54 protein-coding genes and 5 tRNA genes are annotated in these 57,671 nt (G+C 38.0%); 26 read left to right on the top strand and 33 right to left on the bottom strand.

Translation table 11 applies throughout. From position 1 onward, the window contains the following. Window positions 1-274 precede the first annotated feature (274 nt). The 5 genes from M3627_RS15580 to M3627_RS15560 form a co-directional block, all read right to left on the bottom strand. Complete coding sequence (locus tag M3627_RS15580) at window positions 275-1,486, bottom strand: NupC/NupG family nucleoside CNT transporter (protein ID WP_251556456.1); 1,212 nt, start codon at window positions 1,484-1,486, stop codon at window positions 275-277. 203 nt (window positions 1,487-1,689) lie between these two features. Next, window positions 1,690-2,895, bottom strand: a complete 1,206-nt coding sequence (locus M3627_RS15575; protein WP_169360043.1) for an EAL domain-containing protein — start codon at window positions 2,893-2,895, stop codon at window positions 1,690-1,692. A gap of 95 nt (window positions 2,896-2,990) precedes the next feature. After that, window positions 2,991-3,638, bottom strand: coding sequence for an SIMPL domain-containing protein (locus M3627_RS15570; protein ID WP_169360044.1), 648 nt, complete (start codon window positions 3,636-3,638; stop codon window positions 2,991-2,993). A gap of 72 nt (window positions 3,639-3,710) precedes the next feature. Continuing rightward, entirely contained in the window at window positions 3,711-4,424 is a 714-nt protein-coding gene (locus tag M3627_RS15565; RefSeq protein ID WP_251556455.1) for an alpha/beta fold hydrolase, read from the bottom strand. Continuing rightward, window positions 4,421-5,041: a histidine phosphatase family protein gene (locus M3627_RS15560; RefSeq protein ID WP_169360045.1), complete on the bottom strand. Its 621-nt coding sequence runs from the start codon at window positions 5,039-5,041 to the stop codon at window positions 4,421-4,423. Before M3627_RS15560 ends, M3627_RS15565 begins: the two co-directional genes overlap by 4 nt. Before the next feature lie 163 nt (window positions 5,042-5,204). Between M3627_RS15560 and M3627_RS15555 the strand changes: the two genes are divergently transcribed. Further along, window positions 5,205-5,570 carry a DUF2188 domain-containing protein gene (locus tag M3627_RS15555; RefSeq protein WP_251556454.1) on the top strand — a complete coding sequence of 122 codons (366 nt, stop codon included), beginning with the start codon at window positions 5,205-5,207 and terminating at the stop codon, window positions 5,568-5,570. A gap of 161 nt (window positions 5,571-5,731) precedes the next feature. On the opposite strand, the gene M3627_RS15550 is transcribed toward M3627_RS15555, so the two are convergent. Both M3627_RS15550 and M3627_RS15545 read right to left on the bottom strand, forming a co-directional pair. After that, window positions 5,732-6,547, bottom strand: a complete 816-nt coding sequence (locus tag M3627_RS15550) for a ferrochelatase (RefSeq protein WP_251556453.1) — start codon at window positions 6,545-6,547, stop codon at window positions 5,732-5,734. Window positions 6,548-6,636: 89 nt separating this feature from the next. Next, window positions 6,637-7,284 (bottom strand): vWA domain-containing protein, encoded by a 648-nt coding sequence (locus M3627_RS15545; RefSeq protein ID WP_251556451.1) that lies wholly within the window; start codon window positions 7,282-7,284, stop codon window positions 6,637-6,639. Window positions 7,285-7,492: 208 nt separating this feature from the next. On the opposite strand from M3627_RS15545, the gene M3627_RS15540 reads away from it, so the two are divergent. Together M3627_RS15540 and M3627_RS15535 are read left to right on the top strand one after the other, a co-directional pair. Further along, window positions 7,493-8,548: a YeeE/YedE thiosulfate transporter family protein gene (locus M3627_RS15540; protein ID WP_285841729.1), complete on the top strand. Its 1,056-nt coding sequence runs from the start codon at window positions 7,493-7,495 to the stop codon at window positions 8,546-8,548. Window positions 8,549-8,566: 18 nt separating this feature from the next. Then, window positions 8,567-8,791: a sulfurtransferase TusA family protein gene (locus tag M3627_RS15535; RefSeq protein WP_169360055.1), complete on the top strand. Its 225-nt coding sequence runs from the start codon at window positions 8,567-8,569 to the stop codon at window positions 8,789-8,791. Window positions 8,792-9,062: 271 nt separating this feature from the next. Here the strand turns inward: M3627_RS15535 and M3627_RS15530 are convergent, their stop codons facing one another. Beyond that, complete coding sequence (locus tag M3627_RS15530) at window positions 9,063-10,037, bottom strand: macro domain-containing protein (protein WP_251556449.1); 975 nt, start codon at window positions 10,035-10,037, stop codon at window positions 9,063-9,065. A gap of 136 nt (window positions 10,038-10,173) precedes the next feature. Between M3627_RS15530 and M3627_RS15525 the strand changes: the two genes are divergently transcribed. Further along, on the top strand, window positions 10,174-10,566 hold the full coding sequence (locus M3627_RS15525; RefSeq protein WP_251556448.1) for an SLAP domain-containing protein: 393 nt from the start codon (window positions 10,174-10,176) through the stop codon (window positions 10,564-10,566). Between the two features lie 90 nt (window positions 10,567-10,656). Here the strand turns inward: M3627_RS15525 and M3627_RS15520 are convergent, their stop codons facing one another. The 4 genes from M3627_RS15520 to M3627_RS15505 all read right to left on the bottom strand — a co-directional run bounded on the left by M3627_RS15520 (window position 10,657) and on the right by M3627_RS15505 (window position 13,784). Beyond that, on the bottom strand, window positions 10,657-11,118 hold the full coding sequence (locus M3627_RS15520; RefSeq protein ID WP_251556447.1) for a hypothetical protein: 462 nt from the start codon (window positions 11,116-11,118) through the stop codon (window positions 10,657-10,659). A gap of 274 nt (window positions 11,119-11,392) precedes the next feature. After that, a complete protein-coding gene (locus M3627_RS15515) occupies window positions 11,393-12,328 on the bottom strand; it encodes an MBL fold metallo-hydrolase (protein ID WP_251556445.1) in 936 nt (311 codons plus the stop codon). Window positions 12,329-12,349: 21 nt separating this feature from the next. Next, window positions 12,350-13,102 (bottom strand): YqjF family protein, encoded by a 753-nt coding sequence (locus tag M3627_RS15510; RefSeq protein WP_251556444.1) that lies wholly within the window; start codon window positions 13,100-13,102, stop codon window positions 12,350-12,352. Next, window positions 13,083-13,784 carry an HAD family hydrolase gene (locus M3627_RS15505; protein WP_251556443.1) on the bottom strand — a complete coding sequence of 234 codons (702 nt, stop codon included), beginning with the start codon at window positions 13,782-13,784 and terminating at the stop codon, window positions 13,083-13,085. The genes M3627_RS15510 and M3627_RS15505 overlap by 20 nt, the downstream gene beginning before the upstream one ends. Window positions 13,785-13,940: 156 nt before the next feature. On the opposite strand from M3627_RS15505, the gene M3627_RS15500 reads away from it, so the two are divergent. Then, window positions 13,941-15,059, top strand: coding sequence for an NADH-dependent flavin oxidoreductase (locus M3627_RS15500; protein ID WP_251556442.1), 1,119 nt, complete (start codon window positions 13,941-13,943; stop codon window positions 15,057-15,059). 43 nt (window positions 15,060-15,102) lie between these two features. Here the strand turns inward: M3627_RS15500 and M3627_RS15495 are convergent, their stop codons facing one another. Next, window positions 15,103-15,879: a YqhG family protein gene (locus M3627_RS15495; protein WP_251556441.1), complete on the bottom strand. Its 777-nt coding sequence runs from the start codon at window positions 15,877-15,879 to the stop codon at window positions 15,103-15,105. A 29-nt stretch (window positions 15,880-15,908) separates the two neighbouring features. Further along, window positions 15,909-17,441 (bottom strand): DEAD/DEAH box helicase, encoded by a 1,533-nt coding sequence (locus M3627_RS15490; RefSeq protein WP_251556439.1) that lies wholly within the window; start codon window positions 17,439-17,441, stop codon window positions 15,909-15,911. A gap of 138 nt (window positions 17,442-17,579) precedes the next feature. Between M3627_RS15490 and M3627_RS15485 the strand changes: the two genes are divergently transcribed. The 7 genes from M3627_RS15485 (at window position 17,580) to M3627_RS15455 (ending at window position 19,332) form a co-directional block, all read left to right on the top strand. Continuing rightward, a complete protein-coding gene (locus M3627_RS15485) occupies window positions 17,580-17,747 on the top strand; it encodes a hypothetical protein (protein WP_251556438.1) in 168 nt (55 codons plus the stop codon). A gap of 181 nt (window positions 17,748-17,928) precedes the next feature. Beyond that, window positions 17,929-18,021 (top strand) — tRNA-Ser (locus M3627_RS15480). Between the two features lie 59 nt (window positions 18,022-18,080). Further along, window positions 18,081-18,157: transfer RNA gene (locus tag M3627_RS15475), tRNA-Met, on the top strand. Between the two features lie 3 nt (window positions 18,158-18,160). Then, window positions 18,161-18,236, top strand: a tRNA-Asp gene (locus M3627_RS15470). Between the two features lie 110 nt (window positions 18,237-18,346). Beyond that, window positions 18,347-18,422 (top strand) — tRNA-Phe (locus M3627_RS15465). Between the two features lie 13 nt (window positions 18,423-18,435). After that, a tRNA-Gly gene (locus M3627_RS15460) sits at window positions 18,436-18,506 on the top strand. Window positions 18,507-18,642: 136 nt separating this feature from the next. Then, a complete protein-coding gene (locus M3627_RS15455) occupies window positions 18,643-19,332 on the top strand; it encodes a hypothetical protein (protein WP_251556437.1) in 690 nt (229 codons plus the stop codon). 62 nt (window positions 19,333-19,394) lie between these two features. Here M3627_RS15455 and M3627_RS15450 read toward each other — a convergent pair whose 3' ends face one another. The 3 genes from M3627_RS15450 to xylA form a co-directional block, all read right to left on the bottom strand. Continuing rightward, a complete protein-coding gene (locus tag M3627_RS15450; RefSeq protein WP_251556436.1) occupies window positions 19,395-20,444 on the bottom strand; it encodes an aldose epimerase family protein in 1,050 nt (349 codons plus the stop codon). A 73-nt stretch (window positions 20,445-20,517) separates the two neighbouring features. Further along, a complete protein-coding gene (gene xylB, locus M3627_RS15445; protein ID WP_251556435.1) occupies window positions 20,518-22,017 on the bottom strand; it encodes a xylulokinase in 1,500 nt (499 codons plus the stop codon). A gap of 31 nt (window positions 22,018-22,048) precedes the next feature. Further along, the gene (xylA, locus tag M3627_RS15440; protein ID WP_251556433.1) at window positions 22,049-23,368 is read right to left on the bottom strand and encodes a xylose isomerase; all 1,320 of its coding nucleotides are present in this window, start codon (window positions 23,366-23,368) and stop codon (window positions 22,049-22,051) included. A 152-nt stretch (window positions 23,369-23,520) separates the two neighbouring features. On the opposite strand from xylA, the gene M3627_RS15435 reads away from it, so the two are divergent. Beyond that, the gene (locus M3627_RS15435) at window positions 23,521-24,153 is read left to right on the top strand and encodes a YesL family protein (protein ID WP_251556430.1); all 633 of its coding nucleotides are present in this window, start codon (window positions 23,521-23,523) and stop codon (window positions 24,151-24,153) included. A 26-nt stretch (window positions 24,154-24,179) separates the two neighbouring features. On the opposite strand, the gene M3627_RS15430 is transcribed toward M3627_RS15435, so the two are convergent. From M3627_RS15430 to M3627_RS15420, 3 genes are all read right to left on the bottom strand, one after another. Then, window positions 24,180-25,001, bottom strand: coding sequence for a carbohydrate ABC transporter permease (locus M3627_RS15430; RefSeq protein ID WP_251556428.1), 822 nt, complete (start codon window positions 24,999-25,001; stop codon window positions 24,180-24,182). Window positions 25,002-25,014: 13 nt separating this feature from the next. Further along, the gene (locus M3627_RS15425) at window positions 25,015-25,893 is read right to left on the bottom strand and encodes a carbohydrate ABC transporter permease (protein WP_251556426.1); all 879 of its coding nucleotides are present in this window, start codon (window positions 25,891-25,893) and stop codon (window positions 25,015-25,017) included. 94 nt (window positions 25,894-25,987) lie between these two features. Beyond that, complete coding sequence (locus M3627_RS15420) at window positions 25,988-27,280, bottom strand: extracellular solute-binding protein (RefSeq protein ID WP_251556424.1); 1,293 nt, start codon at window positions 27,278-27,280, stop codon at window positions 25,988-25,990. Between the two features lie 170 nt (window positions 27,281-27,450). Between M3627_RS15420 and M3627_RS15415 the strand changes: the two genes are divergently transcribed. Together M3627_RS15415 and M3627_RS15410 are read left to right on the top strand one after the other, a co-directional pair. Then, window positions 27,451-28,641: an ROK family protein gene (locus M3627_RS15415; protein WP_251556462.1), complete on the top strand. Its 1,191-nt coding sequence runs from the start codon at window positions 27,451-27,453 to the stop codon at window positions 28,639-28,641. A gap of 323 nt (window positions 28,642-28,964) precedes the next feature. Further along, the gene (locus M3627_RS15410; RefSeq protein WP_251556423.1) at window positions 28,965-30,575 is read left to right on the top strand and encodes a glycoside hydrolase family 43 protein; all 1,611 of its coding nucleotides are present in this window, start codon (window positions 28,965-28,967) and stop codon (window positions 30,573-30,575) included. Window positions 30,576-30,647: 72 nt separating this feature from the next. Here the strand turns inward: M3627_RS15410 and M3627_RS15405 are convergent, their stop codons facing one another. Next, a complete protein-coding gene (locus M3627_RS15405) occupies window positions 30,648-31,646 on the bottom strand; it encodes a Gfo/Idh/MocA family protein (protein WP_251556422.1) in 999 nt (332 codons plus the stop codon). Between the two features lie 164 nt (window positions 31,647-31,810). On the opposite strand from M3627_RS15405, the gene M3627_RS15400 reads away from it, so the two are divergent. Next, complete coding sequence (locus M3627_RS15400; RefSeq protein WP_169360067.1) at window positions 31,811-32,686, top strand: radical SAM/SPASM domain-containing protein; 876 nt, start codon at window positions 31,811-31,813, stop codon at window positions 32,684-32,686. A gap of 575 nt (window positions 32,687-33,261) precedes the next feature. Here M3627_RS15400 and M3627_RS15395 read toward each other — a convergent pair. Both M3627_RS15395 and M3627_RS15390 read right to left on the bottom strand, forming a co-directional pair. Continuing rightward, complete coding sequence (locus tag M3627_RS15395) at window positions 33,262-33,624, bottom strand: hypothetical protein (RefSeq protein WP_169360068.1); 363 nt, start codon at window positions 33,622-33,624, stop codon at window positions 33,262-33,264. Window positions 33,625-33,756: 132 nt separating this feature from the next. Continuing rightward, window positions 33,757-34,335, bottom strand: coding sequence for a hypothetical protein (locus tag M3627_RS15390; RefSeq protein WP_251556421.1), 579 nt, complete (start codon window positions 34,333-34,335; stop codon window positions 33,757-33,759). A 482-nt stretch (window positions 34,336-34,817) separates the two neighbouring features. Between M3627_RS15390 and M3627_RS15385 the strand changes: the two genes are divergently transcribed. Together M3627_RS15385 and M3627_RS15380 are read left to right on the top strand one after the other, a co-directional pair. Then, window positions 34,818-35,228, top strand: a complete 411-nt coding sequence (locus M3627_RS15385) for a (deoxy)nucleoside triphosphate pyrophosphohydrolase (RefSeq protein WP_251556420.1) — start codon at window positions 34,818-34,820, stop codon at window positions 35,226-35,228. Between the two features lie 5 nt (window positions 35,229-35,233). Next, the gene (locus M3627_RS15380; RefSeq protein ID WP_251556461.1) at window positions 35,234-38,122 is read left to right on the top strand and encodes a DEAD/DEAH box helicase; all 2,889 of its coding nucleotides are present in this window, start codon (window positions 35,234-35,236) and stop codon (window positions 38,120-38,122) included. Window positions 38,123-38,199: 77 nt separating this feature from the next. Here the strand turns inward: M3627_RS15380 and M3627_RS15375 are convergent, their stop codons facing one another. The 6 genes from M3627_RS15375 to M3627_RS15350 form a co-directional block, all read right to left on the bottom strand. Next, complete coding sequence (locus M3627_RS15375; protein ID WP_251556419.1) at window positions 38,200-38,550, bottom strand: hypothetical protein; 351 nt, start codon at window positions 38,548-38,550, stop codon at window positions 38,200-38,202. Beyond that, complete coding sequence (locus tag M3627_RS15370) at window positions 38,537-40,201, bottom strand: LXG domain-containing protein (RefSeq protein ID WP_251556418.1); 1,665 nt, start codon at window positions 40,199-40,201, stop codon at window positions 38,537-38,539. Before M3627_RS15370 ends, M3627_RS15375 begins: the two co-directional genes overlap by 14 nt. 185 nt (window positions 40,202-40,386) lie before the next feature. After that, window positions 40,387-43,548, bottom strand: coding sequence for a DEAD/DEAH box helicase (locus tag M3627_RS15365; protein ID WP_251556417.1), 3,162 nt, complete (start codon window positions 43,546-43,548; stop codon window positions 40,387-40,389). Between the two features lie 184 nt (window positions 43,549-43,732). Further along, window positions 43,733-44,071: a DUF2185 domain-containing protein gene (locus tag M3627_RS15360; RefSeq protein WP_169360074.1), complete on the bottom strand. Its 339-nt coding sequence runs from the start codon at window positions 44,069-44,071 to the stop codon at window positions 43,733-43,735. Then, on the bottom strand, window positions 44,064-44,600 hold the full coding sequence (locus M3627_RS15355; protein ID WP_251556416.1) for an ankyrin repeat domain-containing protein: 537 nt from the start codon (window positions 44,598-44,600) through the stop codon (window positions 44,064-44,066). Before M3627_RS15355 ends, M3627_RS15360 begins: the two co-directional genes overlap by 8 nt. Window positions 44,601-44,607: 7 nt before the next feature. Next, complete coding sequence (locus tag M3627_RS15350) at window positions 44,608-46,125, bottom strand: T7SS effector LXG polymorphic toxin (protein WP_251556415.1); 1,518 nt, start codon at window positions 46,123-46,125, stop codon at window positions 44,608-44,610. Window positions 46,126-46,643: 518 nt separating this feature from the next. On the opposite strand from M3627_RS15350, the gene M3627_RS15345 reads away from it, so the two are divergent. The 6 genes from M3627_RS15345 (at window position 46,644) to M3627_RS15320 (ending at window position 52,332) form a co-directional block, all read left to right on the top strand. Further along, the gene (locus tag M3627_RS15345) at window positions 46,644-47,798 is read left to right on the top strand and encodes an ABC transporter substrate-binding protein (protein ID WP_251556414.1); all 1,155 of its coding nucleotides are present in this window, start codon (window positions 46,644-46,646) and stop codon (window positions 47,796-47,798) included. Window positions 47,799-47,867: 69 nt separating this feature from the next. Further along, complete coding sequence (locus tag M3627_RS15340) at window positions 47,868-48,752, top strand: branched-chain amino acid ABC transporter permease (RefSeq protein ID WP_169360078.1); 885 nt, start codon at window positions 47,868-47,870, stop codon at window positions 48,750-48,752. A gap of 7 nt (window positions 48,753-48,759) precedes the next feature. After that, on the top strand, window positions 48,760-49,740 hold the full coding sequence (locus tag M3627_RS15335; RefSeq protein ID WP_251556413.1) for a branched-chain amino acid ABC transporter permease: 981 nt from the start codon (window positions 48,760-48,762) through the stop codon (window positions 49,738-49,740). Beyond that, window positions 49,712-50,485, top strand: a complete 774-nt coding sequence (locus tag M3627_RS15330; RefSeq protein WP_251556410.1) for an ABC transporter ATP-binding protein — start codon at window positions 49,712-49,714, stop codon at window positions 50,483-50,485. The genes M3627_RS15335 and M3627_RS15330 overlap by 29 nt, the downstream gene beginning before the upstream one ends. Beyond that, the gene (locus tag M3627_RS15325; RefSeq protein ID WP_169360093.1) at window positions 50,478-51,188 is read left to right on the top strand and encodes an ABC transporter ATP-binding protein; all 711 of its coding nucleotides are present in this window, start codon (window positions 50,478-50,480) and stop codon (window positions 51,186-51,188) included. The genes M3627_RS15330 and M3627_RS15325 overlap by 8 nt, the downstream gene beginning before the upstream one ends. Window positions 51,189-51,207: 19 nt before the next feature. After that, window positions 51,208-52,332 (top strand): alpha-hydroxy-acid oxidizing protein, encoded by a 1,125-nt coding sequence (locus M3627_RS15320; RefSeq protein ID WP_251556409.1) that lies wholly within the window; start codon window positions 51,208-51,210, stop codon window positions 52,330-52,332. Between the two features lie 250 nt (window positions 52,333-52,582). On the opposite strand, the gene hpaB is transcribed toward M3627_RS15320, so the two are convergent. Continuing rightward, window positions 52,583-54,019 carry a 4-hydroxyphenylacetate 3-monooxygenase, oxygenase component gene (gene hpaB / locus M3627_RS15315; RefSeq protein ID WP_251556408.1) on the bottom strand — a complete coding sequence of 479 codons (1,437 nt, stop codon included), beginning with the start codon at window positions 54,017-54,019 and terminating at the stop codon, window positions 52,583-52,585. Between the two features lie 190 nt (window positions 54,020-54,209). Between hpaB and M3627_RS15310 the strand changes: the two genes are divergently transcribed. Continuing rightward, window positions 54,210-54,548, top strand: coding sequence for a hypothetical protein (locus M3627_RS15310; RefSeq protein ID WP_169360083.1), 339 nt, complete (start codon window positions 54,210-54,212; stop codon window positions 54,546-54,548). A 79-nt stretch (window positions 54,549-54,627) separates the two neighbouring features. Here the strand turns inward: M3627_RS15310 and M3627_RS15305 are convergent, their stop codons facing one another. Both M3627_RS15305 and M3627_RS15300 read right to left on the bottom strand, forming a co-directional pair. Further along, window positions 54,628-55,254, bottom strand: a complete 627-nt coding sequence (locus M3627_RS15305; RefSeq protein WP_169360084.1) for a hypothetical protein — start codon at window positions 55,252-55,254, stop codon at window positions 54,628-54,630. 171 nt (window positions 55,255-55,425) lie between these two features. Continuing rightward, window positions 55,426-56,310 carry an SDR family oxidoreductase gene (locus M3627_RS15300; protein WP_169360094.1) on the bottom strand — a complete coding sequence of 295 codons (885 nt, stop codon included), beginning with the start codon at window positions 56,308-56,310 and terminating at the stop codon, window positions 55,426-55,428. A 165-nt stretch (window positions 56,311-56,475) separates the two neighbouring features. Here M3627_RS15300 and M3627_RS15295 point away from each other — a divergent pair, with 165 nt between their 5' ends. Then, window positions 56,476-56,655 (top strand): hypothetical protein, encoded by a 180-nt coding sequence (locus M3627_RS15295; protein WP_240949733.1) that lies wholly within the window; start codon window positions 56,476-56,478, stop codon window positions 56,653-56,655. A 60-nt stretch (window positions 56,656-56,715) separates the two neighbouring features. Here M3627_RS15295 and M3627_RS15290 read toward each other — a convergent pair whose 3' ends face one another. Further along, window positions 56,716-57,534 (bottom strand): SDR family NAD(P)-dependent oxidoreductase, encoded by an 819-nt coding sequence (locus M3627_RS15290; RefSeq protein WP_251556407.1) that lies wholly within the window; start codon window positions 57,532-57,534, stop codon window positions 56,716-56,718. Window positions 57,535-57,671 lie beyond the last annotated feature (137 nt).

The raw sequence follows: 57,671 nt of genomic DNA, 5'->3' as shown, positions 1-57,671 counted from the left end.
TTTATTCCTAATAATTTGTCGTTAAATGTTTGAAAATGTACGAAAATGTTGAAATCAAAAGTCTCTGTAGCGCTACTATTGTATATCCCAAAAAGAAAACCTCCTATGGCTAGTTCCATAGGAGGTTGTAGTAAATTCATTATTCGACAAATAATTTTTATTTTTTGTAGAACGTTTTGTTATGTCATATCTGTCTCACACTTTTCGCCAGAGCCTGTAGCTGCAATCCCTCAACAGAAAGTATTCTCGTTTCATCTTTTATGAAGATCACTGTTTATAAAAACATTCCTGCTATTGCAGCACTAAGTAATGATGCAAGCGCTCCTGCAATAACTGCCTTAAACCCTAATCTTGCAATGTCTGGTCTCCGGTTTGGAGCTAGGGAACCTAATCCACCTAACAATATTGCCATTGAGCTTAAATTTGCAAAGCCACATAGAGCAAAACTTACGACAAGATTGGTTTTAGCAGAAAGGTTCCCCATGTCATCGGTAAAAGCCTTATAAGCAACAAATTCATTCAAAACTAGCTTTTGACCAATGAAGGATCCCGCCGCTACTGCTTCTGACCAAGGTACTCCTATTACAAAAGCCAATGGAGAGAATATAAAGCCCAATATCCCTTCTATCGTTATCTCACCATAGCCAAAGAGTCCTCCAATCCCTCCAATTAAACCATTCAAAAGAGCAATTAAGGCGATGAATGCCAATAACATAGCTCCTACATTGACTGCAAGTTTCATCCCGTCTGTGGCACCTCTTGCAGCAGCATCAATTACATTGACGTTTGAATCATCTTTTTCCATCTTGAAATCGGTGTCTTCCACAGTCTCCGTCTCAGGAAACATTAGCTTAGCCATGATCAAACCTGCTGGCGCAGCCATGAAGCTAGCGGCAAGCAAATATTCCAGTGGCACCCCTAACAAAGAATATCCTACTAAAATGGATCCTGAAACCGATGCAAGTCCGCCTGTCATCACAGCAAAAAGCTCTGAGTTAGTCATCTTTGCAATAAAGGGACGAACAACTAGAGGAGCCTCTGTTTGTCCCACAAAAATGTTTGCTGCAGCAGATACAGACTCTGCCCTACTAGTCCCTAAAAGCTTGGAAAGTCCTCCTCCAATAATCTTTATAAAGAACTGCATGATGCCCAAGTAATACAAAACTGAAATTAAAGCTGAGAAGAAAATGATGATAGTTAACACCTGTATAACAAAGATGCTCCCAAACTCATCCACATCGGACAATGAGCCAAATAAGAAAGATATCCCCTCATTGGCATACCCAGTTAAATTTTGAACTCCTTTTGAAAGCTTTAATAATGCCCAGCGTCCCAAATCCCACTTCAATACCATAAATGCAAATGCAATCTGTATAGCTAAACCAATCAGTATGGTTCGTAAATTTATCGACTTTTTAGCATTGGAAAGGAGAAAAGCAATCCCGATTACAACAATAACTCCACCAATTCCCCAAAGTATATTCATGTCAAAACACCTTCTTTTTATGTATAATTCGCCTTTTAAAATCAGACATATTGTAACTATTCCCTAATATCCTTGAAAGAAACGGAAAAATATAGCTCTAATCTGGGCAATAAATATACACAAAAAAATCGAAACCTTAGGGAAGATTTCGATAGATGGATTTTCTTTAGTTATAGTAAGGCACCCTCACCTACTAGTAGGCTTCATCTGAAGATATTCTTTTTAAATAAATAATCATAGGAAATATCAATAAACATATATTCATTCTCGTTGATTGGTACAGAGAAGGTTCTTATCATTTCGCCTGTTTGAATATCGCTATAAATATCAGAGAACACACCACTTTGATCATTTCTCATCTTAATAATTGTTTTTAGAAAGTATGGGCGCCAGCTCCAGTTTTTGTTAATGGCGTCTTCTTCAACCTCCCAATGCGAATCAATTCGAACAATATTGGGCGAGGTCTGGAAGCCTTCCTCGTCACAAATATAAAGACGGAATGAGTATTCACTTAGCTCTTCAGCTAGTTTCAATAAATCTTCTACTTCCTCGCTAGAAGATTTAATAGCTTGAACTTTTTTCTCTAGATTAACTTGTAATTCCTTCAATGCCTTGTAATTCTCTTCTAATATCCGTTTTTCTGTTGCAATAAATTGACGACATCTATCCTTAAAGCTTTTCTTTAGTTGATTTCGTGGGATTAGCCCTGTACCTGCTTCAGCTAAATATTTCCCTTGATAGTATCGGCCACTATTTTTCCAGGCAAATTGAAGCTGGTGAACTGTATCAATACCCTCAAAAAGCATATTTGCTCCAATTTTACGCGCCGATGAACTAAGTGATGTAAAAAGGTCATTCTGTGCTCCCCAGGATTCATAGCTTAACTGCTCTATATTTACCTTAAGGATATTAGGTGCTAGCATTTGTATATAATCGAGATGACTCTCTGAGCCTAATTGGTTAATCGCTATTTTTATTCCATAGGTTTTAAAGTAACGTACTATATTATTTAACTGATGAAAATCCCCTTTAAAGTTATGCTCGGAAATAACTATAACAATTCGGGAAAGCTCTTCCTCGGGGATATATTGTTTTATAATATCAAAAAAACCTTCGCCATAATCTAGCACTAGTAAATTGGCGTTGCACGGAAGATATATATCAAAGTTTTTTGGCTGGTCTACAAGCTCCCCTAAAGCAATATGAAGAATTCTTTGTTCGACCTCAACTCTATACTCCTCTGGTACCTCTTCATCATAAGCAAACGCGTTTAAGTTTATAAGCTTTTCATCATGCAGTAATTTTCCAGAAACCTCATAGGCGACTACAATATGCTCGTCTGCACTAAAAATAGGCTGAAAATAAGCTTGCAAGTTATCTAAGTTCGTTAGAATATCAATTGCATCCATCCTGAACCCTCCTTACCTATATATACATGATAAGTTGTAAAAAGGTATTATGCAAATGGATATTACGTATTTTTATACACAATATTAATTATTTATTAGTATTGAAACTTAACTGTGACTCTAGCTATTATCGTAATTACACCTTGTTCTATTGGGGTTGCTCCTGTAGATGATTCCATTAACATCGCTCTATATGGTACGATCGGACTTCCTTCTTTTTCTTCCACTACCTCTATAACTTGTGGTGAAACTGAAAGCCTCATTGTTTCTGCTATTGTATTTGACTTTAATTGTGCATTTATTAAAGCCTTACTAAGAGCTCTTTGATAATAGGCATCTTCGTTTTCTAATCTGAATTCAAGAGAAGAAATTCGATTTGCACCATTTCTGACTGCTGTATCAATCACTTTTCCTACCATGCTTACATCAGGTATTTTTACCGAAATGGTATTAGTCACTTCATATCCCCTGAAAACCTGTTTTCCCTCTACAAAATCATATCGCGGAAAAATATTATATGCAGCTGTTTGTATATTTTCTCTTGGTATACCTAGCTCTAGTATGGATTGAATGACCTGATTCATAATTGCTGCATTTCTTTGCTGGGCTTCCTCAACCTCGCTGCCTTCCGTAGTAACTTCGATTTGTAACAACGCATAATTCGGTGGAACAGTAATTGAGCCTTCCCCATTAACAGAGATCGTCCGAATGAGAGGACAAGGATGTAACGCGTTTAAATACATAAGATCCCCTTCCATATCGCATATATAGTTAGCATATGCTTGCTGGCCAAAAAACTTGTTTAAAATAATAATTTAACTGTGGGAGCACTCTAAAAAGGTTTTTACTATATCGGTGTAAATAGCAGGCTGATCTTCATGTACTAAATGCCCTGCAAAAGGGATAACAGCAACGTGAATATGTTTGTTCTCTTCCGGATAAATGGTTGCCCCTACTGTTTCATGCATATTTATTTCCCCAACTATGTATAGGACCGGGAACTCGAAGTGATACATAGCTAACATATCTTCAAAAGGATACCAGTCCTCTTTTTTCCCCAAGTAAATAAACCTTCTCCAATCTGAAGAATGTAGTTCATTGAAATAGTTTATAAAATCATTGTTCCATAAAATCTGTCCCTGAGTTTTTACATCCTGCATATGCAAATCCAGCCAGTTGTCCGGTTTAACTGGCATCATGCCTGAAATAGTGAGTGTTTGAATTCGCTCCGGAAAAAGTCTATCAAATTGTACAGCTACAATTGCACCCAGTGAGCATCCAACCAAATGAATCTTTTTCAGCTGATAATGATTGATGGTTTCCAATAAATCCTTCGCGGAATCTAAAAAGAAGTTTTCAATATCATCAGAAGGCGACTGACCATGTCCCCTTAAATCTGGGGCAAACACTTTATAGCTATCTTTGAAAAAGTTCTGCTGGTATTGAAAGTCTGTATTTCCAGTTTGTAAGCCGGTATGCAAAAATAAGAGTGGTTCACCGCTCCCCTGAATGGATGTATGTAAAATCATTTAATCACCTCTTCTTCGATATTTATATGCTCCAGTCTATTTAAAAACCTGATGATACGCTTGTCCTGTTCAATGGTTAGTAAATGAATTCCCGTGTCTCCCGTAGGGAAAATATAGTCACTGTTAACTGGCAATTGTAGAAACGCCTTAATAAGGTTAGAGATCAAGCCGCCGTGTGACACAATTGCTACTCTTTGATAATCCTTGTATTCTTCTATTATTTTGCGAAGGATGTATTCTGCTCTGTAACGAAACGCTAACTCGGATTCTCCAGCTTCAATTGGTATATAAATTGGTCTTCCTTCTTTAGGTAGAGGGTATTTTATAGCTGCTTCTCCTCGAGGTAAACCCGCGAGCACTCCGTTATTAAACTCCATTAAGTCAGACTCCTCATACAGCTCACAGCCTATATTACTTTGTAGAATAGTCGCAGTACTCTTTGCACGACTTAGAGGACTACACAATATAACGTTTGGTGGAAAATGACTCTTTACGTATATAGCCATCTTACTAGCTTGTTCAATACCTAACTCAGTTAAAGGAAAGTTCGCTCTACCTTCATGCACACCTAGCAGATCAGCTTCCGATTCTCCATGTCTAATAATTAATAACTCCACTCAAATCACTCCAAATATTGGAAAGTATATAAATAATTATACTCGAATGAGTATCTTCACGAAAAGAATAATAAGATTTTCCTTGAAAATAATTTACTATTTCAGTACGGGATGTTTATTTTGATTTGTTTCGGGGAATTTCTTAGCCAAGGAGGCGATAGATATGCCGTGGAGTAAAAATGATTATCCAGCTTCAATGAAAAATCTTGAGCCGGATGTTCGAGAAAAGGCAATTGAAATTGCGAATGCATTATTAAGAGACGATACTGATGAAGGTAGGGCAATTGCAATTGCTACTGCACAAGCCCGAGAAGCTGTTAACGGGGATAGCAGTAATCGACCGAGGTATGAAGTAAAGGCTCGGGAAAACGACTGGGTACTACTTAAAGAGGATGGACAACGAGCTATTTTCACTGAAGATACCAAGGCCGCTTTATTAGAAAAGGCAAAGCCATATGTCAATGACCACAATGGAATTCTTTCTATTTATCAAGAAGACGGAGATTTAGATAGCACCTTATATGAATAGATAAGCATACAAAAAGAACTTCAAATGCTGATTGAAGTTCTTTTTGAGTTTAATCTATTATTTCTTCAGCTTATCCATCAGCTGCTCTTCCACTATTTCAGCTAAGGCACTAACCGTGTCAAATGAATCTCCTGGAAATTCAGTACGAACAAACTCTACCTTTAGTTCATTGCTAACGCTTGCGCATCTCTACCTATCTCAAAGAATGACTCCATATCTGCCACAATTGATAATAGCTCACATGTCACAAAGCCTCGAGAACCTTCTACACATAAAGACCTCATTGCGTCCTTCACATCTGGACTAAGCCATCCATTCTTGCTACTCGCACTACGGTAAGTCATCATCCAATTTTTTACTCCTGCTTCTATAGCAACTGCTTGAGCCATCGCTTGATATAGCTCAATATATTCATTATTACCCGCTGGGTTAAGCGGCTGGCTATGCACAGTAAATAGCACAAAAGCATCCTCCCTTACATGAGCTGGTAGCCACTTAAACGCTCGCTTCAAGCGATCACCATACACAGAGATGATGGAAGGATGTGTATTCCAGTTTTTTATATGAATGAGCTCATGTTTTTGTCCTGATTTAGCTAGAAAATTTTCTACCTCTTTTTGATATACACCAGCTCCTGTCGGAGAAAATATAGGATTAACAGAAAATGTAACAAATGTTTCCATTCCATCCTCTAGCATTTTCTTAAGTGTATCCTCTAAAAAGGGGGTTGTATGTTTGTAAGCGTTATACACTTTTACATTTTTTATCTTAGGTTTTAAAAGCTTCTCTAATCCTATGACTATTCGTGCGGTATGAGCGCCTAATGGGTCATTGGAGCCAAATTCCCTGTATCTTTTCATAAAGTCCTCCACTACCATTGGTTTTACTTCATTTCCATCACTGAGGTGGGTGAAAAATTCGGGGAGATCGTCTCTTGACTGTGGGGCTGCATATGCATAAAAAACAATACCAATCACCGTACTTTAAACTCCTTTCTATTTTAGGTAAAGCTTGCATGAAAAAAGGCCAGTCAATTTTGACTGACCTTATTATATGTTTATTCTCCCTAGTGCTTACGGCTAATAAAGTCCTTTTCTATCCTCTTCTTCCAAGAGCGGTCTATTTTGGACCCTTTACGGTAAGACGAAACCACGTTACTAACCGATTCATAGTTTAAACGTGTCCCTTCTTTATCTGCATGGTATTTGACGGCAAATTCCTCCGAAATCCCAAAGTTGGCTGCAGTAGTAATGGCGTCTATATTGGCTCCTAAAAATATAAATTCCCAACCATACGACTCCTTCTGACGAGAAATCATCGATCTAATTTTTTCGTAATTATACTCACAGCTAGAGTTTTCCATCCCATCCGTCGTAATAACAAACAAGACTCTACTAGCTCGTTCCTCAGAGCTTGTTCTCTTTTGTATGTTTCCTATTTTGTGTATGGTAGATCCTATTGCATCCAGTAATGCGGTCATTCCCCCTACCTGATAGTCCCTTTCAGTAATAGGTGATACCCCTTTAACATTTATCCGGTCATGTAATAATTCATAGTTATCACTAAATAACACCGTTGTAACTATAGCCTCTCCCTCCTCCTTTTTCTGTTTATCAAGCATCGCATTAAATCCTCCTATCGTATCTGCCTCTAATCCAGCCATTGAACCGCTCTTATCCAAGATAAATACTAACTCCGTTACATTCTTCTTCATTAGGTTAACCCCCATTTGTTTTTTGTTTACAAATGAATAATATCAATTGAGACAATGTAAAAGGTCGCTTGAAAAGCGACAATTATCTATTCCACATATTGGCGATTATTTTTTTAAGCAAAATTATTGTCATACTTACTTTTCCAATGTAATATAATCCTATCAGTTTAGTAAGAATTAAAGAGAAGGCGGGATAAACGTGATACAAATGCTCATTACAGGTTTATTTTGTGGGGCGTTATTAGGATTCGTCATGCAACGAGGCAGATTTTGCTTGACTGGCGGTTTCCGTGATATGTACTTAACAAAAGACAATCGCATGTTTTATGCGTTATTAATAGCAATTGCCGTACAAAGTGTCGGTGTGTATACATTAATAGAGTTAGGCGTGTTTGAATTTAATGCCGGTACTCTACCATTAGTTGCAATAATTATAGGATCATTCATTTTTGGTATTGGTATTGTGTTAGCAGGTGGTTGTGCGACAGGGACGTGGTACCGTGCTGGTGAAGGTTTAATCGGGAGCTGGATTGCCTTAGCAGGATATATGCTAATGGCTGCTATTATGAAAACTGGGGTTTTAGTACCTTTAAACAATAAAATAAGTTCTTCTCAGCTACCATCTAACTCCATTCCAGAAACACTTGGAATTAACGTATGGATTTTAATAGGTATTCTAGTAGCAGTAGTAGGATGGATCGTTTATAAAGAAGTTACAAAACCAAAAGTTTTTATCCCATCTTTAAAGCCAAAAAGAACTGGATTGGCACATATTTTGTTTGAAAAACGCTGGCACCCATTTGTAACTGCAGTTTTAATTGGGGCTATTGCAGTATTAGCTTGGCCATTAAGCGTTGCTACAGGACGTATTGGTGGTCTAGGGATTACCACTCCATCAGCTAATATCCTTCAATACTTAACAACTGGAGACACAGCATTTATCAATTGGGGTGTATTTTTAGTCCTTGGTATTTTCATTGGATCATTTATTGCAGCAAAAGCTAGCCGCGAGTTCCGTTTCAGAATGCCAGATGTTAAAACTGGTATTAATAGCTTTGTTGGTGGTAATTTAATGGGCTTCGGTGCTAGTTTAGCAGGCGGATGCTCAATTGGGAATGGTTTAGTAATGACTGCCATGATGACTTGGCAGGGCTGGATTGCTCTAGCATTTATGATTTTAGGTACTTGGACGGCTGTATACTTTGTTTTTGTTCGTGGTCGTCAAAAAAACAAAGCGATGAAAGCAAGTGTAAAAACCGCATAAAAAAGGAGAGATTTTGAAATGAAACAAGTATTAGAAGTTATGGGTATGGTTTGTCCCTTCCCTTTAGTAGAAGCAAAAGAGGCTATCGCAGAAATGAGCTCAGGTGACGAGCTTGTAATTGAATTTGACTGTACGCAAGCAACTGAAAGCATCCCTCGCTGGGCAGCAGAAGAAGGTCACACAATTACTAACTACGAGCAGCTAAGTGATGCTGCATGGACAATTACTGTTCAAAAGAAATAATAAAATGGGGACGATCCAGACATCAGTCAGGGTCGTCCCTTTCTTGTTGTTTAGGAATTATAAAGTACTGAACCTGTCGATAAATTGATGACTAGCTCCGGTGGCATGCCTGTCGGGGCAGGGATAGGCGCTTACGCTTTTCTATCTGTCTAGCTTCAGCGCCTTGCCCCTCGGGGTCAAATGGGAAAATACTGTGGTGGCTGAGGACCTGCCTCCTCGTATTTGCCCATTTGCCTGTCGGGACAGGGATAGGCGCTTACGCTTTTCTTGTTTATGCACCTAATAAGGGTTGGTCAAAACTAAACAAAGCTTCATTGATTTCAAATATATTATAGTTGTGTTGTTGAATAAAGTATTCAATAATAACATCAAATTTATGGCTTCTAGACAGGGTATAACCTGCCTTTTCTAGTAACTCGTTTGTTTCCTGTACATTTAACTGTAGACCAATAGCGAAGGCGACTACTGTTTTCTTTAATGGAGTATAGTCCTTGTTATTTCTTATTTTCGAAAACAGGCGTCGGTCAATGTTTGCATTTTTGTAGACAGAAACATCGGTCATTCCCTTTTCATCTATAAGACGTAGAAGCCTTTCGGAGAATGATTCATCCATATGCTCTATCATTTCCCGTAAATCCTGACTAGATTGCAGCACCATCGATTCCTCTAACTCATAAGCTTCTCTTCTATTTCTGCCGAAGCTTATGTCCATTTCCTCGACATAGTGCTCGTCAATAAATTCCTCAATAGACCTGAACAGTTTTTCACTCAGTTTAAAGGCTTTTTTATCATACACAACAATATAAACAAGCATTTCATGATTCAAGAGGAACGAGCTTATTGTAGAAATAGCTACCTGTAGAGCTTGCTCCTTTGGATATCCATAAATACCAGAGGAGATTAATGGAAACGCTACTGACTCACAGCCATGAGATAACGCCATATTTAACGAGTTTTTATAGCAATCCTTCAGCTGCTCATCTTCTTTATGAGACCCACCTCTCCATACTGGTCCTACTGTATGAATAATATATTTTGCACTTAGTTGATACGCGTCCGTTATGACAGCTTCACCTGTGGGACAATTGCCAATCCTATTACACGCCTCTTGTAGCTCACTGGATCCCGCACCTTGAAAGATTGCTCCACACACACCGCCTCCCCTTTGAAGATCTCGGTTAGCGGCATTTACAATAGCATCTACCTGCATTTTCGTAATATCATTTCGAACAATTTCTAAAGGCATTCTACTTATCCCCTTCCCCTCGCACTTAATATCTATTAACTTAAATAATAGACAATACTTGGCAGATTGAACAGTAGTCCATTTCCATAATGAGCCTGTCTCTTATGTTAAAATTACACAAGAGGGGGTTTATAACATGCAGCAGCTAAAATTTGAACCATCTTGGAATAAAGCAGTGGCAGCCAAGGATAGAGAACAAATTGAACATATTTTTCGAACAACCAAAAACCATGTAAACAAAGATATTCTTTTCTCTCCTATCCGAGTTGCAATTAATCATAAAAAAGAATTTCTCGCCACTGTCCTGATCCATAATTTCACCAGCCAGGAGCTAGCCTTTAACAACACTAGATTAGTCTATACGATGGAGAATGAGCTAGTGGCTGAACATGTATTTACGGTACCAGCGCTTACACTTCCTCCTGAAACAAGTATGCCTTGGACCTTTATATTTCCAACTCATAATTATGTTGAAGAAATACCTTCACTAGAAGGAAATCTACGTATAGAAGGACCAAAATCCACTTGAAAATATAACGCTATTTAAACCTTACCCAGCGTAAAGTTTAAATAGCGTTATTTTTTAATCAAAACTCCTATCGATAGACGCTTAAGAGCATCAAAATGGACCAAACAGATCCTCGTAACCCTTTACATAATATGACATGCTACCCTTCTCGTCTACGTCTGTTATTTCTAATTCAATTACTACCTTTTTAGGGTTGAAGGAGCCTAAGTAAAGCAAAGACTCTTCTACTAACGAGGAATTATTTAAAGGATATTCAAAGTATAAACTTCGGTCATTTCCCGTTTCTTTGATTCGCGGAGTGTATAAAATTTCACTTTCTCCTGGAGCTAGACTTGAAATTCTACCCAAATCCTGTGGCACTACTGTAAAATAATAAGTTAAATTCTTTACTGTTTGGTCACTTGAATTTGTCACCTCAATTGTTACCCCATCTTTATGATGATAATACTCTCCCTCAAATAATCGTTCATATAGATAGAGAGATCCCCATACAAATAGCAAAACTGAAAGGAGAGACCCCAAAGCAATGTAAATTATTTTTTTCTTCTTCAATAAAATCCTCCACTCTTGCTAACCTCATAGAATTCATGACAACTTTTTATATGCACGTCTTGCAGCATATTCTGAACAGCCATAACAAAGCTTCATCCTCTTTCCCTCTGGACTTTGAAACAAACGATAAGGACCTGCTTTTCTATGACACATCGAACATTTAGTCTTAAATATGCTAAACATATAATCTCCCCTAAATAGTCATCTATCTCTGTATATCTCTTTTACATTGTTCTTTCCATATTTCAAGCTCAATCATATAATTTTTTTGATATTACTTACCTAAATAATCCATCAACCCCATAGCACAAACCCCTAAATCTCCATGGATATATGGATAAACTTCATGGTCATCTGGAATCTCTTGCCCTCTTAAATGATCCTTAACTAATGCCTCGAGTCTGTTGGCTAGCTCGTTATGGTCTTTTTGTTCTCGTTGGACGTCTTTAGCCGTTTCAACGAAAAGCGGAAGCCATTCTGAAACCTGTGCTAAAGCTGCAGCGGCATTATCAGTCATTCCAAAGTGACCATAGTAAATGTAACTTAAATCCATCAGTTGGAATCGCTCTATAGCTTTTTGCATTGCCTTTGGATCAAATTGGTTAGGGGAGGTGGAAGGCAGCACTAAATCTACACCATCTTTGGCCAGCTGCTCGTAGCGGACCCCCACCGTATCTCCAGCAAACATCCCGTTACTAATTGGATCGTAAATACCAAAATGATGATTGGCATGACCAGGTGTATCTAAGAAGGTCAAAGTACAAGCTGCTCCAATTTTTAATGTTTCTCCATCAGCCTTTGTTAAGAGTCTTTCCTCTGGTATTGCTACGATAGGATCAAACAAGTCATCAAAATTTGAGCCGTATACAGCTCTTGCACCTGCTATAAGACGCTCTGGATTTGCTAGATGTCTAGCACCCTTAGGATGTACCACTACTGTTGCATTAGGGCATTGCTGGAGAAGCAGGCCTGCTCCACCGGCATGGTCTAAATGGATATGGGTCAAAATAATGTATTTAACATCTGCTAAAGAGAAGCCAAGTTTTTGTAAGCCTTCTTTCACATGTTTTACAGAGGGGCTTGGTCCAGTCTCTACTATAGTCAATTCATCCTCCTGAATTACATATGCACCTGTTCTTCCAATTAATCCCATATCAAAAATGTCTATTAAAGATATCCTCTCGTTTAACTGAAGCGGATATTTATTCATTTTATTACCTCCTATTTTCTTTCAGTCATTCATCGCGGACACTAACGGCCACATCCGAACTTCTATACTTTTGGAAAAGTGCAAGATTGGTAGATTATCCTCTACTTGTATCCCCTGCTCGGACAGCATAGTATTTACCTGAAACTCTGCCTCTGCTTGTTGCAACGGCCATTGGGGATGGAGAATATCACAACGAAGCGGATCCCCTTTTTTACTTAATGTATATAAGCAGTAGCGCTCTGTGAGCCATTCTTCAAAGCTTCCTTTCTCTGCATAGAATATCTCTGATGTAGGACGGTATCTACACTCAAATCTGGCATCCACTCCTTGTCGACGCTTACTTTTATATTCTATAAATGAATCACTTTTTGATACATTCATATCGGCGTGCATGTATGGTAAACGGTATACAGTTTGAGCTACCTTTACCGCCAATAAATTTTCCGCATCCAGACTAAAGAAGAATACCCCTGGTTTCCCATTGATTGTGACATACGTTCGAACATTCAATTCTGCAAAACTGTCTGTACCAGGCACTCTCGGCGTCCCACGCAGCCTAATATTTGTCATATGGAAGGGGACGATACCAATCCATCCTTTTCCATTATACGTATCCAAAGGAAGTGCCTTTGGTACAATTTCTCTTAACACTTTTATATCGATAGGGTAATGTGCAAATAATAGATCATTCCACGTCTGAGTCATAGTCCATGGCAGTTTAGGTAATGGCCAAGACCTGTGACTAGCATCCCACTTATCTTTTTTGACTTCCATAGCTCTCCTCCTCTTTTCGTACAACATCTATTACCTCCATAGGCTTTCTTAACTTTGGAAATTCTGAAATTTCATTAGGAACACCTGAGGGTAAAAACCATGTCGCCTGGTATGGGCTCATTCCTACCTCGCTTGCTCCCTTTAGCTCCTCGGAGCCGCCATCTCCAATAAATAAACATTGCTTAGGATTCACATTCAAGTTGTTACAGGCAGTTAGATAAATTGCTTGATTCGGCTTACGCTCTTTGACTTGATAAGAGAACACCACGTCGTCAAAATAAGAGGGCAACACACAATTAAACCAACCTTCTATCTCCTCTGATGTACAGTTACTTATGAGACCAATTTTTATATTCATGGCTTTCAGATTTTCTAGCATGCCTATAATAGTTTCATCAATATGCTTAAAGGCTACCGACTTAACGAATGCCCTGTCATTATGTATTAGTTGGATGGCCTGTTCATCAATAGGTAAACCTGCCTCCTTCAATATCTCTCTCAAAACGCTTGGGTGATCAGGATAAGTTCCATCCATTCTGTCATTAACTCTCGCATGCCATCCCCTTTTATAAATTGACTCCTCCAAACCAAGTGGTTCTACAGAATAGCTTGCTTTCCTTTTTCCCATTTCCCATTCCGTGATCAGTGTCTCATACAAATCAAATAACACAGCCTGAATCACATAGGCTCCCTCCCTCTAACGCGTTATAGATAACCTTCTACAATTAACAAGTAAAAACCTTCCTTTGGAGAGATTTCAAGCCAATTATTTTGATTTTGAAAAGCATTCCTTTAGGGTATATATATAGGTGACTTAATATAAGGGAGATGTTATTTAATGGAAAACACTTCTATGTTCGATGCATACACTTTACCATCAGGGGTTACATTAAAAAATCGAATTTTAATGGCTCCCATGACTACTTATTCTTCAGAGAAAAATGGAGATGTCTCAGAAGATGAACTAATATATTATGCTCGTCGTGCTAAAAGTGGGATTGGTGCGGTTATCACCGCTTGCGCTTATGCAGAGCCACTTGGTGCTGGGTTTGAGTATTCAATAGGTGCTGAATCGGATGAGAGAATACCTAGCCTCAAGAAACTGGCTAGTGCTATTAAAGATAATGGAGCAAAAGCCATCCTTCAGATTTTCCACGCTGGACGCCAATCGAATTCGAGGGTGTTAAACGGTGAACAACCAGTATCTGCAAGTGCTGTTGCAGCACCTCGCGACAATGCAGAAGTACCACGAGAGATGACAGAGGAAGAGATTGAAAAGACCATTGCCTCGTTTAAAGAAGCAACCCGTAGAGCCATTGAAGCAGGCTTCGACGGAGTAGAAATCCATGGGGCGAACACTTACTTAATTCACCAGTTCTTCTCTCCACATTCCAATCGTAGAACTGACAAATGGGGTGGGAACCTAGAGAAGCGTATGACATTTCCGTTGGCAATTGTAGATGCGGTTCAAACCGCTGCTAAGCAGTATACAAAGGAGCCATTTATAATAGGCTATCGCTTTTCTCCAGAGGAATATCAGGATCCAGGCTTCACAATGGATGATACATTAGAGCTGTTACGTGTATTGGCTGAGAAAGACCTTGATTATCTTCACGTGTCTCTCGGGCACTTCTTTGGATCTTCTAATAGAGACGAAATTGATACCACACCACGTATTGAACTTATTCAGAAGGCGGTAGGCGACAAGGTACCTGTGATTGGTGTTGGAACTTTGGAATCTAGAGAAGACGTTGAAAAAGCATTACAAGTTACACCTCTTGTTGCAATCGGGCGCGCATTAGTAACTGACCCCGAGTGGTTTTCTAAAATGGAAAAAGGAGAGGATGACTCCATCTTCCCAGCTGTTTATGTAAGCAAAAAAGAGGAGTTAGATATCCCTAATCCATTATGGGATAAAATCATGCAAGTGAAGGGTTGGTTTAAAGTAGCCGACTAATATTTAAAAATGGCTCCGGAGATTAAATCTCTAGAGCCATTTTTCACTTCATATAAAACAGACCGCCATTAATAATTTCTATTCCCACGCGAGCTGCATACTGTTCCTCAAGAGCCTTTTTTTCCATCTCATAGCATTCAGGCTTGTCCTCCACACCGTCATAGAAATACTCCAGAACTTCCAGACTCCTCCGTAAACGTTCCTTTGCTTCTTCAGCCCAAGTATGATCGTCATTAGCAATCACTCCATCAATTAGAGTATCCAGACGCTCTAAGCCACGTAAAGGCTTTATAATATAAGGCAGGTTAAAAACATTATCAGGCATAGCCACATCGAAGCTAATCTCTTTTATCGATTCGTGGAAATCCTCTCGAACAATTCCTGTCATTAGGTTTATCCCTAGAGAATAGAACGTTTCCTTCGTTTGATCACTATAATAGGTCACCTTGTAGTTGACCCCAAGCCATGGAGTAAAGATCACTTGCGTATCACTTTTAACTTTTTCGTACATATGGACGAAGGAGCCAAGGTCTTGCACCGCCTTGAACATTTGACTAAGCCTGTTGGAGCCAAAGTGAATAACCTCTCCCTTGACGTCTTCTTTTAGCTTTGTTTTATCTGTGATAAAGGTGAGCTGCATCGGACTTGGTTCAGTGCCAGTTGCTTCTACATACTGCCAATAATACGGACGGTTCATCAGCTTTTTATCCATCTCTTCTGTTAATTGGACAACAACGTAATGGTCATTTTCGCTTAGAATAGGACAATTATTTTCTTTAAAAAATTGAAGTAAAAAGTCGTGAACTTGTTTTGGGTACATGCATACCCTCCTTCCCTACCCTGTTTGTACTATATTGTTTTTTTATAGGTCGTTAATATATCGTCCAGTTCACCGACTACTTTTTCAAATACATCGATTTTCGTGTAAAGCAGATCTAGAATATGCTGCTCAATAGTGTCCTGAATAGCTAAATTATAAATATGGACATCATGCTCCTGTCCTAACCTATGGACACGCCCTATTCGTTGCTCCAGCTTCATTGGGTTCCATGGAAGATCATAATTGATTACATGGTGACAAAACTGAAGGTTAATCCCTTCTCCACCCGATTCAGTAGCTATTAACACCTGTGCCTGCTCCTTGAACAAGTGCTTCATCCAATCACGCTTGTTTTTATTGAACTTCCCGTTGAATAAAACGCTCGTAATTCCTTTTGTACTTAAATACCATTGCAGATAAATTTGGCTTGCACGATATTCGGTAAAAATAATAACCTTGTCATCTGCCTCTGCAATAATCTCGTAAGCCTTCTCCGCCTTCGAGTTTACCTCTAAAGACATGAGCTTTTCCATCAAGCTTTGTACATAAGTAATTTCTTCTTGATTCGTACACTTTTCAACCATGTTGTTAAGCGTCAAACAAGTTGCTTCCTTGCTGCTACACATTTCTTTTTGAAGTGTAATCATAGAAAAAGCACCAGAGAAGACGGAGGAAACATTTTTTAAATCAGAAATCATTTCATAGACTTCCTTTTCCTCTTTCGTAAATTCAATTGGTATGATTTTCACCTGACGAGTTGTCCACTCAATCCCAGTATCCTGCCTTCTATTTCTAACCATTACCTGATTGACGAGCTCTCTTAAATACTCATCATGCTCTAAGCTATGCTTACTTGCAGAAAACGACTCCTGAAATGTCTCGTAATTACCCAAATGACCTGGCTTCAATAAAGAAACAAGATAAAATAATTCAAATACATCATTTTGAACAGGCGTAGCTGTTAACAACAAGCAGAATTTCTTTTTCAACCCCTGGACGAATTCATATATTTTCGTTTTATGGTTTTTCAGCTTATGTGCCTCATCAATGATGATCATGTCATAATTTTGAGCATATATAAGCTCTTTATGCGGACTTTTTTTAGCTGTATCCATGCTCATGATGACAATGTCATTGTGGTCAAGGGAGTAACTCTTTTTGTATGGAATGGCAGGTATATGAAATTTAAAATTCATCTCCTCCACCCATTGATTAATCAAGGAAGCAGGGGCAAGTATCAAAGCTTTTTTTACTAGTCCTCGCACCATATACTCTTTTAATATCAAGCCTGCTTCTATCGTTTTACCAAGACCTACCTCGTCTGCTAAGATTGCCTTTCCATTCATCCGCTCGATCACTGTCCGAGCAACCTCTAATTGGTGGTTTAATGCTTGAAGATTTGGTAAATACTTTGGAGACTGAAGTCCCGTAAACTCTGTAATCAAATTATTTTTTACTATGTCATAACTCATATTATAAAGATTCCAATTATCCCATGGCTCTTCATTTTCTAATCTTTTTGTAAAGCCTTCCTTCCAGGAAGACGATCTTTCAATCAACATAAAAAAACACCTCACAGCAAATCATTTTTCTTAGATTGCCCAAATGTGAGGTGTGTATGATTTTTTTGAAGAATATTACTATAAAAAGAATTTTCCAATGAACCTTTAAAGTATACAAGTCTTCGTAATTCCTCATAAATGTGTAGTGGGACCGTCCGATTATTGTCTGAAACCGACCGCATATTTGTGCCGACCGACCGATTATTGACCAGAACCGTCCGATTATTTGTGCTGACCGACCGATTTCCGTCGAAAACCGACCGATTATTAGATTTAATCGTTTTCTCGATATTAATGGAACGTTAAAATGACTTTTCGTAAAGATTGCTACCTGACTTTCTAATTTGCTTGTTGTAGAAGAATGTTTCATAGAGGAACACAACCAAAGATAGGTTAAAATGTCTTCTATCAGAAAAAAGAGGTTGCATATTTTTTTTAGACATGGTATATTATATCTTGTCTTGTTGCTTTAGAAGTAACATTTTACGGAGGAATACCCAAGTTCGGCTGAAGGGATCGGTCTTGAAAACCGACAGGCGGGTCATACCGCGCGGGGGTTCGAATCCCTCTTCCTCCTCCATTTTATATTTAGATTGTTTGTAAATATAAAATATAGTAAACTAGTTTATATATTATTGTCGCGGGGTGGAGCAGTTCGGTAGCTCGTCGGGCTCATAACCCGAAGGTCACAGGTTCAAATCCTGTCCCCGCAACCAAATGGTCCCGTGGTGTAGCGGTTAACATGCCTGCCTGTCACGCAGGAGATCGCCGGTTCGATCCCGGTCGGGACCGCCATTTTTTTGTAAGCAAGCAGTTCCTATGCAACTAAGTGATATAACAAACATATTTTGTGTTATACTTAACTGACTATGAGACACTAAGCTTGATTTACTTAATGAGATTTAGGCTCAGTAGCTCAGTCGGTAGAGCAAAGGACTGAAAATCCTTGTGTCGGCGGTTCGATTCCGTCCTGAGCCACCATTTATATTAATATGCGGGTGTAGTTTAGTGGTAAAACCTCAGCCTTCCAAGCTGATGATGAGAGTTCGATTCTCTTCACCCGCTTCATATGAAAAAGACCTATTGATGCAAAGATCAATAGGTCTTTTTTTGCGCATTTTTATTCTCTATTCATCTTAGGAATAAAAAGACCAGATTGGGATAAGATAGTAGAAGAAAATGATGAGAGGCGGTAATGACTATGACTACAGAATGGTTTGACAGAGTAACAGAGGAACTACAGGATCATTTGAATTCGATCTGCGAGCAATATGACCAAGTCGGCCATATGAATATTAATCGTGCCTCTAAGCATCCTAGAATCGAATTTTTTGTTACTAGTACGGATGAGGAAGAACGAGACTATTTTTGCACTATACTTTTTGACCCTTACAATGAAGAATTTTATGTGGAAAGCTTTGACGTTCAGTTGAACCAGCCAACCAGAATAATGTTAGATGATATTACGGATATAATAGAAGCAGTTCATGAAAGCTTCCACGAGTTTCTGGAAGACGATAGTGATATTGAATGGATCTACATGGATGAGGAAGATGAACTTGACGATTACGTTATCGATGATGACGATGATGACGATGACGATGATGACGACGAAATTATGCTAGAGGAAATTGATGTAGAATGGGAAACTCCTGAAATCACTGCATTTTTAATAGATGATAAAATGGAAGTAACATATCAATTCGGAATAGACAGTGCCAATGGTGATGGTGTTCTTCGCAGAAGAAACCGCAGCTGGACTGATACTGAACAAGAGCTAGTGGACGAGAGTACTTTTACATTTACTAAGGATGAGGCAAGTACTATTATAGCTATGATTGCCAGTCATATGGATAAAATGGTCGGATACGATGATATTATAGATATCTAAATTTTATATACATCTTCAATGCAGCAATCCCATTGAAGATGTATTATTTTTATTTTAGTCTGCTAAATAACCCCAAAGGAATAAACAGTTTTAGATGTGTACGTTTTCCCTGCTTGTAGAATTACAGAACGCAAATGAGGGTGATGGATTGAGTCTGGGGGACCTTGTGTTTCTAAGCATACACCTAAATGATTTCTTAACCTCTTTCCTCTCATATTTTCCGTGCTGTTTAAATTATTTCCTGTATAGACGATGACGGACGATTCCGTTGTCTCCACTGTTAGCTTTCGACCACTTTTCTCTTCCATTAAAACGATTCTGTTATTTTTATTTTCATCCAATAAAAAGGGGTGATCATATCCATAACCAACAAGTACATTTTGAGGGTGTCCGGAATGTACCCCATCCGCAATTTTACGGCTCTCCCGAAAATCAAATACAGAGCCATCTACAGGTACTAACTTTCCCGTTGGTAGAAACTCTTTATTTAGCTCCAAGTATGTAGGACTATCCAAAGTTAATTCATGGTTTAATATATCTCTTCTCAGATTACCACTAAGGTTAAAGTAGGAATGATTTGTTACATTTACTAAAGTATCCTTGTCAGAAATACCGCTATAACTAATAGATATCTCGTCTCTATTATTAGAAATTGTATAGGCTACCTTCATGCTCAAATTCCCTGGGTAACCTTCTTCCCCATCCTTGCTTAAGTGAGTAAACTCAATTGTTGTTTCCTCTGCGCCTTCCAACACAGTAGCATCCCATAATACATGACTGAACCCTTTGTGTCCTCCATGTAAGTGATTGCTTTTTTCATTCGTTGTAACATGATAGACATTCTCCCCTAAGCGAAAGGCTCCTTCTTTAATACGGCCAGCAGCTCGACCGACAACAGCTCCTAAGTATATGCTATTCTGACCGTATTCTTCTAAGGAATCGTACCCTAATACTACATTTTCATACTGGCCTCTTCTGTCGGCCGCTAATACTTCAGTAATCACACACCCATAATTCATACAAGACACTTCAAAACCATTTTTATTTTTTACTGTAAATAACGTAACTTGCTTGTCATCTTTAACTCCATACTTTCTCTCTTTGACTAGCAATTCCTTATCCCCTTTCACACAATAATTTATAAGAGCCCCAACTAGATAGTTGAGACTCGGGATATGACATCCTTTAATGACGAAACTCTAATAGCTCTCTATTCAGATCCTTCGTTTGAACATAAACCTTTTGATAAATAGCAAATAATTTCTTATATTTTTCCACATTTTCTTTATTAGGAGTAAACTCTTTATCCTCCTTCAAAAACTTATCTGCACAATCGTTTAACGAATTAAACCATCCACATCCATAAGCAGCCAACATAGCAGCTCCCATTCCAGGACCCTGTTCACTAGTTAACCGAACAATCTTAGCATCAAAAATGTCTGCTTGGATTTGAAGCCACTCATCATTTTGAGCACCGCCACCAATGGACACCACAGTATCTATCGACTTCCCATTTCGGCGAAATATTTCAATGGATTCGTGCAACGAAAATGTTATTCCCTCTAGTACAGCACGGGTAAAATCCTTACGTTCATGTGAACTGTCCATCCCAATGAAACTAGCACGAACAGTTGCATCGGCATAAGGAGTTCTTTCTCCAACTAAGTATGGGGTAAATAACAATCCATTAGAACCAACTGGAACAGAGCCTACCTCAGACAATAATTCTTCGAACGTTTCTTCCTTCGCAAAAACCTCTTTAAACCAACTCAAGCTATGGCCAGCTGAAAGAGTTACACCCATTGTATAAAAGGCATCTGGTGCACCGTGATTAAAGTAATGAACCTTTCCTGCAAAATCCTTGTTCGGTGTGGCTTCGTAGGATAAAACAACACCAGACGTGCCTATACTGCAAAGGGTCTCACCGTCCTTTAATATCCCTGAACCAATTGCTCCACAGGCATTATCAGCTCCTCCTGCGAAAACACGAGTAGTGTTGGAAAGACCAGTAGCCTTCGCTATCTCAAAGGATACCGTACCAACTTCCTGATATGACTCCACAAGTGGCGGACACATGCTAGGATCTAAGTCTAGTAAGGCACATATCTCCAAGCTCCATTCCTTCTTACTTACATCCAAGAGAAGTGTTCCCGCAGCATCTGAGTAATCCATGTGAAGTTGACCAGTTAGTTTATATCTTAGGTAGTCCTTCGGAAGCAAAAACGTCTTCGCTTTCTTATAGATGGTTGGCTCATGAGCTTTAATCCATAATATTTTAGGAAGAGTAAAGCCTTCTAATGCAGGGTTTTTAGTTATTTCAAGCAACTTTTCCTTGCCAACCAAATCATAGATTTGTTCACATTGTGCTGTAGTACGAGTATCATTCCATAGAATTGCAGGACGCAATACTTCGTTAACCTCATCTAACAGAACGAGCCCGTGCATCTGACCGGAAAAACTGATTCCTTCTATGTCATCGACATCACCGGAGAAGCTCTTCAACAGCTCCTCTAATCCGAGCAGTGTCTGATCCACCCAGTGCTGAGGGTTTTGTTCGCTATAACCCGTTTTCTCTTGTATTAACGGATACGATTTAGATACACTTTGAACAACTAACCCATTCTTATCGACGAGTAGTATTTTAACCGCACTTGTTCCTAAATCTATTCCAATAACATATTTCATAGTCTCAGCCCTCCTACCATTTGCAGGGTTATTATTTATACGCCTGTAACAAATACTGATTGATCGTGGCTTTAATCTGCTCTAAGCGACCGGAAGTCTGTTTAATTTCTTGTAGTCCTAAAGCATATTCTTCGAGCTTATGAAAGTTAGTTTTCCCTTCCACTATTTCTAAGCCAATACCGTCTTGATACGTTTTATAGCGATCTTTCACTACATTTTCTAGTACTCTATCATCTATTAGATTTTGAGCCACTCGTAATCCTACAGCAAAGGCATCCATCCCAGCGATATGTGCATGGAACAAGTCCTCCGGTTCAAATGATGCTCTTCTTACTTTTGCATCAAAGTTTAAACCGCCCTTACCCAGACCACCATTTTGTAAAATCTCATACATCGCAAGGGTTGTAGTCCATAGGTCTGTCGGGAATTCATCTGTATCCCAGCCAAGAAGTGGATTACCTTGGTTGGCATCAACAGAACCGAGCATATTATTAATCCGTGCATAATGAAGCTCATGCTCAAAAGTATGACCAGCAAGTGTGGCATGGTTCGCTTCAATATTAAATTTAAATGATTTTTCCAAGCCGTAGCTTTGTAAAAACGCATGGGCAGTCGCTACATCATAATCATATTGGTGAGTGGATGGCTCCTTTGGCTTTGGCTCTATTAGAAATTGTGCCTCAAAGCCAATTTCCTTGGCGTAGTCAACAGCCATATGATAAAAGCGAGCTAGATTATCCAATTCTAACTTCATATTTGTATTCAATAAAGTATCGTAACCCTCGCGGCCTCCCCAGAACACGTAATTTTGTGCCCCAAGCTCCTTACCAATTTCTAATCCTTTTTTCACCTTAGCAGCGGAGTAAGCAAACACATCTGCATTACTCGATGTAGCTGCTCCATGAACGAAGCGAGGATGTGTGAAGTTATTTGCCGTATTCCAAAGTAGCTTTGCTTTACTAGTTTTCATATAGTCCTTGATCATGCTGACAATCACGTCTAAATTTTGATTACTTTCTCTTAAGTTACTTCCCTCTGGAGCAATATCAACATCATGGAAACAGAAAAACGGCACATCCATCTTCTCGTAGAACTCGAAAGATGCTTCTACCCGTGCCTTTGCTAAGTCCAATCCACTTAGTTTGTCCCAAGGACGGTTCATGCTACCTGCGCCAAAAGGGTCTGACCCGTCCATCGTAAACGTATGCCAGTAAGACACCGCGTATCTTAAAATCTCTTCCATTGTTTTGTCGCCAATTTTCTCTTGTGGATTATAAAACTTAAATGCATAAGGGTTTTGTGATGCAGCACCTTCAAACGTAACTTTCTGTACATTTTGGAAATAGACCATTATTTATACCTCCTGATTTTTACTCTCACTTTTTAGTTTGTTAATTATCTGAACAAAGTTTTAAAAATAGTGCCATTCTTCAAAAATAGAGTGTATGCTATAAATAAATATCGAATTTTACAAAAATATAAAATTGATAAAGGTGGATTCCTATGAATGCAACCAGTAGCTTTATTTATAACCTAGCTGAATGGATCACTAAATTTGCTTATTTAAACTTGCTATGGATACTTTTCACACTTCTGGGTGGTGTCTTTTTAGGACTGTTCCCCTCTACTATTTCCATGTTCGCTGTAGTAAGGGCATGGTTAAAAGGTGACACTGATATATCCGTATTTCGTACATTTTGGAAACATTATCGAGATGAATTTTTAAAAAGTAATAGGTTAGGAGTATTTGTTGCCGTCCTTATAGTCTTTATTGCTTTAGACATTTTTTACATACAGTCTTCCGAAAGCAACCTGTTACACTGGACTTACCTACCACTATTTGCATTTATGCTATTGTTTGTTAAGTTTCTATTTTATCTTTTCCCATCCTTTGTACACTTTGACACAAAGTTAGGACAGGTAATTAAGAATGCTTTTTTTATCATGCTCATCAATCCGTTGACGACTCTATTAATCTTTCTTTGCTTAATACCTTTCATCTACTTAATTAGTATTCTTCCAGCTATCGGATTTATATTTGGTGGGAGCGTATACGCTTTTATATCTATGCGATTTAGCCTGCATGCCTTTCAAAAAGTGCATGAAAAGAAGGAAACATTGGGATCTTCTCAGTAATAGCTACTCCTAAGTAAAGGCATTACTTAACCTTTTACTGCGCTTGCAGAAATCCCTTCGACTACTTTATTGCTAAAGAAGATAAAAGCTATGATGATTGGCAATACGCTTATAATAAGGGTAGCCCCTATCGCTCCCCAGTCTGTCATATATTGACCGATAAAGTTTTGGATTCCGACTGTTAATGTTTTATATTTGTCTGAGCTAATAAATGTATTCACGAAAACAAACTCATTCCAGTTATAAATCATATTTATTACTACCGTTGTAGCCATTACTGGCGTTGTCATCGGGAGAATCACTTGGAAAAACATTCGATTAACGGAGCAACCATCTATTATGGCTGCCTCCTCTATTTCTTTTGGCAAAGTATAATAGAATCCAAGTAAAATCATCATCGTTATTGGTAAGTTATAGGCTGTATATGTAATAACAACTCCGAGTGGGTTATCTATTAAATTCACGCTTAAAAACATGCTATAGAGTGGAATCAACGCCGAATGAATGGGAATCATTAAACCAATGATGAATAAACTGAGTACTGCTCCACTTAGCTTCCATCTCATCCGAGTAATTGCAAAAGTAGCCATACTTGCGAAAAGTACAGTTAATACGATAGAAAGTGCTGTGATCCACACACTGTTAAAAAAATAAACTCCAATACCGCCATCCCAAACTTTTAGATAGTTTTCCCATCTAAACTCTGATGGCAACGCAAATGGCGAGCCCGCAAATATTTCTCGATTATCTTTTAATGAGAAAATAAATAACCATATTAGCGGGATGATTTGAAACAATGCTACAACAATTAGACTGAAATACAGAAAAAAGTAGCCAACACGTCTCATATACAACCTCCTTTTAATATTCTATTCTCTCTTTTGTAGCCGTGAACTTACGAACAATAAAGGTTACTATTAATGTAATAATAAGCAGTAAGAAACCAATCGCACTTCCATAACCGAAGTTGTAGCTTGAAAATGCAAGCTTATACATATAAGAAGCCATTACTTCACTAGCTCCATTCGGTCCACCAGAAGTCATGACATAGATTAAGTCAAAATACTTTAATGACCCAATTATCGCCAATACAATGGTTACACTCACCACTTCTTTGATCAACGGAAGCTTAATCTTGGTAGCAATTTGAAATGCAGAGGCCCCATCCATTCTTGCAGCCTCTATTAAGGACTCCGGAATGTTCTTCAACGCAGCATAATAAATCAAAATATAAAACCCAGCATATTGCCATAATATCGGGATGAAGATTGCAAACAACACTAACGATGGCTCTGCAAGCCAAGCTGGAGGATTTTCCACTCCTATTTGCTTAAGAAAAACATTTAAAATACCATTCGAAGGATTATATACTTTAATCCAAAGCTGGGCTATAGCTACAGAGGATAACAACATTGGTATTAAATATATTTTTCTGAGCAAATCAGATCCTTTTATCTTGGACGCCAATATAAAGGAGATGGTTAAGTAAATGGCTAAGCTCAAGGTAGAGAATATTGCCAACAAAAAGGAATGATAGGCACTACTCCAAAATTTCATATCCTGAAGACCTTTAATATAATTCTCTAAGCCAATGAACGTTTTTTCTCCTATACCATCCCATTGCATTAAGCCATAATATCCAGACAACATTAGCGGAATGAATATTAACACCAGGACGAGTAAAAGTGCAGGTGAAATATACAATGCTATCAACAATTTTTTAGACATTACCTTGTTCATACAAGTAACTCCTTCCCTATCAGATAGACAAGGGTTACTCCAGTTAAAGGAATAACCCTTACGTCCATCGACAAATCCTCTAGCTAATTATCTATTATTTAGAAAGAGCATCCTCATGCGCCTTCCCAAAATCTTCTGGAGTCATTTCCTTACCAAATAGAGCCTGAATCGAATCTAAATGTACTTGTGCAACATCAGGGCTCATCTGAACATCTGCAAATAGCGTGATATTACTTGCCTCGTTTAACTCATTTAATATATCAATATACATCTCTGGCAGATCCAACGATCCTGCATCTACTTTGGTAGCAGGGATTACACCTGCTTTTGTAACTGCTTTTTCTCCCCATGCTTTTACAAAGTAAGCTGCAAAGTCCTTCGCCTCTTCCTTAACATCTGAGTCCTCAGCTACGAATAACCCGACTCCAGGCCCTCCAACAAAGCTATCCATATCACCGTTTCCATTAACAGTTGGGAATTTCAAATATTGAACTGAGTCTCTAAATTCCTGAGGTACCGTTTCATTTGTTGTATAGTTCGGTAAATCCCAAGTAGCGATTAAATACATCGGAGCTTGCTCACTCATGAACATACTTTTTGCTTCTTCATCCGCCAGTCCATTAAATCCTTTGACGAATGCACCCATATCAACAAGGTCTTGAACCTTTTGAGCTGCCTCCACTAATGCAGGATCTTCAAAAGAACCAGAACGATCGATTGCCTTGTTAAGAACCTCTGCTCCTCCAAGACGATCTGCTAAATACATATACCAAAGTGACCCTGTCCAAGCATCCTTATTTCCTAAAGCAATTGGATCAATTCCATTTTCTTTAAATACTTTTATCACATTCTCTAATTCTTCAAAAGTCTTTGGTGCTTCTAAGTTATATTCCTCAAACATTGCACTGTTATAGTATAGTGTGACAATATTCAGCTCTAGCGGTAAGCCATATGTTTTCCCGTCTAGGGCATAAGCCTCTGCAGTTCCCGGAACAAAGCTATCACTTAGCTGGTCTTTAATAACATCGTCTAATGGAGCGAACATATTTCCGCCAACATAAGGCTCTAAGAAGCCTGCAGCCCAAGTCATCCCTACATCTGGAAGCTCTTTAGAGGTGGATAATACTCTTAACTTATCCTTGTATTGTTCATTACTTAACACTTCCAAATCCACTTTGACACCATCATTCTCTTTTTCATAATCTGCAATAATTTCATTTACAACATCATAATGTTGCTTGGAACTTCCTTCTGGCCATAAATGCATAAACTTAATTTCTTTGTCCCCATTTTTACTTGAAGATGTTTCATCTGCGTCTGAACAACCTGCTAATAAATAAAATAAAGAAGCAAATAATAGAATTTTAATCATTTTGTTGATTTTCATTCTTATTTCCCCCACCCCAAAGTTTTTACAACAATATTCTGAATATTGTATGCGTTTTCATTGTAGCAAATAACACTATGTTAGTCTAGTGGATAAACAAAGTTTTTTTATTTTTCAGTTTTATGTTAGAATGATGAAAAATGATAAAGAAAGAGCTGAAGTGAATGAAGCTGAATGCTAACCAAACATGGAATCACCATGTGGTCAAAAAAGGAAACAAATCACTAGTTCTAGATAAGATAAAATATAATTCCCCTATCTCGAGAGCGACTGTTGCTAGTCAAGTCGGATTAAACAAAGGAACTGTTTCCTCTTTAGTTAATGACTTGCTGGAAGAACACCTTATCTATGAATCTGGACCAGGGGAATCTAGTGGTGGTAGAAGACCAGTTATGCTGCTCTTCAATGAAAAAGCTGGCTACTCCATCGGGATAGACATTGGAGTTAACTATCTTCTCGGCGTGCTAACCGATCTTAACGGAAATATTCACACCGAGAAGCGTATAGCTTTTAAGAATCTCTCTTATGAAGAAATAGAGTTGAGATTATTTGAAACGATAGACTTCCTCCTTATCTCTACTCCCGATTGTCCCCATGGAGTAGTAGGAATTGGGGTAGGTGTACCAGGGATTGTAGAGAAGGATGGAAATATTCTATTAGCACCAAATTTAAATTGGAGAAATATTAACTTAAAGGAGGTTTTAGAGGAAAAATATAATCTACCCATCATAATAGAAAACGAAGCAAACGCAGGTGCTTATGGTGAAAAACATTTTGGAGCTGGCAAGGACTTTGAGAATGTCATCTACGTAAGTGCAGGAATAGGTATCGGCGTCGGATTAATATTGAATGGTTCTCTTTACAAAGGCTCTAATGGATTCTCTGGTGAGCTTGGTCATATGACTATTCAAGCAGGAGATCTGTTATGTCGTTGTGGAAACGAAGGCTGTTGGGAGCTTTATGCATCTGAACAAGCGCTAATGAGACATGCAGAGAAATTAGATATACCCTTAGATTCACAGGATTTAGAAGGCTTAGTCTCACTTGCGCAAAGTGGAAATGAGGAAGTCATTCAATTATTTCATCAGACGGGAGACTATTTAGGCATCGGCATCAATAACATTATCAATATCTTTAACCCGCAACAAGTCATCATTGGGAACCGTTTAGCTTACTCCAAAAAATGGTTAAAGGACTCTTTAAATAAAAGAATTACAAATCAGGCTCTCTGGTTTCAACAAAACGATTTGCAAATTGATTTTTCAGAGCTATCCACGAGGTCTACAGCATTAGGGGTTGCTGCTTTTTCCATTGAAAACTTTTTAAGTGTCAGTATCCAACAGGATGTTTTGCTAGAATAAACGTTTTCTGGAATAAATTTTACTTTTTTAGAGACTAAAAAATGATTAATTTCCCTCCCTTACACATAGTCGTGATGATTAGTAAATTTAATTATCCGAAAATTACGATTTTATATCTTCTGATAATAAATGGTTTAATGGGCAGCAATTTTTAAATTTATAACCGTTCGCAGGGATATATGACCGCTCAGAAGAATATATAACCGTTCACGGAGATTTATCACCGTTCGCTGAAATTTATAACCGTTCAGCGAAATAAATAACGGCTTACAGTTTATGTGCTTGAAATGGACAAAAATCACTCATAAAAAGGATGATGACAAATGACAACTATTCGCAATCCTATATTACCTGGCTTTAATCCAGATCCAAGTATTTGTAGAGTTGGAGAAGACTATTATATCGCTGTTTCTACTTTTGAATGGTTCCCCGGCGTTGGAATTTATCATTCCAAGGATTTAAAAAATTGGCGTTTAGCTTCTCGACCTCTTAATCGTCTTAGTCAATTGAATATGATGGGAAACCCTAATTCTGGTGGGGTTTGGGCCCCTGCATTATCCTACAGTGATGGACATTTTTGGCTCATTTTCACAGATGTAAAAGTTACAGAAGGACAGTGGAAAGATTGCCATAACTATCTTGTCACTTGTGACACAATCGACGGTGAATGGTCTGATCCTATCTATTTAAATAGTTCTGGCTTTGACCCTTCCCTATATCATGATGAATCCGGCAAGAAGTATTTAGTGAATATGAAGTGGGATCACCGCCTCCATCATCATAATTTCTATGGTATTGCGCTTCAGGAATATGATGTGGAGCAGCAAAAATTAGTCGGTGAATCTACTATTATCTTTAAAGGAACAGATATTAAGCTCGTAGAAGCTCCTCACCTATACAAGATTAATGATTATTACTACTTGTTAACTGCTGAGGGGGGCACAAAATATGACCATGCAGCTACTATGGCGCGTTCGAAAAACCTAGAGGGTCCTTATGAAGTCCATCCAGAAAATCCATTGATAACATCTTTCCCGTATCCACGAAACCCATTACAAAAGTCAGGTCATGCTTCCATCGTCCATACCCATACTGATGAATGGTTTTTAGTACACTTAACCGGTCGTCCACTACCAAGAGACAACCAGCCTTTACTGGATCCACGAGGATTTTGTCCACTTGGAAGAGAGACTGCCATTCAACGTTTAGAATGGAAAAATGACTGGCCATATGTCGTAAATGGAAATGGTCCCTCACTAGAAATTGAAGGACCAGCGATTGAAGAAGTTGTATGGGAAAAGGACTTTGAGGAAAAGGATGATTTTAACGAACAATCATTGAATGCTCATTTTCAATCATTGAGAATTCCACTAAGGGAACACGTTGTTTCACTAAAAGACAATCCTGGTCATTTGCGTCTTTATGGAAAGGAATCTTTAACTTCTAAGTTTACACAGGCGTTTATAGCAAGACGTTGGCAGCATTTTAACTTCATTGCAGAAACTAAAGTTGCCTTCCACCCAAATACCTTCCAGCAATCAGCGGGTCTCGTGAACTATTACAACACAGAAAATTGGACAGCGCTACAGATTTCCTGGCACGAGGAAAAAGGACGGATTCTGGAGATAAGTACATGTGATAACTTTGTATTTGACCAGCCACTCCAAGGAAAAGAGATTGTCCTACCTGAAGATGCAGAGTATGTATATCTACGTGTAGAGGTTAAGACATCTATTTATGAATACTCGTATTCATTGGATGGTGATCATTGGACAACGATTCCTCTTTCTTTTGCTTCTCATAAATTATCCGATGACTATATTCGTGGCGGAGGATTTTTTACGGGGGCATTTGTTGGTATGCAATGTCAGGATACATCTGGTCAAAGCATCCCTGCTGATTTTGATTACTTTGTTTATAAGGAAACAGAATGAGTCTTTAAAAAAAGAAGAGCTAAACTCTTACAACTGTTCTAGTAAGAGTTTAGCTTTTCTTTCTGTATTTTGTTAATTTACCATCTGCATAATTTTTCCCGTTTTAATCGACTCCAGGCAGGCCTCCATTACACGCATGTTTCCAATACTAAATTCGCCTGTCACCTCGGGATTTGTATTCGTTAAAATAGCATTGGAGAAATGTTCGACCTCTATTCGATAAAGATCACCAGGAATATTTTCTTCACTTGTCATGTCATCTTGTTGAATCATTATTTTACCTAAGCCGCCGTTTTGGTCAGGACGAAATGCATACAGCACTTTAATCGTTCCTTTAGAACCCACTATTTCATATTCATTTCTCCCAGCCATGTCAAAGCTACAATTAAACGTAGCATGAATACCATTGTCTAGCTGTAAAGTACCGAATGCACTTATGTCAACATTGGTTTCCTTATCTAGATCTGCCATACAATGCACCCTAACAGGTTCTGCTCCGGTCATATATCGAATGGCATGGATGCAATAACAGCCTACATCGAATAGACTACCCCCACCCATCTCTGGATTCATTCTAAATTCGTTTTGTCTATTTTCCATATAGAACGAGTGGCTGGCAGTAACCAGTTTGATCTCTCCTATAACACCGGAAGAGATGAGTTCTTTTACACGTGTATGCTGTGGGTGGAGCTGATACATGAAAGCCTCCATGAACTTCACATTTTGTTCCTTACAGACTTCAATAATCTCGGTTGCTTCTTGGGACGTAAGCGAAATTGGCTTTTCACAAAGTACGTGCTTTCCTGCCTTAGCTGCTTTAATCACCCATTCCTTATGTAAATGATTAGGTAAGGGAATATAGATTGCATCAATAGTTGGATTGGCGAGAAGCTCTTCATAGCTTTCATAAGCGATATTAATTTCTAATTCCTTTGCAACCTCATGCACTTTACTTCCTCTACTTGCAATAGCCACTAACTCAGCATTTCCAGCTCTTTGGATTGCCGGGATAAGCTGTTCTCTTGCAATTCTCGCCGTGCTTAAAACTCCCCATCGAATCTTTTTTTCCAATAGACACGCCTCCTTTAAAACTATCTCTCATGCTTCATTCGGCAAAATCTGAAGGTTTTCCTTCTACCGTAAAATATACTTTTAGAAAGCTCTCCCCCTAAAATATTTTTCTGTTAAAATGAGTATAGTTGTTTATCAAATAGAACTGGAACGGTGAAGAAAACTTGAAAACTTTTAAAAAGATGTATATAGAAATTACAAGTGTCTGTAATCTTGCTTGTAGTTTTTGTCCACCCACTGCTCGTAAGGCTAACATTATTAAATTAGATGCATTTAATAATATCCTTGACCAAATAAAGGACCATACGAGATATATTTACCTGCATGTAAAAGGAGAGCCACTACTTCACGCTCGTATCGATCAGCTTCTAGATGCTGCTCATGCAAAGGGTTTTAAGGTTAATATCACTACTAACGGAACGTTAATCAAAAAGAATAGAGAAAAATTATTAGGTAAACCAGCACTTCGTCAAATCAACTTCTCTCTTCACAGCTTTGATGGTCATGAAGGATCTGAGAATCGTGAAAAGTACTTAGGAGATATCCTTGAATTTGTACGTGATTCGAGAGAGCATAATACAATTATTTCTTACCGCTTATGGAACCTCCAGCAAGACCAGGTGTCAGACCTAGTACAGCGGAGAAATAGAGAAACATTAGAAATTTTAGAGAATGAATATAATCTAGACTTCAGAATTGAAGAAAAGGTACAACCAGGTAAAGGGATTAAAATCGCTCCAAATGTCTTCTTAAACCAAGATCACGAATTCCAGTGGCCAAGTCTACAGGCTCCAGAGGACGACGGGAAAGGTTTCTGCCATGCTCTTCGAAGTCAAGCTGCTATCCTGGTAGACGGAACTGTAGTGCCCTGCTGTTTAGACGGTGAAGGAGTCATAAACCTAGGTAATATCAATAAAACCCCCTTCTCTGAAATAATTGAAGGTGAACGAGCAAATGCTCTTTACGATGGTTTCACTAGAAGAGAAGCTGTTGAGGAAATGTGTAGAAAATGTGGATATAGACAGCGGTTTGGGGTCTGATTTAAAAAAAGATATTGGAAAAACTCACTGTAAAAAATGCTCTTAAGATTTATACTTACTCGCTTAATACCTTATCTTATCTAGATAGAGCACACTTTGGGTAATTAGCAGTCACTTAAAAAAGATGAACTACTTGAAAAGATTTTTGTCCAAACGTATACTAAAAGTAACAACTGCGTACATTAAAAAAGACTGATTGATGTTAGTGCATCAACCAGTCCATTATAATAGTTGGTCCCAAAGGGGATTGGCTTCCATTAGGATTAACCCATCTGAGCTCTCAACTCAAGGATGGGTTATTTTTTATGGTTAAAGGACAATATTACAACGACCAATGTTGCAAATGCTACCGCAAACATCAATGCTTCGAATACTGACAAGGCACCACCCCCTCTCTAACGGGAGTGAACCAACCACCCTTGAGCTACCACACTATTATCTCTCTATTATACCACACATACGTTCTATTTTCGTTTTATAAAAAGGTAAAAGAGACCTGTTAAGCGAAAATTCTCTCTTAGCTTTTGTCACTTTTACCTTTACTTTTTTATATTTTAACAACTCATCCACACAAACTACTCACTAATATAAATCATATAGCTACTGCTAGAGATCTTGGCAAGGTAAATATCCGGATCCTCGTTAATGGAATAGATTTCCGTTCCAGGCGCTAATGCATTGGAGGAAAGATTATTGCTTGGTACAATATCTCGTCCGACATTTTCTTGTACCTCCCCAACCTTCTCTCCAATAGTGAATTCACTACCTGTTGTTTCTCTAACCTCCGTGAATCTATTACCATTTGCTATTAGGATGGAAGGGCTATCAGCATGAACTTGTATTATTTCACTTTGTACGGTCATTTGGTCATACTCTGTACAGCCAGTAATGATTGGTAAAATACAGCATATCAATAAAACTACCCATGATTTTCGCATTTAAACACCTCTCGCTTAGCTACAAATTACAGCATTGTAAAATCTCTGTGTACAGAAGTATAACCAACTTCCTCATTTATATAATTAACTCAACACATCCTTATTTTCCCATTACAATTGAATCTCTAATTTCTAAATTCCGCCATCCTCTGGGAAATCTACTGTATCAAATACTTTGTTCGTATCCTCGTCCTTTACATCAATCTTTACTTCATACGTTTCATAATCTTCCCCATTAAAATAATGGTAATAAAGTGTTCTCAATAAAAGACCTAAAAGAGCATAGCCCTGGGCATTGCCATCTGCTTCATAAAGCTCTCGGTTTACAGTAGCGGTGTAGTCGTTGTATTCCTTGTTATATTCAATTCCCTTTATCGAGTTAATATCTTCATTCGCTTCTATTTCTTCAACAAACGATTTCAGGTTGCTCTTTAAATCTGCACTGATTTCCTCCTGCGTTCCTCTAGTCATCTCATATTCAACTAGTCGATCTTCTTTATTTATTGTAGTTTTGCTTATCCCAAGTTTGTCCGCCTGTTCAAGTACCTGTTCCTCACTTACGCCATCATAAAAACGAAAAGGAATTGTTACCTGGACCATTTCATCTTTTGTTTTTTCATCTTTTGACTTTCCTTCCTTTTTATCCGTCTCATTACTACAGGCTGATAAAAACAAAACAAAAATCATAAGAACTACAGTTAACTTTCTCAATTTAAAATTCCTCCTAATTACATCTATTACTTACTACCCTATTCTACTTAAAAATAACAAAGAGTACCATTTTTGATGTAAATTCATTACGATTGAACCTAATTCATAATTCCTGCTTTTATAGGTAAACCTAAATAAATCTATTAAAGCAAAATTGATTTTGCTCTAACAAATAAGAATCACTGTTAACACAAACAGTGCTGTTATTACCTGTTTTGTTGATCCCCGAGTCGTTGACTTGTTATAGTCTATACATTAATCGGGCCAAACATTAAATCATAAGTAATAAGTTGACTCAATTAAAACTCATAGTGCCAAAAGAACTTAGCTGTTCTTATTTCTTCATTATTCGTGAAGTAATTATCTACATTAGCTAAATGACTAGAATAAATAAATTCCCAATGATTTGAAGTAATTTTTTGTTTTGTATTTTATAATTAGCTATGAATATAAATAAAATTAAAATTTAGGATGGATATTTTATGAAAAAATTAATTCATGTCGTAGGAGCAATTATTGTGAACGAAAACGATGAAATTTTTTGTGCCTTAAGAAGTTCCAAAATGACACTTCCCAATCTTTGGGAGTTTCCTGGAGGTAAAATTGAGAAAGACGAGACACCAACACAAGCATTATATCGAGAGATACATGAAGAATTTAATTGCACTATTCAAGTAGGTCAAAAAGTTGAAGATACTACATATGAGTATGAAAATTTTATAGTTAGATTAGAAACGTATAAAGCAAAATTATTAGATGGTTTTCCAGTTTTATCTGAGCATGCGGATGCAAAATGGGTCAAAAGGGATTATTTGCATACACTTAATTTTGCCCCTGCTGATATTCCTGCGGTGAATAAAATTATTAGTGAAAAATTAAATGAAATGATGTGATTATAATAGAACCATTGATTCGTAAGATGAAGAACTCATTGTACAAAGGTTTTATAGATAAGAATAGCCCCGTAACCGGACAATTTAAACCTAAATTACTTTCAAATAAATCTCATGAAAATGTCTTGTCTACACTTCTTCAAGAAATGAAGACATGCGAAACTTTTATCTTTTCTGTAGCTTTTATTACTGAGGGTGGTTTAGCTACTTTAAAAACTATACTTTATGATTTACAGCTAAAAGGTATTCAAGGTCGAATTTTAACATCTACCTTTTTAAATTTTAATCAGCCTAAAATGTTTAAAGAGTTATTAAAACTAGAAAATGTAGAAGTTCGGTTGACTGGCGTAAAAGGTTTTCACTCAAAGGGGTACATATTTGAACATAAAGAATATTCCTCTCTAATAGTTGGCAGCTCTAATTTAACCGATAGTGCTTTAAAAGCTAACTATGAGTGGAATGTCTATTTAACATCTCTTGAAGAGGGCGAAATAATTCATCACTTTCGTAATCAATTCGAAGATGCTTGGAATGAATCAATACCTTTAACCTTAGAGTGGATAAACAACTACAATCTGACTTATGTTAACCAACCTTTTATTAACCATCAAACTACGAATGTACTTCAAGTTAACACTCAATATTTATCAAACCAACTAGCCGATAGCCTTGCAATCCAGCCTAATAAAATGCAAGTAGAAGCACTTGGCCAATTAAGAAATCTTCGTGAAAAAGGGGCTAATAAAGGGTTAATTATTTCTGCTACTGGTACAGGGAAAACCTACCTATCTGCTTTTGATGTTCGAAACTTTGCTCCAAAGAAAATGCTGTTTATCGTGCATAGAGAGCAAATTTTAAAAAAAGCACTACAAGACTATAGAAAGATATTAGGCGGTCACGAAGATGACTATGGAATCCTTTCAGGTAATACAAAACAAACGAATGCAAGATACTTATTTGCCACTGTTCAAACTTTGTCATCAACACGTCATTTACAACAATTTTCTAAAGATGATTTTGATTACATTCTAATAGACGAAGTTCATCGTGCAGGGGCAAGTTCTTATCAAAGCATCATAAATTACTTTGAACCAGAATTTCTGTTAGGAATGACAGCCACTCCCGAACGTACAGACAACTTCAATATATTTGAACTTTTTGACTACAAAGTAGCATATGAAATTAGACTACAGGCCGCTTTGGAAGAAGAAATGCTTTGTCCATTTCATTATTTTGGGGTAACAGACTATGAAAGAGATGGAGAGATAATTGATGATACTTCTTCTTTACAGCGCTTAGTTTCTGAGGAACGTGTCCAGCATATCTTAGAGAAGATTAATTACTACGGTTATTCTGGAAAGGGAGTACGAGGTTTAATTTTTTGTAGTTCAAAGCAAGAAGCACATGAGCTTTCAAAAGTGTTAAAAACTCATCATATAAGAACAGTTGCTCTTACAGGTGATAATAAACAATCCGAAAGAGAAGATGCTATTAGTAAATTGGAACGCTATGAACTCGATTATATTTTAACCGTGGACATTTTTAACGAGGGTATTGATATTCCATTTTTAAACCAAATTATCATGCTTCGACAAACACAATCTAGCATTATTTTTATTCAACAACTAGGTCGTGGTCTACGCAAACATGATGAAAAAGAATACGTTACTATTATTGATTTTATAGGCAACTATAAAAATAATTATCTTATCCCCATTGCTCTTTCTGGTGATCAGTCTATGAACAAGGATAATGTTCGTCGAAGAACAGTTAACACCAATTACATTCAAGGAGTTTCAACAATTAACTTCGAAGAAATTGCTAAGAAGCGTATCTTTGATGCTATTGATAATAAAAAATTGAAATTGTCTAATATGGAGTTTCTAAAAGCTCCATACTATGAGCTAAAAAATCGTTTAGGTAGGGTTCCTAAGCTAATAGATTTTATTAAAAACAATTCAATAGATCCAGAAGTAATTTTTATGAACAAGAAAAATTACTTTGATTTTTTATCTAGTATTAATGAACCTGTTGTAGAAATAGACCCATATGAACAAGCAGTATTAACAATGTTTTCTCAAGAATTAATAAACGGAAAAAGAATCCATGAAGTTTTATTAATCCAATGTTTGCTGGATCAAAAGGAAATTTCTAAAATAGATTACCTAAAATTATTACAAGATTACGGAACATATATTGATGATGAGACTATTTTTTCAGTAGAAAATTTACTATCTTTAGACTTTTTTGTTACAACAGCACAGAAAAACTATGGTTCAATACCAATTATTTTTATAGAGAATGGTATATATAAACTAAATGAGAAACTACAAAAAAGTATTGAAAAAGATTCATTTAGATCGTTGCTCGAGGATATAATTTTATGTAGTTTTGAAAAAAATAAAAAATACAAAAAATTGAATCCATTTACTTTATATGAGAAATACTCTAGAAAAGATGTATGTAGACTTTTAAACTGGCCTGCTAATGAAGAAGGCACGTTAAACGGGGGACGAGTTAAAATGAATAAATGTCCTATTTTTGTGAATTACCACAAAGCTGACGATGATGAATCAGAAGTTAAATACATGGACGAGTTCTTATCAGCAGATGTTTTTAAGTGGTGTTCAACCAAGAATAGAAAAATTACAGCTAAGGACATCTCTCCCATTGTTAATTCTACCGACTCTAATATAAAGGTTCATCTGTTTGTCAAAAAACATAACGGTGAAGGTAAAGATTTTTACTACCTTGGAGAAGTTGAAGTGGACCCAAAAAGTGCACAAAATGACACCCTTATCGACAAAGGAAAAGAATACAGTGTAGCTACTATGAACATGATTTTAGAACAACCAGTTCAGTATGATATATACCATTATTTAGTAGAAGAATAATAAAAAAGAGTATCTCTAACTTTTATGTTAAAGATGCTCTTTTTTCATTAATAATTCTTTTACTAATCTCTTATCCCTTATTTCCACCCATAAAACTCTAAAAATTTATCCGGAATTCTTAATTCTAGCTGTTGCTCCAATTCCTTTAAGAAGATATTCATATCTGCTTCATCAAACCATTTCTGACTGTTTTCTAAACTCACATTAGATTTCCCGTAGTTAATAGCACATCCAAAGTTGCCTCTATCATAACCTAAAGTAATAATGAAGTATTTGTATGCTTGAAAATCAATCGAGAACGTTTGGTGAGGTGTATCCATTAGATTGTAAATCGAGAAATTATCTACTCGATCACCAAAGTATTCTCTCATTGCTTTCGTCAAACCCTTTGCTTTATCCTTTGATGTAGTTAAACTATCTTTCTGCATACCACATACCCCCTTCTTCAATTAGATCCGTAAATCCATGTTCCTTTTTTAAATACTCCCACTCCTGATTAAGAAAACTTCCTACGCGTTCATTTGGGTTATGTGAGAATTGAATTTTCTTTCCACTTGAAACAGCGTCATTAAGGGCAGGTACATTAAAGTAATCAAACATTTCTTGATCTGACAAACCATATTTACTTTGGACTTTATCCCAATCATCACCCATACTAAAATAAGTAGAATTATTACCCGCTCTTGCGATGTAAGAGTCAGATCCTCCTGTATACCTCCCAAGTGTCATAGAATCGGCATCCACATTATGAACAGAGCGAGACCGTATATTTTGGAATTCTTCTATAGGTATTTTATTCCCTACTCTACCATCCACTACCTTAATACCTCTGGCCTCGAGTACATCATCAATTTTATTTGCTGGTACATCATCTGCATGTCCAAATAATTTCCCTAATTTACCTAGCTTTGTAACCTTGCCGAATGGGATGAATCCCGCAGCTGCTAACCCTCTGTCGGCTACCGATGAATCAGGCCCAAAAAGAGTGTTGACGTCGTCTAGAATAAGAAAGTCTAATATAGCCTGATTAATTTTTCGATTTTCCTCTTCCTGCGCTTCAATTTGTTTATCAAACATTAACTCTATCTCTTCTCGAGTCAGTGAATTAAAATAAGCATTTAATTCCTCGGGCCCTAATTTATTCATCTCTTCAGGAGACAATATTTCCTCCTTCACTTCACCGACGATTTCATAATGAATAGTATCTTCACCCTTTAAACGATACTCTTTAATCACAAGACCATTTTCATATTCATGGTAGTTTAATAGCGAAAAATCACCAAATAGTTCTCGCTCTACTGTTCTTTCTAGCTTAACATTCATTAGATCAAAAGTTTCTGCAGATATCTCCGTTCCAATTAAATGTTCGTGCTCATTTTTTAATACACAGCTCAACTGTGGATATTTTTGAGTTTCAATTGCATCTGTCAGCTCACTATTTACAGTTAGTAAGTTCCAAACATTAACTTGGAAGTGCTTATCGGTTAATCCACTCTTCATTAGAGCCTCTATCTCAGCTACCCTTCTTTCCATAATCTTTATACCGTTTTCAATGGGCAACAAGGTGTTATGCTGCGTATAATCAAACTCATAGAGCTTATCTAGGGTATCATTTTTTTTATTTCTAGAAAGTATAATTCCATCCTGCACATCACTATCGTCAAGATGTGGAAGTGAAACAATATCAGCGACCTGGTCCATGATACCATTCGTTGCTTCTACTAAATTCTTTGTAAGAGTTGAGATATTTTGAAGACCTTCTTCCACTTCTCCATCCATATAGCTTTCGACCATATGCCCCTCAGTATTTGGTTCAAGTGAAAGTAATGCACTTTCTGCAGTCTCCAGCACACTTTTATATTCCTTTGAAAAAAGCTGGAAGAATTCAAGAAAGGGGAGATGGCATTCCTCATAAAAAGCCCTAATGGAATTTCCTCCGTGACCCTTTAGTATTTCATTCATACCAACTAACCCTTTAATACTGAGATGGATGGATTCTGTTTCCTTTTGAAGTCGCTCAAGCATACTGACATTATTTTTTAGCCCTACTTGTAATACATCCACATCTAATACTTTCATAAGCTCCCTCCCATTTCACATTTTAGTTGATATTATTGTATTCCATTTATTAGAAATAATGGAAATGGGAGAAGGGCCAATATGAAAAATAATTCTTATGGCGTAAAAATTAATTAAAATGCCATTACTTAAGACTCCTAAAATTTGTATATTTATGATGAGATTTATTTAATTATATTAATAAGTTACTCCCCCATCAAAACCTCTAAAATGTCTTCTTCATTCATTCCAGCTAATATATCTTGTCCGGAATGGATTACTTCTTCTATTAGATTTTGTTTTCTATGCTGGAGCTGTGTAATTTTTTCTTCAATGGTGCCTTTTGCTACCAATCGAATGACTTGGACCTCATTTGTTTGGCCCATGCGGTGAGCACGATCTGCTGCTTGCTGCTCCACTGCTGGATTCCACCAAAGGTCATATAATATCACGGTATCTGCTCCGGTGAGATTAAGCCCTGTTCCCCCTGCCTTCAATGACACGAGGAACAAGTCTCCCTCTCCGTTGTTAAATCGTTCGCATAGACTGACACGGTCCACTGGAGGGGTTTGTCCGTCTATATAAAAGTATGGTGCCCCCTGCTTAATGAGCTGTCTACGGATAATGGCTAGCATTTGAGTAAACTGAGAAAAGACAAGCACTCGTCTACCAGTCATTCGGCAATCCTCTAAAATCTCCATTAACTGCTCATATTTAGCGGAGCTCCCTTCATAGCCTTCTACAAAGAGGGCTGGGTGACAGCACAATTGTCGTAATCTAGTTAGCCCAGCGAGAAATTTAATGCGATTCTTCCGGAAGGTTTTTTTCTTTAAATGTTTTAGGGCATCATGCTTAAGCTCTGCTAGGTGTGCAGCATATAGTTTCTTTTGCTCGACCTGCAGTTCGGAATAGATGACCATTTCCGTTTTCTTAGGCAGCTCTTGTAGGACATCCGTTTTCATACGCCGCAATATAAATGGGCGAACTTGTTTCGCAATATGCTCTCTTCTCATCTCACTGAATTCTCTTCTGTTTGGCAATAGACCAGGAAATACAACATAGAAAATAGACCAAAGCTCGTCTAAAGAATTTTCTATCGGTGTTCCGGTAAGCGCAAATCGATGCTTGGCCTGTAGCATTTTCACTGCCCGAGCCGTCTTTGTCATTGGATTTTTAAAAGCCTGCGCCTCATCAAAAAATACAGTATGAAAGAAAAGATCTCTGTAACACTCTGTGTCCATTCGTAGGGAAGGATAGGAGGTGATGAGGACATCTGCCTCTACCCCAGCTTTCCATGCCGCATTTCTGTCTGTCTTACTGCCATCGATGATTTGTACATCTATATGTGGAGTAAACTTGCCTAGCTCGTTTTTCCAATTATAGAGGAGTGATGCAGGCGTAACGACCAATATGGGCTGTTTTCGAACACGAGATTCTGATAGCACCGATTCAATAAAGGCAATACTTTGAAGTGTCTTCCCTAGCCCCATATCGTCTGCGAGTATACCTCCAAAACCATATGATGCCATCAGTTTAAACCATCTGAAGCCCGCCTTTTGGTAGTCTCGTAATACATTTTCTAACCCTAATGGCACATCCTCTTCCAGGTTCTCCGGCTCATTTAGATTCTTAAGGAGCTTAGCAAATCTTTGTCCTGGCTCAAGCAGATCCCCTCGACTTAGTGTCTGTGCAATCTGCATTCCCTTTAAAATAGGAACCTGCATCCCGTCCCGAAAATGTTCACTGCTTACCTCCATGTCCTCCATGAATCTTGCAAGGTCTACAAATTCAGGTGTTTCAAGCGACACTAGATTCCCGTTTGGTATCCGATAAAATCTTCTTTTTTCCTCAATGGCTGTCATCAGCTGTTGAATTTCTTTTTCCTTTATACCGTCTAGCTCAAAGCGAAACTCTAGCCACTCGGTTCTTTCCTTCATCTCAATCCTTATCTTTGGACCTGTATATTCCTTCACTACCCGTAATTTCACAGCAGTAGAAGCGTATACCTGCACCCACTTTTCAACATTTGGCAATACATAATACAGGAAGTTATATTCTTCTTCCTCATCCATTAAGTAAAATCCCCCTGGTGTTTGGGTGAACCCGCAGTCCAACAAGAGCTTCATGATTTCGAGCTCCTTCTCTCTCTGACGCCGTATACCAGGAAAATGGGTGAATGACTCCTCTGTTTCCTCACAGGGATTGACTAGCAGATGGCCGTAATGGAACTCTAAGCCAGCAAGCAGGCGATTTTTTACCCTATCAAGAAACAGCTTCGCCTTTAGAGGAGTTTCTCCCATCCTTTTAGAGATAGGCTCCGCTATGTAGACCTGACCTAGCTTCATCAAGCCTGGTAGAACTGTTTTCATGAATTGGTCGATATTGTTCTCTAGAATGATTAGCTCATGCTTACCAGATTGGTCCAGCATGCTTTTTAGTTCTGCCAGTCTGCTTGTCTCCTCCGGCTGTAGCTTGTATAGCACCCCTTTAGAGAATGCGTAGCCATAGGATCTGTATACGGTCACCATATCGAGACCTTTTACGTTCAACTGATAGTCAGGCTTCTTCGCTTCATCAAATTCAAAACGTATCGGCAGCTCTTGACCAAGCTGAATACCTTCATAGTAAAAATCATCATGTAGAAACTTAACTCTCGGTGCTTTTATGAGTAAAGGGAGAAGTCTATCCCAATCGGTGGCCGACATAAGCAAAATATCGTCCTGTATTAATGCCTTACTATTTATGCGCTGACTTTTCATTAATATTTGAAGTACGTCATCTGTTTCTCTTGTAAAGCTATAGACCTCCGGTGCATACAAGTAGCCTGGCGAATATTCGAAAGGTCTCCTTCTTTCCATTTCATAAAGAAACTTTGCGACTTCCTTTATTTCTTGGAATGGTTCGGGACCAACAGCTAACTGTATACCGAATCCGTAAGCCCCTCCCTCCAAAGGAACTGTACAGCACGTGAACTCCATCTCTAATATCTTTCTTTCATCAAAATGTAGCTGCTTTCCTGTAGGGGGAGAGGTCTTTTTTTCAAATAGATTTAGCATTCTTTCTGCCAAATAACCATCCATTCGTTGCTTTTCATCGATTGAGATGAGAGCAGCCGCAATATGCTGACAATAGGTGGAAACAAAACCGACAGAGGGACATGTACAAGAGGCAACAATCTCTCCAACGGAGTCAGCTTTTATAGTGACAATGAAATCCTCTCCTGCCTTTACAGTAGCTTTTATCACCTTTTCATCTTTAGGGCTAGGATGAAGATGCACCTTATCCGCAAGAAAATAAGCCTTACCCTTTTTAAAAGCAGTAATGCCACATAGTTCTTTAATTTTCTTTTCGTTTATCGTACTATTCATCATCTAAAACCCTTTCTCTGTTTCTGTTTCTAGTTAGCTCTATTTTAGCATGATAGGAATGTTTGTGCGCCCTGTGCATTCTTTACGATCAACAGCATAGACAAAACAGGACGCCCATTGTTGGACGTCCTGTGCTTTTTCTATTTAAACGATCTCCATTCTCCAAAACTAGGAGCATCTAAGCCTACGCTAGAATCTGTTCAATTGACGTTATCTTATCTGCCACCAAATCATAAAAACCGATGTGTATGTTTTCTTCATATACCCAAAAAAGGTCAGTACCATAAGGAGCATCAAAAATTTCTAGCATCTGTGGTGCTAAAGAATAAATAGTTTCAGCATTCACAATGACAAAGTTATCCGGATTGTTTACATATTCATCATCGTCTAACTCCGAGAAAAGATTCCAGCCGTTTAACTGAGGTATAGAACTCGGTTCTCTAAAGCTATATCTGATTGGCACTCCATTCAAGACGTTTTTAGAAACCATAAAGCCGCCATATGCATCATTTTTATTATCCATGCTCATACTCCTTTACTATTTCCAAAAATTCATTTCTCCAAGGAAACTCTTTTGCGTAGTCTATTATTGATTTATTAAAGGTATCCTTAATATTCACATCAGATCCCTTTTCCACTAAATAAGAATAAATCCCTTTCATATCCTCTGTAGTATTTTTATTGACTGTTATCGCATACTTTAAGGGTATCGAATGGAACTTATCTAAACCGTTTACTTCTACACCATTTTCCACTAGCAGTCTCACAACTTGTTCCATATATTCTTGTGGGCCTTTCATAACGTTAAAAAAGAAAGTATGTAGAGCATTCCTTTTATATAGAGAATCTGTAAAAGAAATATCTACACTATTTTCTAATAGATACTGAATAATCTCCAGCTTATCATTGGGTTTCTCATAATTAAGCATTGCGGTAGACAATAAATTTAACTTGCTATGTGGATTTATCTGATTTACTTCTCCATTATAGAAACTTTTAAAATCCTCAAAGGTTCCTTTTAGTACTGCATCAAACACATTTGTTATTTTCATATCGTTATCATTTCCCTTCGAATTTACGACTCCTATTTGCTCCAGGACTCTCTATCCTAAAGTTTTCGGGATTAAATTGGAACTCTTTCAACTTGTCTAAAGTTATTTCACGATTTCTATATTTTTCAAACATAGGATGATACTCATAACCTTGGCGATGTCCAAAGTCTACTGCACCTCTTCTTGGTTGACCAGGCTTCCAGTCAAGGACCTCCATTGTATTTGGATCACGTAAAACGCCATCAGGTCCAACATTGTCGTCATATACCTTCCGTTCAAATTCTAATTTTTTGTCACCTGATAATTGTGGTCTTCCACGTGGTTTTCCATTTTTTATATATGGTCCATTTTCTATAGGAGGTAACTCATCTACAATTTTAGAAGCATCTCTAACCTTATCTGCTGCCTTTGAAGCATCAGCAGCGTTGTCTATAGCTTTGACTGCTGCCGAACCGCCTTTTACAAGTTTTCCAACAGGAATAGGGATAACAGAGGCGGCAGCTATTCCTTTATCTAAAAGAGATGCATTTGGATCTGTTAATGTTCTGATATCATCCATAATCAGAAAATCAGCAGCCATTTCAAAACCGTTTTTATCCTCTGGCTCCTGTGCTTCCTCTATCTTGGATACTATTTCATATTGAATTTGATCGGAATCGATTTCTTGAAACTCTTTTACGATAAGTCCATTGTCATAAGCATGATACCTGACAAACAACATAGTTTCATCCAGTTCCCCTTCAACTGATTTAATTCTACCATTTTCCATAATGCTCAGTATCTCCGGATCAATCTCTGTCCCTATTAATTCGTCTACGTTGTCTCCTGAAGTACAAGTAATCATTGGATATGTCTTCGAATCTACTATATCTTTTAATTCACTGTTCAACGTTAATGCTTTCCATTCGTTCGTCTCAAATCTAATATCCGTACGTCCGGACAAAAATAATGATTCAATCTTAGAAATCCATTGATTCATCAAATCAATACCATCCTCTATAGAGGATAAAGCATTTTTTTGAGAGGTATCAAATTCCTGAAGCTTGTCTATCGTTTCATCTTTATTTTTTCTTGCATTGCTTACTCCTTCTTGCACCAAACTATCATCTAAGTGAGGAAGGGGTACAATATCGCTAACTTGGTTCATAATATCATTTGATTGGTTAGTTAAGGCACTAGTGAGTTGAGAGATACTCGTAAGCCCTGTATCTATTTCGCCCTCCAAATAGGATTCCGCTATATAACCCTCTGTGCTTGACTCCAGTGATTCTAAAGCATTATTTATATTCACTAAGGTTTCTGAAAAATGTTGAGAAAACAATTGAAAGGTTTGATGAAGAGGGAGATGACACTCTTCATAAAAGGACTTAATCGCTGTACCTCCTTTTCCTTTTAGTACTTCGTCCATAGCTATTAATGCCTCGATCGATTGCTGTATAGCAGTCATTTCAGTTCTTAATCTCTCCTGTTGATTCCCAATTCGCTGAAGTCCATTTTCTAATAAGTCTACATCTAATATTTTCATTGTATGCTTTTCCTTTTAGCTCTTCTAACGACCTTACAACTATCCCCTGTTTGCTTGCCTCTGCACATAAAACTCCTCCTTTTAAAAATTTATATTAGTTATAATATTCCATTTTTGTATATAGAGGTAAAGTCAGAACTCTATTATAAACAACAAATAATTCCAAAGTAATTGAACTTTAAATTTTATTGTGATAAAAGGCTCACGAAGAAGTTGATCTTTGTGAATAAAAGCGTTTGGGCCAATCTTAATCTTTTGGACAGCAAAGTCAGAAGCAAACTTGAATTTATGTAAGATACACCCTACTAGTTTTATACGTAATAGCTTTATTTTTAAATAATTTAATCTTATTAATCTTTTCTTTGAAACCTCTATTTACATGACTAGTTCTATATTTCATATATCAATATATTATTATTTTATTATTTCAATTATTCAAAATATTAACTTTACATTATGGAGTTAATAGTTTTAATATAGATATATGTTTTATAAATCTTTTTTAGGGGGTTTGGGGTATGGGAAATGTTTTTAAAAAGTTATCTATTATTTTTACCGTTACGATGTTAGTTTTCCTGGCAGCTTGTGGAGCTGGGGAATCTACAAATGGAGAAAACAGTAAGGACGCTAATGGCACGATTTCAGCCAAAATAGGGGTTATTTCTTACATGACAGGTCCAGGCGCAGCTTATGGGGAAGCGATTACAAATGGATTAAAGCTAGCTTTAGAAGAAATTAATGAAAAGGGCGACGTAAAGATTGAGCTTGTTATCGAGGATTCTGTCGGAAAACAAGAGCAGGCATTATCAGTTGGCCAAAAATTAATGAGTCAGGATGACATTGTTGCCATTATAGGACCAACGTTAAGTACGGAAATGAACGTTGTTGGCCCTGAGGCTGATATTAATGGTATTCCAATTATGGGTACCTCCACTACAGCAGCTGGTATTCCTCAAATTGGGGATTATGTATTCCGTAACTCTATACCAGAATCGTTGGCTATACCCGCTGCACTAGAGAAGGCAGTAGACAAATACGGCGCTAAAAAAGTAGCCATTTTATATGGAAATGATGACTTATTCACTCAATCTGGATTCGATACGATGAAGGCTGAGGCTGAAAATATGGGACTAGAAATATTAACAATCGAGACATTCCAAAAAGGACAGTCTGACTATAATGCGCAGCTTACTAAGATTAAAGATCTTCAGCCAGATTTAATTTTGGCTTCTGCTCTCTACAATGAGGGGGCCGTAATTATGGATCAAGCGAGAAAAATGGGAATTGAAGTTCCTTTTGTAGGAGGAAATGGTTTCAACTCGCCTCAGGTAATTGAGATTGCTGGGGAAGCATCTAACGGATTAATCGTTGCGACTCCTTGGTTTGCTGATAAACCCGATGAAAAAGTGAAGGCTTTTGTAGAGAAGTATGAGGCAGCCTATGGTCACAAGCCAGATCAGTTTGCTGCACAGGCGTATGATGCTCTTTATATTTACGCAGAGGCACTAAAAAATGCTGGGGAAGCAGATCGTGATGCACTCCGCGATGCTCTAGCTGAAATAAAAGATTTAGAAGGTATTCTTGGGAAGATCTCTTTTGACGAAGAGGGCGATGTAATCATGGACCCTACTGTACTAATCATTCAGGATGGGCAATTTAAATTATTTGAGTAAGTAAATAAAATCTAATGATGATAGGTAAGGGTGAATAGCCCTTACCTTATTTTGAAAGGGTGAGCTTTCATGCTTTTAGAACAAATTATTAACGGTATAACACTCGGAAGCATTTATGCAATTGTTGCCCTTGGATTTACACTGGTCTTTGGTGTACTCGGCATTATTAACATGGCTCATGGAGAAATTTTCATGATAGGTGCTTTTATAGGGGTGTTGGTAACTAGCGTATTAGGATTACCACTTTGGGTAGCATTTCTTTCTGCAGTAATCGTTACCGCAATCTTGGGCTATTTGTTAGAAAAGATTGCACTTCGACCGCTTCGAGGGAAGCAGGGTGTTTCACATCTAGCCCCTTTAATCAGCACTATTGGGGTTTCCATTTTGTTGGAGAACCTTTCGCATCATTTGTTTGGAGCCGGTAATCATCCGTTTCGACATTCTTTTGCACAAATTCAAATCCAAGTTGGTTCCATCACTATTTATTTAGTACAGATTTTAATCTTTGCGATTTCTATTACCCTTATGATCGTACTTTCGTATTGGCTCTCTAAAACGAAAGCTGGAAAGGCACTGCGCGCTACTGCCGAAAACTTAGAGACTGCTAGTCTACTTGGTGTAAACACGAAACGTACTATTACAACAACTGTCATACTTGCCTCTGCCCTGGGTGGAATAGCAGGAATTCTAGTAGGTATGGCCTTTAACTCCGTTAATCCACAGATGGGCTTGTCCATGGGCTTAAAAGGCTTAGCCATTATCATATTAGGCGGTATGGGAAATGTAAAAGGTGCGATGGTTGGAGGATTACTCCTTGGTCTTTCTGAAACAATGATTGTTGCCTACGGAGATTCTGGGTATAGAGATGCCGTTGCCTTCGTTGCTATTATCTTTATCCTTCTCATACGTCCACAGGGTATTTTCGGCAAGAAAACTGCTGAGGTAGGAAGGTGATGATCATATGCTAGGAGAAATTTTAAACCCATACTATTTACAGATTATCTCTTTTATTCTTATCAATATTATCTTAGGGATAAGCATTTACATAACGCTTTCCTCCGGGCAATTATCTTTAGGAAATGCAGGTTTCATGGGTATCGGAGCCTATACTTCTGCACTCCTAACGATCAACTTTGAGGTCCCTCTTTATTTAAGTATTGTTTTGGGAGCAGTAGTTGCAGGAGCTTTCGGAATTTTAATTGGTATTCCTGCATTAAGATTGAGTGGAGTTTATCTAGCTATTGCAACACTCGGTTTTGGAGAAGTACTTCGAGTAATTTTTGTGAACTGGGACTCCGTGACCAAGGGCTCGATTGGCTTGTCTGGTATACCTCATCTTGGTAGAGAGCTGTTTCAATTTTTAAGAGATTTAGGATTTGATCCCGATATGCTTGGACTTAAAAACAATCAAGCTATTTATTTAATAGTAGTACTTGTTTTACTGATCATTACTATATTTATCGTTTGGTTTTTTATCAGGCAGAACAAGTCACGTGTTGGTAGAGCATACGCTGCCATTAAAATGGATGAAAAAGCGGCAGAAGCAATGGGTATTAATATCACTTATTACAAAGTATTGTCCTTTACACAAGGTGCAATTTTGGCTGGCTTTGCTGGTGCTCTTTACGCACATGTATTAGCTTATATCAGTCCTGCAGACTTTGCTTATCACCGTGCCATTGATATTTTAATCTTCTCCATTTTTGGTGGAAGCGAGGTTATATGGGGAGCAATATTCGGAGCAACCTTTATGACATTGCTTCCAGAGGCATTACGATTTATTAGTGAATATCGATATATGATTTACGGGATTATTCTAATTGTATTGATGGCTTTCCGCCCACAAGGAATTATAGATGTTCCCGTATTAAATTGGCTAAAACGAACATTTACATTTAAAAGGAGGGATTCCAATGGTATTAGAGTTAAAAAATATAACTAAAAACTTTGGTGGAATCTCAGCCTTAACGGACGTTTCATTCCAAATCAACGAAGGAGAAATTTTCGGATTAATCGGACCTAATGGGGCTGGTAAAACAACCATGTTCAATATAATAACTAATATGTTCGCCCCTACCTCTGGAGAAATCTTATTTCTAGGGAAAAATATTTCAGGTATGAAACCTCATAAAATCACAGATAAGGGAATCTGTCGTACGTTTCAAAACATCAGGTTGTTTTCTCAAATGTCCGTTTTGGAAAATGTATTGGTAGGTGCCCATTGTCGAAATAAATCCGGGGTTTTAAAAAGTGTACTTAGAACAAAGTCACAAAAACAAGAAGAGAAAGGGAATTATGAGGCGGCTTTGGAGCTGTTAGAGTTAGTGGGTCTCTCCCCATACGAAGAAACAATTGCAGAGAACTTAGCTTACGGTCAACAGCGAAGATTAGAAATAGCCCGTGCCCTGGCAAGTAATCCAAAGCTATTATTATTAGATGAGCCTGCAGCCGGTATGAATGAAACAGAAACAGAGAACCTATTTGAGTTGATAAAAAAAGTTCAAAAGCGTGGAGTTACTGTTTTACTGATTGAGCATGACATGCCTTTTGTGATGAAGCTTTGCGACCGAATTGCAGTTTTAAATTTTGGGAAGAAGCTTGCGGAAGGTACTCCTATTGAAATTCAAAATAATCAGGATGTAATAGAAGCTTACCTCGGATCAGAGGAGGATGAAGAAATTGCTTAAGGTAACAGGAATTGAAACATTTTATGGAAAAATACAAGCTCTTAAAAATGTAAACCTTGTCGTAGAGCAGGGTCAGGTTGTCACCCTCCTCGGTGCAAACGGTGCTGGGAAAACGACAACGATGAAAACAATTACTGGCCTACTAAAGCCTCAAAAAGGAACTGTTGAGTTTTTAGGTGAGAACATTACTGGCATGAGACCTGACCAGCTTGTCAGAAAAGGTATTGCCCTTGTCCCTGAGGGAAGGGCTATCCTTTCTAGCATGACCGTTCTAGAGAACCTGGAAATGGGAGCTTATCACAGGAATGATAAGGACATAAAAAAAGATTTGGAAAATGTTATGGAACAGTTCCCTATTTTAAAAGAACGGGAGGATCAGTTAGGCGGTACCTTATCCGGTGGGCAGCAGCAAATGCTTGCCATCGCAAGAGCACTGCTATCCAAACCGAAGTTGCTATTGCTAGATGAACCTTCTATGGGGCTAGCACCATTAATAGTTGCCGATATCTTTAAAATGATTCGTGAAATTAAAGCTAGCGGTACGACTGTATTGTTGGTGGAACAAAATGCAAAGCAGGCACTCAAGGTTGCGGATTATGGCTATGTCATGGAAACCGGAAAAATCATTATTAACGGAGAAGCAAATAGCTTACTAGAAGACCCAAGAGTTGTTGAGGCATATTTAGGTAAGAAAACGAGTTAGTATTTAAGGAGGAGCTTATATGACCCGTTCTATTTCACAGCTGGAGTTACCACATTCAATTTCTCTTTTAGAAGAATTGGCCTCTAAATCTATTGAAAAAGGACCGTTTACATACGTCCATAGTGGTGCTGGTAATGAAAGCACCCTTCGTGCCAATGAGGCAGCCTTTGAGGATTGGTGTATCGTCCCTCAATATTTAAATGATGTGAGCAGTCGAGACACCTCCACTACTTTGCTGGGAACTACCTTCCCTTCCTCTTTTGCACTAGCACCAATCGGGGTTCAAAGTATTTTCCATCCTGAAGGTGAACTGGCTTCCGCACGTGCTGCTGCAGCATGTGGAGTCCCTTTTATAGCTAGTACATTATCCTCTTATCCTTTAGAGGAAATTGCCGCTAATCTAGGAGACACCCCTCGCTGGTATCAGTTGTATTGGTCCAATGATGAGGAAATGGCGATAAGTATGGTTCGTCGCGCAGAAAAAGCAGGTTATTCTGCTATCGTCATTACGATTGACACCTCCCTTCTTGGAAATAGAGAGCGTGATTTGAACAATCGCTATTCTCCTTTAAAACTGGGAAAAGGGGCTGCTAACTACTTATACGACCCTGTCTTTCAAGGTCGATTTACTAGCCCCCCTTCCGCTGACGATCCGGAGGTCATTAAAAGTATTGTTGATATTATCTTTAATCCTTCATTAACCTGGGAAAATCTTAAAACCATTAAGGAGCATACGAAGCTTCCCATTTTACTGAAAGGCATCCTTCATGAGGAAGATGCAAGAAAAGCTTTACTCCACGGAGTCGATGGAATTATAGTCTCCAATCATGGAGGAAGGCAGCTGGATGGCTGTATTTCGTCATTAGAGGCACTCCCCTCCGTCGCGGAAGTTATTCAGGGGAATATTCCAGTGTTATTGGATAGTGGTATCAGACGGGGCTCTGATGTCATTAAAGCAAAGGCTCTTGGGGCAGATGTAGTTTTACTTGGCAGACCTTTTATCTATGGTTTGGCCACTGCCGGCGAGCAAGGAGTAGAGCACGTCCTACGTAACATGATTAATGATATTGATGTTACTTTAGCATTATCTGGTTGTGCATCGATGAACGAGGTTAATTCATCGCTTATTAGAAGAAAGAAATAAAGAGAAAAGGCAAGGATGCAGAAATAAGCATCCTTGCCTTGTCTCTTTATGTGATGAGTGAGTGGAACCGACCGATTATTTGTCTGGACCGACCGATTATTTGCGGCGACCGACCGATTATTTGTGCGAACCGACCGATTATTCTCGGCGACCGACCGATTTTCTCACTGGACCGACCGATTATGCACCATAACCGACCGATTCTCTATTTTTTCGGTATTACTACAAGTCTGTTTCTAGATTCATTCCCCTATCCCTTCAATATATCTTTAATACGTTGAACATAAGGCTCTTTATCATAGGCAAAGTAGAGCTGGCTTGCTACGCGGATTGGATCCCCAAAGAAAAACCGCTCATAAATAGTTTGTCTTGTTCCGAAGGGACTCATCGTAAGATCCCAAGCAAGGCGGAATAGCTTTACACGTTCTTCAGCTGGGGCTGCCTTTGCCTGCAAGTATTGGTCGAGGTCCTTTCTAATCGGTGAGTTAAAATCATTTTCTGTTGGAATGGTCATTAAACCACTAGCACCTAATAGCTGTACGATTTCCGCTAGTCTTGGGTAGACCTTCGGATAAACAGTGATAGCAGCATGCAATGTAGCTCTATCTGGCTCCATTAAACCAAATCGATTTATTTTCGCATCTATCTCTGATTTCATTAACAACGCTTTTAAAGATTCTAATGCTACAATTACCTCTGCCGCCTTTTCCTGAACATGCTGGTATTCTGCTATATTAATAGTTTTAATAATAGACTGGACAATTCCTAAGACAAATTCAGTTTTAATAACCTGTCTAGATATTACCTGGTGTAGGGTGAACGGTTGGAAGGAGCTACTAATCATAAAATCATTGGCCGTCATTGGGTCATCATAAATAAATACACGGTCCCACGGGACTACCGCATCATCAAAAACCACAATGGTATCCATTTCATCATATTTGGAGCTCAGCGGATAATTAAAGGAAGAATCTCCTCCAACTAATGACTCCCGACATATAAATTTTACGCCCTTCGTGTTACTTGGGATAGAGAAAAAATAGCCCTTCCCTTCATCTATAATTGGTCCCATGGAGTATACTAATATTTCATCCGTCATACCTCCTTGCGTTGCAAGCAGACGAGCACCCTTTATAATAATTCCTTCCTCATTTTCACCGATGACCTTAGCTGCAATTGGTTCTTTTTCATCTTCTAAATAGTAGAAAGTTCGATTTACCTGTGGCTCAATGAAACTGTGAGTTAAAGTTAAATCATTTTCTCGTACATATTCAAAGTAAGATTGGAGATACTGAGGAAAACAGCTATTTTTACCTTCCAGTAATTTTGCGGAAGACGCATAAGCCATTAAAGTTGTATTCATATAATCTGGACTTCTTCCCATTAGACCATTGGTCGCTCGAGCCCATTCCTGAACCATCATCCTTTTTTTCACTAAATCTTCTTTTGTTTTTGGTTCTAGAAAAGAAAGCCCAACAGAATCTCCAGTAGTTGGAGAAGGATAGGTTAATATATCTTTTAAATTTGGGTCATGCTGCATATCAAATAATGCTGCTTGGCTCTTCATGACCCCTTTGAAAGCGGGGTGTTCGGAGATCTTCCCCGTTACTCTTTTTCCGTCAACCCAAATTTCCGAGTTCAACTGATCTATCCGATCTATATATTGTTTTCCTGTAATAGCAGGCATAGGCACTCTCCTAAATGATGCTTCATAATAATTCTTATCAGCTTATACTATTACGATTTTTCTTGAAAGGTGACAGTTTGGGAAGAGCTATCATTTGACTTCATATATTCAGTATTTTAGGATAATTATTTAAGGGATAACTTTTATTCCAAAAATGCATCATATAAAAATTTATAAAGGAGCCTGCAAAGTGAAGAAATTATTAATAGCTATAGTAGGATCTGTTATAATAACGGGTTGTTCCAGTCCTCAAGAGGAAGAGGTAGTACCCGTTGAATTAATAGAAGAGTTACCAGAAGAAAATCAAGTCCTCAATGATTTACCCGAGTATCCTATTTTAAATAATATTATTGATTTGCAAGTATACTTAGCAAATATTGAAACTGATAACGAAGAAACTCGAGTTATCTTTTTTGAAGATAAAGATGGCAATAAAGTATATAAAAGTGTTTTCGTCAAAAACGAGAGTTACTTAAAAGTTATAGAGCTAGAGGATGGAGAAGGAATTCTTTACAATGAGGTCATATAAAAACAGCCCCTAGTCTGAATTAGGGACTGTTTTTTTGTGCACTATAATCCTGTAAGAGTCAAGATAGAGAAGAAGATGATTACTCCTCTTCTACCGTCTCTTTCTTCTCTTCTCCATCAACAAAATAGCTAATTGTATTTTCTGCTGGATCTACCTCGATAGGTTGGTCCACATCTACATCAATTCTTGTAGCTATTACTTCATCATCTTCTTTGGAGTATTTATAGGTTGCTAATGTTTTGTTTTGATCGTCACTTTCTTGAGTAACAAGTACTTCAGTACCGTTACTGAAAGTTAGTTTGTCTTCTAATATTTCTATTTTCAAGCTATTATCAACCGGTATATTTTGAGAGATAGCCCATTTTTCTTCGCCCTCATTGTACTTTCCAATAAGCAAACCTTGAGGCTCCTCTTTAGCTTGAGTATAAGGAATAACTACCTCGGGGATTGTATCCTCATCAAATTGGACGATTACAGCTTGTCCAAATTCTGGCTCCGTTAAGTCATTTTCCTCCCACCACTTACTTTGGTTAGATAATGCTAGCCATTCTTCATCCGTCACCTCGAGTGAAAATTCCTCATCTTCTACGACTTCTTCTTGCTTGTTTTCTTCAGTTTGGTCTTTTTCCTTCACTGTCGTCTCCTCATCAGAGCAGGCTGCAAGCAACAGAGTAAGAGCAGTGACACCTAAAATTCTCTTTTTCATAACAAATACCTCCTTTAAAACTGAATGCCCCTAAGACTATTACAAAATTCGACATTCATTTTATCTATATAACCTAAACACATGGATGATAAACTCAGTAAAGGAAAAATTAGTATTTCTATATACAAACTCAAAAGACCAAATCACAAGGACATGGTCTTAATAGAACTTTTAAGAAGAAGTGATTTGTCCGCCATTAACATGAAGGGTTTGACCAGTGACAAAACGTGAATCATCTGAGGCTAGATAAACAAAGGTAGGTGCTAGCTCGAAAGGTTGACCTTGTCGTTCCATCGGATTGCCTGCTTGTGTAACCTCATCTGCTGAAAAGCTAGCAGGGATCAACGGTGTCCATATTCTGCCTGGTGCAATTGCATTTACTCGAATACCTTGGCTTACTAGGTTATTTGCAAGGGCGCGAGTAAACCCTACATTTGCGGCTTTAGTAGCCGTATAATCCATTAAATGCTTATGTCCTTCATATGCAACGACTGAAGCAGTATTAATAATAGAGCTCCCGGGCTTAAGATGTGGTAAAGCTGCTCGCGTTGTGTAGAAATGGGAATAAATATTAACTTTAAACGTATCGTCAAATTGCTCATCTGTAATATCTAAAAGACTTAGCTGCTGGAATTGAATTCCTACATGATTACATAAAACATTTAACTGCCCAAAAGCTTGAACAGTTGCATCTACTATATACTTACAATGCTCCTTGTCTCGCAAATCTCCCGGCAACAGTAAACAACGTTGACCAAGTTCCTCTATTCTATTTTTTGTACGATAGGCATCTTCGTGCTCATCAAGATAAGCAATGGCGACGTCTGCTCCTTCCTTAGCAAAGGCTATAGCTGCAGCCGCTCCCATCCCACTGTCTCCTCCTGTTATTAAGACCGCCTTGCCAAGTAACTTACCCGTTCCAGTATAGTTAGGATTCTCTATAATTGGCCTTGGATGCATCAGACTTTCCAGACCAGGCTGCCTTAACTGACGCTGCTCCGGCACCGTAATTGGAACTTCCTGAAACTTTGTTATTTTGCCGTAGTTTGGATTCATAGGGTACTTTTGATTGTGCTCATGTTGTTCGGACAATAATATCTCCCTTCTTGTTTAATCTTCGAACTACTTTATGTGAACTTACCTGTATCGGTGATAATAATCTACGTGCTGTGCCTACTTTTCGATAAAAGAATAAATTATTAATTAAAAGGAGGAATGCAGTTGAACAATCATTTGTTAATACTTAACCAAGGGGCAGAAACACTACTCACAAATTACTCCGATGCAAAGGTAAATGTACAATATAACTCTAACTCCAAGCCCTTTGAACTACCCGAAATTGGAGCAAGACCCCCATTTTATTGCCATCCAAGCTTTGAAGCCTATTATCCGCTTCTTTAATAGCTATAAACCACAAAGCCCTTCTTCATGACGAGGAAGGGCTTCTTGAAGTCTTTAACATTATGATATTCGAGCTCTCCTTCCAACTTTGCAAACATAGTCCATTAGCTTACTATGTGCTAGTGGAAACAAAGAAAAAAAGATATCCATTGTTCGTCGCATTGGCATCGGACAAATAATAGGGTTATTGTGATGAACACCATTTATGGTAATCTTAGCTAGCTTTTCAGGAGTCATTAACTTTTGCTTTTTCATCTGTTGAATCATTTTATGCTTATCCATATTAATAGCTATAGCATTTGAAAAGATGGGTGTATCTACAAACGTGGGACAAAGTACACTTACTTTCACACCATGTTCTTTTGCCTCATAATGCAACGAGGTTGTAAGCCCAATTACCGCATGTTTCGTAGCGGCATATGCTGCTGTCAGAGGAGAGGGCCCCATTCCTGCTACCGAAGATGTATTTATGATATGACCAAAGCCTTGCTCTTTCATGATCTTGTAGCCTATCTGTGTCCCATGTATGACTCCCCACAGATTGACATTTACGATATGTTTCCAGTCCTCTATGGAAACATCATACAATTCACCATACATAGTAATTCCAGCGTTATTGAACAGATAATCCAGTCTACCATGTTCGTTAAAAGTATCCCGAACAAACTCTTCCATACTTACATGATCAGCTACATCCACATACTCATACCGCGCACAGCTCTGTTGTCGATTAAGCTCATCCTCCACAACTTTACCTTCTATCTTATTTACATCTGCTATTATGACAAATACCTGTTGAGTGATGAGTTCTTCACAAATTGCTTTACCAATTCCGGAAGCTCCACCAGTAACAATCGCAACTTTTCTTTTTGTATCCATAGATTCCCCCCTCGTATATTAGTAATAAGAGCTCTTTCCGATAGAATTTCCAGTTGATCCGGACAGCTGGAGGATCTGTTGGATTTCCTATAGGAAGTGGTCGCCTCTTGGCTCCCTCACCCTTTTTATGTTTTACC

It is taken from the genome of Psychrobacillus sp. MER TA 171, assembly GCF_023713305.1.
Classification (GTDB): Bacteria; Bacillota; Bacilli; order Bacillales_A; family Planococcaceae; genus Psychrobacillus.
Note: the sequence above shows the minus strand (reverse complement) of the source record. Positions and strands in the feature narration are given on the sequence as shown.

Bases quoted from the DNA above. Each gene is read 5' to 3' on its own strand.
- M3627_RS15575 (WP_169360043.1), bottom strand. From the start codon at position 2,895: ATGGATGCAATTGATATTCTAACGAACTTAGATAACTTGCAAGCTTAT.
- M3627_RS15410 (WP_251556423.1), top strand. From the start codon at position 28,965: ATGACAACTATTCGCAATCCTATATTACCTGGCTTTAATCCAGATCCA.
- M3627_RS15300 (WP_169360094.1), bottom strand. From the start codon at position 56,310: ATGAATCCAAACTACGGCAAAATAACAAAGTTTCAGGAAGTTCCAATT.
- M3627_RS15395 (WP_169360068.1), bottom strand. From the start codon at position 33,624: ATGCGAAAATCATGGGTAGTTTTATTGATATGCTGTATTTTACCAATC.
- M3627_RS15485 (WP_251556438.1), top strand. From the start codon at position 17,580: ATGTGTAGTGGGACCGTCCGATTATTGTCTGAAACCGACCGCATATTT.
- M3627_RS15345 (WP_251556414.1), top strand. From the start codon at position 46,644: ATGGGAAATGTTTTTAAAAAGTTATCTATTATTTTTACCGTTACGATG.
- xylA (WP_251556433.1), bottom strand. From the start codon at position 23,368: ATGGTCTATTTCCAAAATGTACAGAAAGTTACGTTTGAAGGTGCTGCA.
- M3627_RS15320 (WP_251556409.1), top strand. From the start codon at position 51,208: ATGACCCGTTCTATTTCACAGCTGGAGTTACCACATTCAATTTCTCTT.
- M3627_RS15360 (WP_169360074.1), bottom strand. From the start codon at position 44,071: ATGGATAATAAAAATGATGCATATGGCGGCTTTATGGTTTCTAAAAAC.
- M3627_RS15425 (WP_251556426.1), bottom strand. From the start codon at position 25,893: ATGAACAAGGTAATGTCTAAAAAATTGTTGATAGCATTGTATATTTCA.
- M3627_RS15555 (WP_251556454.1), top strand. From the start codon at position 5,205: ATGCCGTGGAGTAAAAATGATTATCCAGCTTCAATGAAAAATCTTGAG.
- M3627_RS15540 (WP_285841729.1), top strand. From the start codon at position 7,493: ATGCTCATTACAGGTTTATTTTGTGGGGCGTTATTAGGATTCGTCATG.
- M3627_RS15435 (WP_251556430.1), top strand. From the start codon at position 23,521: ATGAATGCAACCAGTAGCTTTATTTATAACCTAGCTGAATGGATCACT.
- M3627_RS15385 (WP_251556420.1), top strand. From the start codon at position 34,818: ATGAAAAAATTAATTCATGTCGTAGGAGCAATTATTGTGAACGAAAAC.
- M3627_RS15510 (WP_251556444.1), bottom strand. From the start codon at position 13,102: ATGGAAGTCAAAAAAGATAAGTGGGATGCTAGTCACAGGTCTTGGCCA.
- M3627_RS15515 (WP_251556445.1), bottom strand. From the start codon at position 12,328: ATGAATAAATATCCGCTTCAGTTAAACGAGAGGATATCTTTAATAGAC.
- M3627_RS15565 (WP_251556455.1), bottom strand. From the start codon at position 4,424: ATGATTTTACATACATCCATTCAGGGGAGCGGTGAACCACTCTTATTT.
- M3627_RS15535 (WP_169360055.1), top strand. From the start codon at position 8,567: ATGAAACAAGTATTAGAAGTTATGGGTATGGTTTGTCCCTTCCCTTTA.
- M3627_RS15495 (WP_251556441.1), bottom strand. From the start codon at position 15,879: ATGTACCCAAAACAAGTTCACGACTTTTTACTTCAATTTTTTAAAGAA.
- xylB (WP_251556435.1), bottom strand. From the start codon at position 22,017: ATGAAATATGTTATTGGAATAGATTTAGGAACAAGTGCGGTTAAAATA.
- M3627_RS15570 (WP_169360044.1), bottom strand. From the start codon at position 3,638: ATGTATTTAAACGCGTTACATCCTTGTCCTCTCATTCGGACGATCTCT.
- M3627_RS15545 (WP_251556451.1), bottom strand. From the start codon at position 7,284: ATGAAGAAGAATGTAACGGAGTTAGTATTTATCTTGGATAAGAGCGGT.
- M3627_RS15530 (WP_251556449.1), bottom strand. From the start codon at position 10,037: ATGCCTTTAGAAATTGTTCGAAATGATATTACGAAAATGCAGGTAGAT.
- M3627_RS15500 (WP_251556442.1), top strand. From the start codon at position 13,941: ATGGAAAACACTTCTATGTTCGATGCATACACTTTACCATCAGGGGTT.
- M3627_RS15430 (WP_251556428.1), bottom strand. From the start codon at position 25,001: ATGAGACGTGTTGGCTACTTTTTTCTGTATTTCAGTCTAATTGTTGTA.
- M3627_RS15490 (WP_251556439.1), bottom strand. From the start codon at position 17,441: ATGTTGATTGAAAGATCGTCTTCCTGGAAGGAAGGCTTTACAAAAAGA.
- M3627_RS15455 (WP_251556437.1), top strand. From the start codon at position 18,643: ATGACTACAGAATGGTTTGACAGAGTAACAGAGGAACTACAGGATCAT.
- M3627_RS15335 (WP_251556413.1), top strand. From the start codon at position 48,760: ATGCTAGGAGAAATTTTAAACCCATACTATTTACAGATTATCTCTTTT.
- M3627_RS15305 (WP_169360084.1), bottom strand. From the start codon at position 55,254: ATGAAAAAGAGAATTTTAGGTGTCACTGCTCTTACTCTGTTGCTTGCA.
- hpaB (WP_251556408.1), bottom strand. From the start codon at position 54,019: ATGCCTGCTATTACAGGAAAACAATATATAGATCGGATAGATCAGTTG.
- M3627_RS15340 (WP_169360078.1), top strand. From the start codon at position 47,868: ATGCTTTTAGAACAAATTATTAACGGTATAACACTCGGAAGCATTTAT.
- M3627_RS15290 (WP_251556407.1), bottom strand. From the start codon at position 57,534: ATGGATACAAAAAGAAAAGTTGCGATTGTTACTGGTGGAGCTTCCGGA.
- M3627_RS15330 (WP_251556410.1), top strand. From the start codon at position 49,712: ATGGTATTAGAGTTAAAAAATATAACTAAAAACTTTGGTGGAATCTCA.
- M3627_RS15375 (WP_251556419.1), bottom strand. From the start codon at position 38,550: ATGCAGAAAGATAGTTTAACTACATCAAAGGATAAAGCAAAGGGTTTG.
- M3627_RS15525 (WP_251556448.1), top strand. From the start codon at position 10,174: ATGCAGCAGCTAAAATTTGAACCATCTTGGAATAAAGCAGTGGCAGCC.
- M3627_RS15350 (WP_251556415.1), bottom strand. From the start codon at position 46,125: ATGAAAATATTAGATGTAGACTTATTAGAAAATGGACTTCAGCGAATT.
- M3627_RS15580 (WP_251556456.1), bottom strand. From the start codon at position 1,486: ATGAATATACTTTGGGGAATTGGTGGAGTTATTGTTGTAATCGGGATT.
- M3627_RS15420 (WP_251556424.1), bottom strand. From the start codon at position 27,280: ATGAAAATCAACAAAATGATTAAAATTCTATTATTTGCTTCTTTATTT.
- M3627_RS15370 (WP_251556418.1), bottom strand. From the start codon at position 40,201: ATGAAAGTATTAGATGTGGATGTATTACAAGTAGGGCTAAAAAATAAT.
- M3627_RS15365 (WP_251556417.1), bottom strand. From the start codon at position 43,548: ATGAATAGTACGATAAACGAAAAGAAAATTAAAGAACTATGTGGCATT.
- M3627_RS15355 (WP_251556416.1), bottom strand. From the start codon at position 44,600: ATGAAAATAACAAATGTGTTTGATGCAGTACTAAAAGGAACCTTTGAG.